Annotated in this window: 52 protein-coding genes and 5 pseudogenes (1 of these 57 cut by a window edge); 27 read left to right on the top strand and 30 right to left on the bottom strand. The window is 62.3% G+C overall.

The window, feature by feature from the left end; genetic code table 11:
- Nucleotides 1-148: 148 nt before the first annotated feature.
- On the top strand, nt 149-592 hold the full coding sequence (locus tag AC0L14_RS04525; protein WP_473748757.1) for a hypothetical protein: 444 nt from the start codon (nt 149-151) through the stop codon (nt 590-592).
- A 105-nt stretch (nt 593-697) separates the two neighbouring features.
- On the opposite strand, the gene AC0L14_RS04530 is transcribed toward AC0L14_RS04525, so the two are convergent.
- Nucleotides 698-1,870: an amidohydrolase gene (locus tag AC0L14_RS04530; protein WP_473748758.1), complete on the bottom strand. Its 1,173-nt coding sequence runs from the start codon at nt 1,868-1,870 to the stop codon at nt 698-700.
- On the opposite strand from AC0L14_RS04530, the gene AC0L14_RS04535 reads away from it, so the two are divergent.
- Both AC0L14_RS04535 and AC0L14_RS04540 read left to right on the top strand, forming a co-directional pair.
- Nucleotides 1,800-2,798 (top strand): AraC family transcriptional regulator, encoded by a 999-nt coding sequence (locus tag AC0L14_RS04535; protein ID WP_473748759.1) that lies wholly within the window; start codon nt 1,800-1,802, stop codon nt 2,796-2,798. The genes AC0L14_RS04530 and AC0L14_RS04535 overlap by 71 nt on opposite strands.
- A gap of 71 nt (nt 2,799-2,869) precedes the next feature.
- Complete coding sequence (locus AC0L14_RS04540; RefSeq protein ID WP_473748760.1) at nt 2,870-3,304, top strand: cupin domain-containing protein; 435 nt, start codon at nt 2,870-2,872, stop codon at nt 3,302-3,304.
- A 28-nt stretch (nt 3,305-3,332) separates the two neighbouring features.
- Here the strand turns inward: AC0L14_RS04540 and AC0L14_RS04545 are convergent, their stop codons facing one another.
- From AC0L14_RS04545 to AC0L14_RS04555, 3 genes are all read right to left on the bottom strand, one after another.
- Complete coding sequence (locus AC0L14_RS04545) at nt 3,333-3,893, bottom strand: nuclear transport factor 2 family protein (protein ID WP_473748761.1); 561 nt, start codon at nt 3,891-3,893, stop codon at nt 3,333-3,335.
- Complete coding sequence (locus AC0L14_RS04550; protein WP_473748762.1) at nt 3,890-4,870, bottom strand: alpha/beta hydrolase; 981 nt, start codon at nt 4,868-4,870, stop codon at nt 3,890-3,892. The genes AC0L14_RS04545 and AC0L14_RS04550 overlap by 4 nt, the downstream gene beginning before the upstream one ends.
- Nucleotides 4,871-4,932: 62 nt before the next feature.
- Nucleotides 4,933-5,436 (bottom strand): nuclear transport factor 2 family protein, encoded by a 504-nt coding sequence (locus AC0L14_RS04555; protein WP_473748763.1) that lies wholly within the window; start codon nt 5,434-5,436, stop codon nt 4,933-4,935.
- A gap of 127 nt (nt 5,437-5,563) precedes the next feature.
- On the opposite strand from AC0L14_RS04555, the gene AC0L14_RS04560 reads away from it, so the two are divergent.
- Nucleotides 5,564-6,472 carry a LysR family transcriptional regulator gene (locus AC0L14_RS04560; RefSeq protein WP_473748764.1) on the top strand — a complete coding sequence of 303 codons (909 nt, stop codon included), beginning with the start codon at nt 5,564-5,566 and terminating at the stop codon, nt 6,470-6,472.
- 51 nt (nt 6,473-6,523) lie between these two features.
- Here the strand turns inward: AC0L14_RS04560 and AC0L14_RS04565 are convergent, their stop codons facing one another.
- A complete protein-coding gene (locus AC0L14_RS04565; RefSeq protein ID WP_473748765.1) occupies nt 6,524-6,979 on the bottom strand; it encodes a carboxymuconolactone decarboxylase family protein in 456 nt (151 codons plus the stop codon).
- A 307-nt stretch (nt 6,980-7,286) separates the two neighbouring features.
- Between AC0L14_RS04565 and AC0L14_RS04570 the strand changes: the two genes are divergently transcribed.
- Both AC0L14_RS04570 and AC0L14_RS04575 read left to right on the top strand, forming a co-directional pair.
- Nucleotides 7,287-8,051 carry a copper homeostasis protein CutC gene (locus AC0L14_RS04570; protein ID WP_473748766.1) on the top strand — a complete coding sequence of 255 codons (765 nt, stop codon included), beginning with the start codon at nt 7,287-7,289 and terminating at the stop codon, nt 8,049-8,051.
- A 19-nt stretch (nt 8,052-8,070) separates the two neighbouring features.
- Nucleotides 8,071-8,568: a GNAT family N-acetyltransferase gene (locus AC0L14_RS04575; protein WP_473748767.1), complete on the top strand. Its 498-nt coding sequence runs from the start codon at nt 8,071-8,073 to the stop codon at nt 8,566-8,568.
- Nucleotides 8,569-8,632: 64 nt separating this feature from the next.
- Here the strand turns inward: AC0L14_RS04575 and AC0L14_RS04580 are convergent, their stop codons facing one another.
- From AC0L14_RS04580 to AC0L14_RS04595, 4 genes are all read right to left on the bottom strand, one after another.
- Nucleotides 8,633-9,430, bottom strand: coding sequence for an FAD binding domain-containing protein (locus tag AC0L14_RS04580; protein WP_473748768.1), 798 nt, complete (start codon nt 9,428-9,430; stop codon nt 8,633-8,635).
- 134 nt (nt 9,431-9,564) lie between these two features.
- Nucleotides 9,565-11,913 (bottom strand): xanthine dehydrogenase family protein molybdopterin-binding subunit, encoded by a 2,349-nt coding sequence (locus AC0L14_RS04585; protein WP_473489224.1) that lies wholly within the window; start codon nt 11,911-11,913, stop codon nt 9,565-9,567.
- Nucleotides 11,914-12,023: 110 nt separating this feature from the next.
- Complete coding sequence (locus tag AC0L14_RS04590; protein WP_473748769.1) at nt 12,024-12,524, bottom strand: (2Fe-2S)-binding protein; 501 nt, start codon at nt 12,522-12,524, stop codon at nt 12,024-12,026.
- Nucleotides 12,525-12,784: 260 nt separating this feature from the next.
- On the bottom strand, nt 12,785-13,216 hold the full coding sequence (locus AC0L14_RS04595) for a nuclear transport factor 2 family protein (protein ID WP_473748770.1): 432 nt from the start codon (nt 13,214-13,216) through the stop codon (nt 12,785-12,787).
- A 294-nt stretch (nt 13,217-13,510) separates the two neighbouring features.
- On the opposite strand from AC0L14_RS04595, the gene AC0L14_RS04600 reads away from it, so the two are divergent.
- Nucleotides 13,511-14,590, top strand: coding sequence for an FIST N-terminal domain-containing protein (locus AC0L14_RS04600; RefSeq protein WP_473527631.1), 1,080 nt, complete (start codon nt 13,511-13,513; stop codon nt 14,588-14,590).
- 8 nt (nt 14,591-14,598) lie between these two features.
- Nucleotides 14,599-15,939: an ATP-binding response regulator gene (locus tag AC0L14_RS04605; protein ID WP_473527632.1), complete on the top strand. Its 1,341-nt coding sequence runs from the start codon at nt 14,599-14,601 to the stop codon at nt 15,937-15,939.
- Between the two features lie 44 nt (nt 15,940-15,983).
- Here AC0L14_RS04605 and AC0L14_RS04610 read toward each other — a convergent pair whose 3' ends face one another.
- Together AC0L14_RS04610 and AC0L14_RS04615 are read right to left on the bottom strand one after the other, a co-directional pair.
- Nucleotides 15,984-16,352 carry a hypothetical protein gene (locus tag AC0L14_RS04610; protein ID WP_473527633.1) on the bottom strand — a complete coding sequence of 123 codons (369 nt, stop codon included), beginning with the start codon at nt 16,350-16,352 and terminating at the stop codon, nt 15,984-15,986.
- A gap of 32 nt (nt 16,353-16,384) precedes the next feature.
- Entirely contained in the window at nt 16,385-17,068 is a 684-nt protein-coding gene (locus tag AC0L14_RS04615; RefSeq protein ID WP_029353323.1) for a response regulator, read from the bottom strand.
- Nucleotides 17,069-17,182: 114 nt separating this feature from the next.
- Here AC0L14_RS04615 and maiA point away from each other — a divergent pair, with 114 nt between their 5' ends.
- Both maiA and AC0L14_RS04625 read left to right on the top strand, forming a co-directional pair.
- Nucleotides 17,183-17,833, top strand: a complete 651-nt coding sequence (maiA, locus tag AC0L14_RS04620; protein WP_473489217.1) for a maleylacetoacetate isomerase — start codon at nt 17,183-17,185, stop codon at nt 17,831-17,833.
- Nucleotides 17,834-17,865: 32 nt separating this feature from the next.
- Nucleotides 17,866-18,906, top strand: coding sequence for a zinc-dependent alcohol dehydrogenase family protein (locus tag AC0L14_RS04625; protein WP_473489216.1), 1,041 nt, complete (start codon nt 17,866-17,868; stop codon nt 18,904-18,906).
- A gap of 155 nt (nt 18,907-19,061) precedes the next feature.
- Here AC0L14_RS04625 and AC0L14_RS04630 read toward each other — a convergent pair whose 3' ends face one another.
- On the bottom strand, nt 19,062-19,925 hold the full coding sequence (locus AC0L14_RS04630; RefSeq protein ID WP_473527635.1) for a DMT family transporter: 864 nt from the start codon (nt 19,923-19,925) through the stop codon (nt 19,062-19,064).
- Nucleotides 19,926-20,031: 106 nt separating this feature from the next.
- Here AC0L14_RS04630 and AC0L14_RS04635 point away from each other — a divergent pair, with 106 nt between their 5' ends.
- Entirely contained in the window at nt 20,032-21,435 is a 1,404-nt protein-coding gene (locus tag AC0L14_RS04635; protein ID WP_473748771.1) for an aminotransferase-like domain-containing protein, read from the top strand.
- A gap of 41 nt (nt 21,436-21,476) precedes the next feature.
- On the opposite strand, the gene AC0L14_RS04640 is transcribed toward AC0L14_RS04635, so the two are convergent.
- The 4 genes and pseudogenes from AC0L14_RS04640 to AC0L14_RS04655 all read right to left on the bottom strand — a co-directional run bounded on the left by AC0L14_RS04640 (nt 21,477) and on the right by AC0L14_RS04655 (nt 23,514).
- Complete coding sequence (locus AC0L14_RS04640; RefSeq protein WP_473490019.1) at nt 21,477-21,974, bottom strand: MaoC family dehydratase; 498 nt, start codon at nt 21,972-21,974, stop codon at nt 21,477-21,479.
- A 237-nt stretch (nt 21,975-22,211) separates the two neighbouring features.
- Nucleotides 22,212-22,640: a phasin family protein gene (locus tag AC0L14_RS04645; protein WP_473490018.1), complete on the bottom strand. Its 429-nt coding sequence runs from the start codon at nt 22,638-22,640 to the stop codon at nt 22,212-22,214.
- A gap of 95 nt (nt 22,641-22,735) precedes the next feature.
- A pseudogene (locus AC0L14_RS04650) lies at nt 22,736-22,882 on the bottom strand (DUF445 family protein); the annotation flags it as partial.
- On the bottom strand, nt 22,840-23,514 hold the full coding sequence (locus tag AC0L14_RS04655) for a hypothetical protein (RefSeq protein ID WP_473527636.1): 675 nt from the start codon (nt 23,512-23,514) through the stop codon (nt 22,840-22,842). The gene AC0L14_RS04655 and the pseudogene AC0L14_RS04650, both read right to left, overlap by 43 nt.
- A gap of 144 nt (nt 23,515-23,658) precedes the next feature.
- Between AC0L14_RS04655 and AC0L14_RS04660 the strand changes: the two genes are divergently transcribed.
- Together AC0L14_RS04660 and AC0L14_RS04665 are read left to right on the top strand one after the other, a co-directional pair.
- The gene (locus tag AC0L14_RS04660) at nt 23,659-24,951 is read left to right on the top strand and encodes a DUF445 domain-containing protein (protein ID WP_473486513.1); all 1,293 of its coding nucleotides are present in this window, start codon (nt 23,659-23,661) and stop codon (nt 24,949-24,951) included.
- Between the two features lie 45 nt (nt 24,952-24,996).
- Nucleotides 24,997-25,548 carry an HMA2 domain-containing protein gene (locus tag AC0L14_RS04665; RefSeq protein ID WP_473527637.1) on the top strand — a complete coding sequence of 184 codons (552 nt, stop codon included), beginning with the start codon at nt 24,997-24,999 and terminating at the stop codon, nt 25,546-25,548.
- Nucleotides 25,549-25,563: 15 nt separating this feature from the next.
- Here the strand turns inward: AC0L14_RS04665 and AC0L14_RS04670 are convergent, their stop codons facing one another.
- From AC0L14_RS04670 to AC0L14_RS04680, 3 genes are all read right to left on the bottom strand, one after another.
- Nucleotides 25,564-28,398, bottom strand: coding sequence for a cation-translocating P-type ATPase (locus AC0L14_RS04670; protein WP_473527638.1), 2,835 nt, complete (start codon nt 28,396-28,398; stop codon nt 25,564-25,566).
- Nucleotides 28,399-28,731: 333 nt separating this feature from the next.
- Entirely contained in the window at nt 28,732-29,052 is a 321-nt protein-coding gene (locus tag AC0L14_RS04675; RefSeq protein WP_473486516.1) for a DUF5132 domain-containing protein, read from the bottom strand.
- Between the two features lie 119 nt (nt 29,053-29,171).
- Nucleotides 29,172-29,435 carry a DUF5132 domain-containing protein gene (locus AC0L14_RS04680; protein ID WP_095494486.1) on the bottom strand — a complete coding sequence of 88 codons (264 nt, stop codon included), beginning with the start codon at nt 29,433-29,435 and terminating at the stop codon, nt 29,172-29,174.
- Between the two features lie 527 nt (nt 29,436-29,962).
- Between AC0L14_RS04680 and rirA the strand changes: the two genes are divergently transcribed.
- Nucleotides 29,963-30,424 (top strand): iron-responsive transcriptional regulator RirA, encoded by a 462-nt coding sequence (rirA, locus tag AC0L14_RS04685; RefSeq protein WP_027156154.1) that lies wholly within the window; start codon nt 29,963-29,965, stop codon nt 30,422-30,424.
- Nucleotides 30,425-30,598: 174 nt separating this feature from the next.
- On the opposite strand, the pseudogene AC0L14_RS04690 reads toward rirA, so the two are convergent.
- The 5 genes and pseudogenes from AC0L14_RS04690 to hemP form a co-directional block, all read right to left on the bottom strand.
- Nucleotides 30,599-31,117: pseudogene (locus AC0L14_RS04690) on the bottom strand (ATP-binding cassette domain-containing protein); the annotation flags it as partial.
- Nucleotides 31,117-32,088, bottom strand: a pseudogene (locus tag AC0L14_RS04695) (FecCD family ABC transporter permease); the annotation flags it as partial. The pseudogenes AC0L14_RS04690 and AC0L14_RS04695, both read right to left, overlap by 1 nt.
- A gap of 11 nt (nt 32,089-32,099) precedes the next feature.
- Nucleotides 32,100-32,718 (bottom strand): annotated as a pseudogene (locus tag AC0L14_RS04700) (heme/hemin ABC transporter substrate-binding protein).
- An 11-nt stretch (nt 32,719-32,729) separates the two neighbouring features.
- A complete protein-coding gene (locus AC0L14_RS04705; RefSeq protein ID WP_473748772.1) occupies nt 32,730-33,791 on the bottom strand; it encodes a hemin-degrading factor in 1,062 nt (353 codons plus the stop codon).
- Nucleotides 33,792-33,802: 11 nt separating this feature from the next.
- Nucleotides 33,803-34,009, bottom strand: a complete 207-nt coding sequence (hemP, locus tag AC0L14_RS04710; protein ID WP_473527643.1) for a hemin uptake protein HemP — start codon at nt 34,007-34,009, stop codon at nt 33,803-33,805.
- A gap of 158 nt (nt 34,010-34,167) precedes the next feature.
- Here hemP and AC0L14_RS04715 point away from each other — a divergent pair.
- The 5 genes and pseudogenes from AC0L14_RS04715 to hmuQ form a co-directional block, all read left to right on the top strand.
- A pseudogene (locus tag AC0L14_RS04715) lies at nt 34,168-34,443 on the top strand (hypothetical protein); the annotation flags it as partial.
- 137 nt (nt 34,444-34,580) lie between these two features.
- Nucleotides 34,581-34,982, top strand: coding sequence for a TonB-dependent receptor domain-containing protein (locus AC0L14_RS04720; protein ID WP_473527644.1), 402 nt, complete (start codon nt 34,581-34,583; stop codon nt 34,980-34,982).
- 5 nt (nt 34,983-34,987) lie between these two features.
- On the top strand, nt 34,988-35,431 hold the full coding sequence (locus AC0L14_RS04725; protein ID WP_236376692.1) for a hypothetical protein: 444 nt from the start codon (nt 34,988-34,990) through the stop codon (nt 35,429-35,431).
- 139 nt (nt 35,432-35,570) lie between these two features.
- A complete protein-coding gene (locus tag AC0L14_RS04730) occupies nt 35,571-36,560 on the top strand; it encodes an energy transducer TonB family protein (RefSeq protein WP_473748773.1) in 990 nt (329 codons plus the stop codon).
- 69 nt (nt 36,561-36,629) lie between these two features.
- Entirely contained in the window at nt 36,630-36,944 is a 315-nt protein-coding gene (hmuQ, locus tag AC0L14_RS04735) for a heme-degrading protein HmuQ (protein WP_473527646.1), read from the top strand.
- A gap of 226 nt (nt 36,945-37,170) precedes the next feature.
- Here hmuQ and putA read toward each other — a convergent pair whose 3' ends face one another.
- A complete protein-coding gene (gene putA / locus AC0L14_RS04740) occupies nt 37,171-40,782 on the bottom strand; it encodes a bifunctional proline dehydrogenase/L-glutamate gamma-semialdehyde dehydrogenase PutA (protein ID WP_473748774.1) in 3,612 nt (1,203 codons plus the stop codon).
- 162 nt (nt 40,783-40,944) lie between these two features.
- On the opposite strand from putA, the gene AC0L14_RS04745 reads away from it, so the two are divergent.
- Entirely contained in the window at nt 40,945-41,397 is a 453-nt protein-coding gene (locus AC0L14_RS04745) for an Lrp/AsnC family transcriptional regulator (protein WP_123150538.1), read from the top strand.
- 21 nt (nt 41,398-41,418) lie between these two features.
- On the opposite strand, the gene AC0L14_RS04750 is transcribed toward AC0L14_RS04745, so the two are convergent.
- The 3 genes from AC0L14_RS04750 to AC0L14_RS04760 all read right to left on the bottom strand — a co-directional run bounded on the left by AC0L14_RS04750 (nt 41,419) and on the right by AC0L14_RS04760 (nt 43,961).
- Nucleotides 41,419-42,150, bottom strand: coding sequence for a cysteine hydrolase family protein (locus AC0L14_RS04750; protein ID WP_473748775.1), 732 nt, complete (start codon nt 42,148-42,150; stop codon nt 41,419-41,421).
- Between the two features lie 145 nt (nt 42,151-42,295).
- Nucleotides 42,296-43,498 (bottom strand): cytochrome-c peroxidase, encoded by a 1,203-nt coding sequence (locus AC0L14_RS04755; protein WP_473748776.1) that lies wholly within the window; start codon nt 43,496-43,498, stop codon nt 42,296-42,298.
- Nucleotides 43,499-43,511: 13 nt separating this feature from the next.
- A complete protein-coding gene (locus AC0L14_RS04760) occupies nt 43,512-43,961 on the bottom strand; it encodes a FixH family protein (RefSeq protein WP_473486627.1) in 450 nt (149 codons plus the stop codon).
- 209 nt (nt 43,962-44,170) lie between these two features.
- On the opposite strand from AC0L14_RS04760, the gene AC0L14_RS04765 reads away from it, so the two are divergent.
- Complete coding sequence (locus AC0L14_RS04765) at nt 44,171-45,091, top strand: sugar kinase (protein WP_473748777.1); 921 nt, start codon at nt 44,171-44,173, stop codon at nt 45,089-45,091.
- A gap of 203 nt (nt 45,092-45,294) precedes the next feature.
- On the opposite strand, the gene AC0L14_RS04770 is transcribed toward AC0L14_RS04765, so the two are convergent.
- Nucleotides 45,295-46,329 carry a class I SAM-dependent methyltransferase gene (locus AC0L14_RS04770; RefSeq protein ID WP_473748778.1) on the bottom strand — a complete coding sequence of 345 codons (1,035 nt, stop codon included), beginning with the start codon at nt 46,327-46,329 and terminating at the stop codon, nt 45,295-45,297.
- A 286-nt stretch (nt 46,330-46,615) separates the two neighbouring features.
- On the opposite strand from AC0L14_RS04770, the gene AC0L14_RS04775 reads away from it, so the two are divergent.
- From AC0L14_RS04775 to AC0L14_RS04785, 3 genes are all read left to right on the top strand, one after another.
- The gene (locus tag AC0L14_RS04775; RefSeq protein ID WP_473527665.1) at nt 46,616-48,637 is read left to right on the top strand and encodes a putative bifunctional diguanylate cyclase/phosphodiesterase; all 2,022 of its coding nucleotides are present in this window, start codon (nt 46,616-46,618) and stop codon (nt 48,635-48,637) included.
- A gap of 184 nt (nt 48,638-48,821) precedes the next feature.
- The gene (locus tag AC0L14_RS04780) at nt 48,822-49,949 is read left to right on the top strand and encodes a multicopper oxidase domain-containing protein (protein WP_473486530.1); all 1,128 of its coding nucleotides are present in this window, start codon (nt 48,822-48,824) and stop codon (nt 49,947-49,949) included.
- Entirely contained in the window at nt 49,946-51,157 is a 1,212-nt protein-coding gene (locus AC0L14_RS04785) for a ZIP family metal transporter (RefSeq protein ID WP_473748779.1), read from the top strand. The genes AC0L14_RS04780 and AC0L14_RS04785 overlap by 4 nt, the downstream gene beginning before the upstream one ends.
- Nucleotides 51,158-51,450: 293 nt before the next feature.
- On the opposite strand, the gene AC0L14_RS04790 is transcribed toward AC0L14_RS04785, so the two are convergent.
- The gene (locus tag AC0L14_RS04790; protein ID WP_473748780.1) at nt 51,451-52,239 is read right to left on the bottom strand and encodes a DUF899 domain-containing protein; all 789 of its coding nucleotides are present in this window, start codon (nt 52,237-52,239) and stop codon (nt 51,451-51,453) included.
- Between the two features lie 493 nt (nt 52,240-52,732).
- On the opposite strand from AC0L14_RS04790, the gene AC0L14_RS04795 reads away from it, so the two are divergent.
- The 3 genes in view from AC0L14_RS04795 to AC0L14_RS04805 are tightly spaced (at most 9 nt apart) and all read left to right on the top strand, a layout consistent with a single transcriptional unit that may run on beyond the window.
- Nucleotides 52,733-53,530 (top strand): N-formylglutamate amidohydrolase, encoded by a 798-nt coding sequence (locus AC0L14_RS04795; RefSeq protein ID WP_473486628.1) that lies wholly within the window; start codon nt 52,733-52,735, stop codon nt 53,528-53,530.
- Nucleotides 53,527-55,425 (top strand): flavohemoglobin expression-modulating QEGLA motif protein, encoded by a 1,899-nt coding sequence (locus tag AC0L14_RS04800; protein ID WP_473748781.1) that lies wholly within the window; start codon nt 53,527-53,529, stop codon nt 55,423-55,425. Before AC0L14_RS04795 ends, AC0L14_RS04800 begins: the two co-directional genes overlap by 4 nt.
- 9 nt (nt 55,426-55,434) lie before the next feature.
- Nucleotides 55,435-55,855: the beginning of a glutathione synthetase gene (locus tag AC0L14_RS04805; RefSeq protein WP_473486535.1), read on the top strand. It continues 626 nt past the right edge of the window; 421 of the gene's 1,047 nt are visible here — the first part of the coding sequence; it begins with the start codon at nt 55,435-55,437; the stop codon falls past the right edge of the window.

The following is a 55,855-nucleotide window of genomic DNA, read 5'->3' on the forward strand; positions in this document are numbered from 1 at the left end:
CGGGTTTGGCGCCCTACCAAACTCTGCGTGTCCTGCTCCACCCCGCCCCCCAAATTAGCTAAAAATTGGTGCGGCGCCGGGCGCGTGGGGGCCCCCCCCCCCGCCGCCCCCCCCGCGCGCCCCGCGACTGTGCTATGGGCAGTGTCAAATGCGAACAATCAGCAGACTTTTCGATTCCCACGACCAGGCAGCGCGTGCCGTTGCCGCGCTTCAGGCGGCAGGAATTTCTCACGAACAGATCAGCGTCATCGGACCTTACGAGGACGAAATCAGCGCTGTCCTGCGCGGTCCTGGCGGTGCCGCACTTGGCGCGGCTGCTGGTCTGTTAATCGGCCTGGGTGCTTTTGGAGCCACCGGCATTGATCCTGTCGGAGCGGCGGCTGGCATGGTCCTCGTCGGTGCGGCCTGTGGCGGCTTTGCTGGCAGGCTTCTCGGGGCATCTGCCGATCTTGCCAAAAAGCCGGGTGAGCCGAATGTTGCACAAGGCGTCATTTTTGTGATGGTGCGCGTCGATGAAAACCAGGCCGATACCGCGCAGGCAGTGCTCGAAAATCCCGTTCACGTAACGCAAGTCGTGGCCACAGCCGGGTGAGATGCGTCGGGTTGGTGTCGCGCAAGACTGTTTCCCGGCTTATGGCCAACGAATCGCATTCAGATCGGCACTTCTCGCTGAGCCATCAGTTTTCCCTCTGACGGTTCACGAGGCGGGAAGCGTCTGCTCGACCAGATTGACGTAGTAGCGCAACACGGTCGGCACGATCTCGTCATTGAATACGTAGCGATCGCCATGCAGCCCCTCGCCGGGACCGACATCGCCGACGCCAATCCACGCGTAGCAGCCGCCTGCCTCGCGGATCATGAAGGCGAAATCCTCGCAGCCGAGGCTCGGGCTGAACTCGGTCGTGACGTTCTCCCTCCCGACGGTGGCGGCCGCCGCCTCGACGGCGCGGGCCGTGGCAATCGCCGTATTGATGAGCGGCGGATAGCCCTTCTTGTAGTCGAGCGTGGCCTTGAGCGAATGGGCTGCGGCAATACCCCGGGCGATCTCGCCGATCAGCTTCTCGCAATGATCGGAATGACCGGGCTCGAAAAAGCGGCAGGTGCCTTGCAGCCAGACCTTGCCAGGCACGATGTTGCCGGCATTGCCACCATGGATCTGGGTGAGGCTGACGACCAGCGCGCTTTGCGGATCGACCGAGCGGCTGACAATGCGCTGGACGGCCTGGACAAAGGCGCCCGCGGCCAGGATCGGGTCGTCGCCGAGCTGCGGCATGGCGGCATGCGCGCCAAGACCCTCGAAGGTCAGCTCGAAATTGTCGACGGCGGCCATCTGCGCTCCAACGCGAGCCGCGATCGTCCCCAGTCTGACGCCCGGCCAGTTGTGGACGCCATACATGGCCTCGACTGGGAAACGCCTGAACACGCCGTCTTCGATCATGCGCAAGCTGCCGCCTTCATTTTCTTCGGCTGGCTGGAAGATGAAGTAGACGATGCCGTCGAAGGCGCGGGATTGGCTGAGCAGCCTGGCCGCGCCGAGCAGCATGGCGGTGTGGCCGTCATGGCCGCAGGCGTGCATCACGCCCTCATTCCTGGAGGCATAGGGCAAGCCGGTCCTCTCCACCACCGGAAGCGCGTCCAGCTCGGCGCGGAGACCGATGGCGCGCGTGCCCGTGCCGCTGCGCAGGACGCCGACAACCCCAGTGCCGCCGATCCCCTCATGCACCTCATCGAAGGCGAAGGCGCGCAGTTTCTCGGCAACGAAACGTGCCGTTTCGTTCTCATCGAATCCGAGTTCCGGATTGGAATGGATATGGTGGCGCCAGGCTATCACCTCTGGCGTCAAGGAGGCGATGGGGTCATTATGCAGCACGACGCTCTCCTTCCATGCCGGCAAAGGGCGGTTTGATCCGGGATCACGATTAGAAGGTCGCATAAGAGGCGTCTTGAACCAGATTGACCGCAGCGGGGACGAAAAAGACGTGGACGCAGCAGAGATCAGGAAGTACTGGCGCCATCCCTGCTTCCCTGACCTTGGCCTGTTCAAGGCGCGCTTCACGCGGCACCGCTACGAGTTGCACACCCATCCAACCTATGTGATCGCCTTGATCACAGCTGGCTGCGAACGCATCCGCATCGGACGCCACAGCGTTCTTGCTCCGGCAGGCACCATTGCCATTGTGAATCCCGAGGAGTGGCATGATGGGGAACAAGGTGCGGATGGAGGCTGGGCCTACCGGACGTTTTATCCCTCGGTGCCGCTGATGGCGGGGCTCGCCCGCGAGTTGGGCGGAGATGGCGCTCCGGTCTTCTCGCACGCGATCATCGAGGACAGCGATCTCGCCGAAGCATTGGTGGCGGCGCATGAAGGTTCTACGTCCCAGGACGCAACGAAAGCCGAGGCGTCGCTGCTCGTCGCCTTGAGGCATCTCATCGTTCGGCACGGCGATTGGAGCGGGCGAACCGAAGCGATCGAAAGCTCGGGATCGCGACAGAGGTTCTCGCTCTACGAGGACGTTATTGAAAGCGAACTTGGCTCCCAGCTCGACCTGCAGCGGCTTGCCGACGCCGCGTGTGTCACCCGGTTCCAGGTCATCCGGGATTTCAAGAAAGCGATTGGCCTGACGCCGGCGGCCTATATCCGCGACCGGAGACTGCGTCGCGCCAGTTCCTTGATCGAACAGGGGCTCGGCCTCGCCGATGCCGCGATTGCGGCAGGTTTCGCCGACCAGAGCCATCTTTCCCGCACGTTCCGGGCGACGCGCGGCATGACACCTGGCATGTATAGGAGAGGAGGCTGAATGCTCCCAAAGGAGACGCTTGCGCGCGGAAATTTGCTGCGCGATGGTGAAGTTGGGCTTGGGGGGAAACCATGCGAAAAATCCTGGTATCGACGACGCTGCTGCTCGCGGCAGCCCTGTCCGCAACCGCCTCGTACGCGCTGGACGCCAGCGGCACCCCGGTTGTCGTGACCCCGCTTGCCTCGCGCACCGAGACGGCGTCCGGCCAGCCGATCACGCTGCCGCAGAAAAACGTGCAGGTCCTGGTTTCGTCCTTTGAGATTGCGCCGGGCGCGACCTTGCCGGTCCACAAGCACCCGTTTCCCCGCTATGCCTATGTCCAGGGTGGAACGCTTCAGGTCACCAATGTCGAGACCGGCAAGAGCACCACATACAAGTCAGGCGATTTCATCATCGAAATGATCGGGCAGTGGCATCAGGCCACCAATGTCGGCGTCGATCCGGTCAAGCTGCTGGTCATCGACCAAGTCGAAGAAGGCACCAAGAACACGGTTTTGCGCCAGTAGCTGGCAACAGTGGCTACCAGCAGGCTGCTCACTTCGCCGCCGCGCTCACCCGGTCCGCGGCAGCGGCCAGCACGGCGCGGTCGCCCTCCTCGTACAGGCGGCGGACGGCGATGGCGCTGACGCGCCAGCCTTCGGGCGTCCGCACCAGCCGGTGGAGATAGCTGGCGCCGACCGTCCAGAGCCGTGCGTCGATCCAGTGGCTGGCACGGACATGGCTGCGCGCAACCGCATCGTTGCCCGCGCCTTCGACAACGATGTTGGTGATGAGGTGCTGGGTGGCGTCGAAGCCCGGCAGCAGATCTTGCCACTGAGCAATCAACGAGTCGCGGTCGCTGGTCGCCGCCTCGCCACCGAAAAGGCTCGTATAGTCGGTCGTGACGCGGGCCGCGAGATAGGATTTGACCCGGTTCCATTCGCGCAAATCGGCATAAAGGCCGATCCCCGCCACTGCCTCGGCGATGGCGGTCCTGTCTTCGACCGTCAGCGCAGCCGTGGACTGCGTGGTGCTCAAGGCCGGCGCACAGCTGGCGGTAGACGTCGCGGCGAAAACTGCCGAGGCCAAGACGTGCCGGCGGGTGACGGGGCTCATTGTCCTGCCTCCCCTGCACTGCCCAGCGTGGCGCGGAAATGCGCGGCGACGGCGTCGGTCGCCGCCTCCACCGGCGCGGCGCCGTCGTAGAAATCGAACTGGGTCACATTGTCGAGCCACAGTTCCTGCTTCGGCCCGGTCAGTCGCGCGTAAAATTTGTGCGCACCCTGCGGGATGGCAGCCGCCTCGCTATGCACCATCAGGAAGGGCTGATGCAGGCGCAGAGCAGCCTGGATCGCGTCGAATGTCAGCCAGCCGCGCCAGAAGGCCGGATCGGCCTCGTTGCGCCAGGCCGGGATCATGCCGCGATCGGGCTCGGTGTAGTAAGGCACCTTGAACATGATCGCCCGCTGGTCGGTCAGGCTGGCGGCGGGCAGGAATGCCTGCTTGCCGGTGCGGCGATAGGCGGCCTCGGCCGCATTGCTCGCGGCTTCAAGCCTGGCGACCCCGTCCTTGCCGCCATAGGTCTGCTCGACCACCTCGGCATCGTGCAGCCAGGGCGCGACCAAGGCGACCGACTTGATCCCGGGATGTTTAGCGGCGGCAGTGACCATATAGCCGGAGCTGGCGCAAATGCCGAGCCCGCCGATGCGGTCCTTGCTGACCTCGGGCCGGGTTGCGAGATAGGCGACCGCCGCTTCGATGTCGGCGATCTTGGCGCTGGGGTCCTCGTATTGACGCCGAGCGCCGCCGCTTTCGCCCCAACCGCGAAAATCGAAGGTCAAGGAGACGAACCCGCGGTCGGCCATCTCGCGGGCGTAGCGGGCGGCCATCTGTTCCTTCACCGTCATCCATGCGCCGGTCGCGACCAGCGCGGGCCGAGCTTTCGCCGGGTCCATATCCTCGGGCAGATAGAGATCGCCGACGATCTGCTCACCGTGCGAGACGAAAGTGACGCGCTCGACGCGCGGTGCGGCGAAGGCGCTGGAGCCGAGCGCGACGGCGGTGGCCGCGGCTAGCGTCAGGATTTTCAACATCGCAAGTCTCCTTTGGCTTGGAGCGAGAAACGCGGCGCGACGGATTTAGGAAGGCCGCCGTCTCAGCGGTCGTCCGCCAGTCGGCCGGGCAGTGGCTTCAGCGGGTAGTGCGTCCAGTAGAAGGCGTCCGACTGGTACATGTCGGTCAAGAAATTCTGTGCCTCGGCGATCTTGCCGTCCTTGATGCGAAACATCAGGGCGTAGAGCTGGTCGATCTCGGGACCTGGGCCGACGTTCGACCAGCCGCGATGGATGTCGACGACGAGGTCGCCCTGCGCCTGGAAGAAGATCGGCTCAGCCCTAAATTTGCCGTCGGCCAAGCCGCGGAAGAAGGCGACCACTTCCTCCGGCCCGCGCTTGTCGCCGGCGAGCGGATGGTGGCCGGGAATGCGCCACACGATGTCGGGCGCGAGGAAGGGCCGCACGGCCTCCGGGTTCCCGGTCGCGTAAGCTGCGTAATAGTCCTTGATCAGCTGGATGTTGCGGTCTTCCTGAGGACCGCCGCTCGCGGGGGCGGCGGACACGGCCAGGAGAGCGCCGGCGGCGAGCGAAGCGAGCCTGGTCATCAGTCCTGTCTCCTTGCCTGTTCGAGCCGTCGCAACAGCGATGCCCATTCGTCGGACCCAACATGAGGCTTTTTGCTCACCGGAAAAACCCGTATAGTTCGACAAGGCTATTTGGAATATCCTCACAATGCGCCTCGACCAGTTCAGTGGCATCGTCGCCTTCGTGAAGGTCGCTGAGGCCAAGAGCTTCACCCGCGCCGCGGCCGAACTCGGCGTCGCCCCGGCCTCTTTGAGCGAGGCGGTCAAAGGGCTTGAGGAGCGTCTGGGGGTGCGGCTCCTCAACCGCACGACCCGCAGCGTTGGCTTGACCGAAGCCGGCGCCCACTATTTTGACCACGTGCGCCCAGCGGCCGAAGAGATCCGGGCGGCTGGCGCGGCGCTGCGCGAGACCCGCGATCGCCCCGCCGGCACGCTGCGCCTGAGCCTGCCGTGGATCGCCGCGCCGCTGCTGATCGAGCCGCTGATGGGGCCGTTCATGGACGCTTACCCGGAAGTGCGGCTTAGGCTGATCTTCGACGACAGCTTCATCGATATCGCCGCTCAGGGCTTCGATGCCGGCCTGCGGATCGGCGAGCTTCTCGAGAAGGATATGGTCGGCGCGCGCCTGGGCGGGCCGCTGCAGACGGTCGTGTTGGGCAGCCCGGACTATCTGGCGCGTAACGGCACGCCGAAGCGACCCGCCGACCTCGCCGCCCACCGCTGCATCGCCTTCGCCTTCACCCGCACCCGCGCCATCTCGCCCTGGGAGTTCGTCGTGGATGGACGCCAAGTCGAGTTCACGCCCGACGCACGTCTGATCGTGAACACACTTCCGCTCTGCATCACCGCCGCCGCGCAAGGGCTTGGCCTAGCCTTTGCCGTCGAAGGCCTCGCTGCGCCGCTTCTCGCCTCAGGCGCGCTGGTCAAGGTGCTGGAGCCTTTCTGTCCCACCTATGAACCGCTCCACCTCTATTATCCCAGCCGCCGTCTCGTCCCGCCCAAGCTGCGAGCCTTCATCGACTTCGTGCGCGCGAACGCCCACAATTTGCGGATCTGATGCGCCGCCGCGAAAACCGACATGTGCCGCGGCGCATATCGGCGAACAGGCTCATCCCCAGGCGCCGACCATCTGCCTGGTGGCGGCGTTGAGGCGGTTGAAGGCGTTGATCAAGGCAATCTGGACGACTAGTGCGGCAAGCGCCTTCTCGTCATAATGCCGGGCGGCCTCGTCCCAGATCGCGTCCGGCACCGGGTCCGGCCGGTCGCAAAGCCGGGTTGTTGCCTCGGCAAGCGCAAGAGCCGCGCGTTCGGCGTCGGTGAAGTAAGGCGTCTCCCGCCAGGCGGACACGGTGAAGATGCGCTCGTCCTTTTCGCCGGCCTTCTTCAATTCGCATGCATGCATGTCGATACAGACGCTGCATCCGTTGATCTGGCTGGCGCGCAAATGGACGAGCTTGCGCGTCACATAGGGCAGGTCGGCCGTTTCCGTCGACTTGTCCAGGGCGAGCAGCGCCTGCAGCGCGCCGGGAATGAGAAGCACAGGGTTTTTCAGTCTTGCTTGCATGGTGGTCTCCCTTGTTTGCCGATCCCGGATGCCAATCATCCGGGTTTTTGGTTTTACCGTTTCGTTCGTCCTGAAGGCCGGATCGGAGAGGGTTCTGAAGAAATCATCGGCCGCGCTGTCCACGCCAAAACCCATAACCCGTTAGCTATGGATTTACCCATAACTCATTGGTTATGAGTGTGTCAAGCGGGAAATTGGCGGCAATGCAAACGGCAGCGATCCGTCGCGTTGAGCCAATAATTCCGGCTTTCGCGGCAAGGAGCCCGATGCTAGGGCTGCACGTCTTGAATCCGCAACGGATCGCCCTGTGACCGACACCGAACGCCCTCGCCTGCCGCTGATCGAAATCTGTGTCGAAGGCATAGATGGCCTGCTCGCCGCGCAAGCCGCCGGCGCCGACCGGGTCGAGCTGTGCGCCAGCCTGGTCGAGGGCGGCATCACGCCGAGTTTTGGCACGGTGCGCGCAGCCCTCGAACTCGCGACGGTCCCGTTCCACGTCATCGTGCGGCCGCGCGGCGGCGATTTTCTCTACAGCGATGCTGAATACGGTTCGATGCTCGCCGATGTGCGCGCGCTGAGCGAGCTTGGCGTGGCCGGCGTCGTCGTTGGCTGCCTGAACGCTGACGGCACCATCGACGAAAAGCGCATGAGCGAATTGGTGCAGGCGGCAGGGTCCTTGAACGTCACCTGCCACCGTGCCTTCGACATGACGCGCGATCCGGCCGAGGCGCTGGAAGCGCTGATCCGCAGCAAGGTCGGCCGCGTGCTGACCAGCGGCCAGCGCGACACCGCATTGGACGGCGTTACCCTGCTGGCGGAACTCGTCCGGCAGGCGGGGAAGCGCACCATCATTCTCGGTTGCGGCGGGCTCGACCCCACGAACATCGCCGAGGTGCGGGAAAGATCCGGACTGACTGAAATGCACTTCGCCGCACTCAAGCACGTGCCGAGCGCCATGCGCTACCGCAATCCGCATGTCGGCATGGGCGGCACCGACCTTGACCGCGAATACCGCAACACCGTGACCGACGCGGCGCTTGTGGCTGCGACGATTGCGGCGGCGCGAGCATGATCCCGAAGGAAGCAAGCATTTGACGCAAGCACGGTTGCCGATCGAAAAAGTCTCGCCGCAGGACGAGCCCGCCGTCCTCGCCCTCAATAACGAGCACGCGACCGAGCTGTCGTGGCTTGGGCCGGAACGCCTGTCCTTCCTGCTCGGCGAAGCGTTTTATGCCCGCCGCATCGGCGCGCTCGAAGCCTTCATCATGACCTTCGACCAGGACGCCCGCTACGACAGCCCGAACTTCCTGTGGTTCCGCGAGCGCTACCAGCGCTTCGTCTATGTCGACCGCGTCGTCGTTGCGGAGGAAGCGCGTGGCCGCGGCCATGCCCGACGGCTCTATGAGGATCTGTTCGACCATGCAATGCGTGCCGGCCAGACCATCGTCACTTGCGAGGTGAATGCCGACCCGCCCAATCAGGCGTCGGATGCCTTTCACGCAGCGCTCGGCTTCGTCGAAGTCGGCGACGCGGTGATCCACGGCGGCAAGAAGGCGGTCCGCTACTATATCAGGCAGACCACCGGCTGAGGCGACAGCCCTACCAGTTGCGGTTCAGCCAAGCACGGGCCGGCTTTTCGATGGACCGGCAGATTCAGGCGTTGGCGGCAGCCACTGCGCGCTTGGCCATCACCGCGATCAGATTGGCCCGGTAGTCGGCCGAGGCGTGGATGTCGCTCATCAAATTCTTCGCCGAAATCTTCATGCCGTCGAGTGCGGCTGCCGTGAAACTCTTGGCCAGCGCCGCCTCGATTTCCTTCGAACGGAAGACGCCGTCATCCCCGGCCCCGGTGACGGCGACCCTGACGCCGTCCTTGCCCTTGGCCACGAACACCCCAACGATCGCGTAGCGCGAGGCAGGATTGCGGAACTTTTCATAGGCCGCCTTGGCCGGCGCGGTGAAGGTCACGGCGGTGATGATCTCGCCGTCTTTCAGCGCCGTCTCGAACAGGCCGGTGAAGAACTTGCCGGCCGCGATCTCGCGCTTGTTGGTGACGATGGTGGCGTCGAGCGCAAGAAGTGCTGCCGGATAGTCGGCCGCCGGATCGTTGTTGGCGATCGAGCCGCCGATCGTGCCCTTGTAGCGTACCGCCGGATCGCCGATCCGGGACGCCATATGGGCGAGCGCCGGACACGCCTTCTTCAGCTTCTCGTCGCTGGCGACATCGTGATGCGTGGTGGCGGCGCCGATGGTGACGGTCTTGCCCGACACCTTGACGCCTTGCAGTTCCTTGATCCGCGACAGATCGACCAGGTCGGAAGGCGCGGCAAGTCGCGTCTTCATCGCGGGGATCAGCGTCATGCCGCCCGACAACAGCTTTGCATCGCCGCTCTTGAGCAGCTTGGCGGCGTCGGCGACAGAGGAGGCGCGGTGATAGTTGACTGAGTACATGGGATACTCCCGTGCGAGATAGTGAATAGTGAATGGTGAATAGTGAGTAGTTATTAGTAAGTAGTGAGTAGTGAATGGGAAGAGCTTCGGCGAAATCTAACTATTCACTATTCACTATTCACTACTCACTCCTTTCAGTGTTTCGTCGCCCGGATCGCTGCCCAGACCGTGGACGGCGATGCCGGCATGGCGATATCGGTGATGCCGATGGCGTCGGTGATGGCATTGATCACTGCCGGCGGTGAGCCAATGGCGCCGGCCTCGCCGCAGCCCTTGATGCCGAGCGGATTGCCCGGGCACGGTGTGTTCGAGGTCGAGACCTTGAACGACGGCAGGTCGTCGGCGCGCGGCATCGTGTAGTCCATATAGCTCGCCGTCAAAAGCTGCCCGCTGGCGTCGTAGCGAGTGCCCTCCAGCAAGGCTTGGCCGATGCCTTGTGCGACGCCGCCATGCACCTGGCCTTCGACGATCATCGGGTTGATGATGTTGCCGAAATCGTCGGCCGCGACGAACTGGACGATCTCGGTCACGCCGGTCTCCGGATCGATTTCAACCTCGCAGACATAGCAGCCGGCCGGGAAGGTGAAGTTTGACGGATCGTAGAATGAGGTCTCCTTCAGCCCCGGCTCCATGCCGCCTGGCAGGTTGTGGGCCGTGTAGGCTGCAAGCGCCATCTGGAACCATGGCACGCTCTTATCGGTGCCGGTGACCTTCAACGCGCCGTTTTCGATGACGATGTCACCCTCGTCGGCCTCGAGCAGATGGGCGGCGATCTTCTTGGCCTTGGCCTCGACCTTATCGAGCGCCTTGGCGACGGCCGACATGCCGACGGCGCCCGAGCGCGAACCGTAGCTTCCCATGCCCATCTGCACCTTGTCGGTATCGCCATGGACGATCGAGACGCTGTCTATCGGCACGCCAAAGCGCTGGCTGACCAGCTGCGCGAAGGTCGTCTCATGGCCCTGGCCGTGGCTGTGCGAGCCGGTCAGCACCTCGATGGTGCCGACGGCGTTGACGCGCACCTCGGCACTTTCCCAAAGGCCGACACCCGCTCCAAGACTGCCGACCGCCGCCGACGGCGCCAGGCCGCAGGCCTCGATATAGTTGCTCATGCCGATGCCGCGCAGCTTGCCTTTCTTGGCGGCGGCGGCCTTGCGCTCGGCAAAGCCGGCATAGTCGGCAGCCGCCATCGCCGCGTCGAGCGAAGCGGCATAATCGCCGGCGTCATAGTTCATGATGACCGGCGTCTGGTGCGGAAACGACGTGATGAAGTTCTTTCGGCGAAGCTCCGCCGGCGACACGCCCAACTCGCGTGCGGCGGTCTCCATGGTGCGTTCGAGCAGATAGGTGGCTTCCGGCCGCCCTGCCCCGCGATAGGCGTCGACCGGCGCGGTGTTGGTATAGACGGCACGCACATTGGCGTGGATCGCCGGAATATCGTACTGGCCCGATAACAGCGTCGCGTAGAGATAGGTCGGCACGCAGGACGAGAACAGCGACATGTAGGCGCCGAGATTGGCGATGGTGTCGACCTTCAGCCCGGTGATCCTGTTGTCTTTGTCGAAGGCCATCTCCACTGTCGAGACATGGTCACGGCCATGGGCGTCGGTGAGAAAACTCTCGGTGCGGTCAGCAACCCATTTGACCGGCACGCCGGTCTTCTTCGAGGCCCACAGGCAGATGATTTCTTCCGGATAGATGTAGATCTTCGAGCCGAAGCCGCCGCCGACATCCGGCGCGATGACGCGCAGCTTGTTTTCAGGCGCGACATTGTAGAAGGCGCTCATCACCAGGCGCGCAAGATGCGGGTTCTGCGAAGTCGTCCAGCACGTGTAGTGATCCTCGGCCTTGTCGTAATAGCCTAGTGCGGCACGCGGCTCCATGGCGTTGGGCACCAGCCGGTTGTTGACGATCTTCATGCGGGTGACGTGGGCAGCGGCCTTGATCGCCGCATTGGTCGCGGTGCTGTCGCCGAGCTCCCAGTCGAAAATCAGATTGCCTTCGGCTTCCGGATGGATCTGTGGTGCGCTCCTTTCGAGCGCCTTCGGAGCATCGACGACTGCCTTCAGTTCTTTGTAGGTGATATCGACTGCTTCGGCCGCGTCGCGCGCCTGGCCCTTGGTTTCGGCAACCACGACGACCACCGCGTCGCCGACGTAGCGGACCCTGTCGAAGGCCAGCGGCGACCACGCCCCCATCTTCATCGGCGAGCCGTCCTTGGAATGGATCATCCACCCGCAGATGAGATTGCCGATGCCGTCGGCCTTGAGCTCCTTGCCGGTCAGCACACCGATGACGCCCGGCATCGCCTGGGCCTTTTTGACATCGATCTTCTTGATCTGTGCATGCGCGTACGGGCTGCGCACGAAGGCCGCATGCTTCATGCCGGGAACCACCATGTCATCAACATAGCGGCCGGCGCCGGTAATGAACCGCTTGTCTTCCTTGCGCGCTACACGAGCGCCAACACCTTCAATGCCCATCGCAGAAATTCCTCCCGAAAAAGTAGGGGAATAGGGGAGTAAGGCAGTAGGGAATTAAGAGCCAAATCGCTTACTCCCCTACTCCCCTATTCACCTACTCACTTCATCCCTCACGCAGCCTGCTTCGCTTTCCCCCTCGCCCCCTTGGCCATCGTCTCCGATGCGGCGAGGATCGCCTTCACGATGTTGTGGTAGCCGGTGCAGCGGCAGATGTTGCCTTCGAGCTCGGCGCGCACCGTGGCCTCGTCGAGGCCTTCGGGGTGACGGGCAATCATGTCGGTCGCCGCCATGATCATGCCCGGCGTGCAGAAACCGCACTGCAGCCCATGATGCTCCTTGAACGCCGCCTGCACCGGATGCAGGTCGGCGCCGTCCGCCAAGCCTTCGATCGTCACGATGGTCGATCCGGAGGCTTGCACCGCAAGCATCGTGCAGGATTTTACCGCCTTGCCATCGACATGGATCACACAGGCGCCGCATTGCGAGGTGTCGCAGCCGACATGCGTCCCGGTCAGGCCGAGATTCTCCCTCAAGAAATGAACCAGAAGCGTACGGTCTTCGGCAGTGCCGCTGACCCGCTTTCCGTTCACCGTCAACGATATGTCCGACATGAAACCTCCCTGGGTGCTACCTTGGTCGTTCTGGCGTCGGTGGTGCCCGAGCCCTCCATCTGTCCGCTATTCTTATACCGCATAAAGCACGGGGAAAAAGTGCCGCGGAATGCCGAGATTGCGAGAATGCAGTTCGTCCGAAAATCCGCCTATTGTACTTTCGGTCACGCAAAGACAGGAAATGGCGCAACGAAGCGAACCACGATCGCCGTGCGAAGCCGCCTTCCGGCCATCAGCGGCCGAGGCTGGCCAAGCCGATTTCAGCCGACGCCGTGTTTTCTGAGAACCTCCTGCTCGTCGCCTGACACCCAGCCGAATATTTTAGGCTCTCCGGCCAGTTTCTGCACGAGGTAGTGGACGTTGAAATCGATCGTGACGTCAGTTTGGCCCTTGCGCGCAAAGATCGACGTCCAGGCGACGTGGGCAACGCAATGATGCTCGTCAATCGGCGAGATGCCAACATCGCGTATTCGCATCTCCTTGGTGCCGATCGCTCGATAGCGAGCATAGCCTTGTTCCATAGCCTGCTTGAGCTGGTCGTCGTTCTTCCCGATCATGACGCCGGCAGGCGACGCCGCAATGAAGGCGGAAGCATAGACCGATGTCACTTCGTCCATGTCGGCATCACCGGCGAGGGATTTCCGGAAAAGCCGCTCGTACCGTTCGAATAGCTTCCTGACCTGGGCGTCCATGGATCACTCGCTTCCGCTGTGGTTTTGGATCTGAAGTTTCTGAGCGCCGATGCCGTCAAAAACAGCAGAAAATTCAATTCCGTCATGTTGGCTCATTGCCAAAGTAGCACTTGAAGACAACAATGACTTCGACGCCGGCGCGCCAGGATCACAAAAAAGAGCCGCGCACAAAAAGAGCGTCGGAGGAAATAGAGGAGGAAGCCGCTGGCCAGTTCACGGACGCGCTATGCATGCGGCCTATCGGTTCTCACCACCGACGAACCCGACGCGGATGCGTTCGCCCGGGCGGTGGCAGTGGAAGCCGCGGCCATCGACGCTGGATTTGCCCTGCTGTTTTTCTCGCAAAGCCTGCTTGAGGCAGTCGCCCTTTCGGAAGCGCTTGAGAACCACGCGCCGGCGCTCCGCTATGCCGGCTGCTCGACGGCCGGAGAGATTACGCCCAAAGGCCTGGAGGACGGCCAGGTCATGGCCATGCTGCTTCCCTCCGCATCTTTTTCGGCAGCCAGCACCATGGTCGAAAATCTGTCCTCATCGGGCATGGACGGGATCACCGGCGAAGTCGAGGCGCTGAGGCGTTCGTTACGCGGGCGCGTCGGGCACGAGCGAGCCGATACCACTTTCGCGCTCTGCCTCATCGACGGGCTGTCCTATGCCGAGGAAGCGGTCACCTCCGCCATCCATTGGGGGCTCGACGATATTCCACTGATCGGCGGGTCGGCTGGCGATGATTTGAAATTCGAGACGACGCGGCTGATCTCGAACGGCAAGGTTGCCTGCGACTGCGCCATCATCGTGCTGATCACTACGGAAATTCCTTTCCACGTGTTCAAGACCGACAATTTTGTCCCCACCGACGAGAAGCTGGTGGTGACCGCGTCCGATCCCGATCACCGCACCGTGCGCGAATTCAACGCCACCAATGCCGCCGAGGAATATGCCGCCTCGGTCGGCGTCATCCCGCAGATGCTGACGCCGCTGAGTTTCGCTTCGCACCCGGTGGTGGTGAAAGTCGGCGGCGAATTTTACTGCCGCTCGATCCAGAAGATGCACGCGGACGGCTCGCTGTCGTTCTTCTGCGCCATCGACGATGGCGTCGTCCTGTCCATCGCCCGACCCAAGAACATGGTTGAATCGACGCGTGCCGCCTTCAGGGATGTCGAGGAAAGGCTTGGCGGCATCGACATGATCCTCGCCTTTGACTGCGTGCTGCGCAGGCTCGATGCGCGCAACCGCCAGGTCTTCCGGGAGATTTCGGAACTTTACAAGGTCAACAACGTCATCGGCTTCGGCACCTATGGCGAGCAGTACCGGTCGATGCATCTGAACCAGACGTTCACCGGCATCGCCTTCGGAGAGCGGCAGGCGGCGGAGTAGGAGGTTTTATGCCGCTCAGGGACATCAATGACCTGGAGAAGCTGAAGAAGATCAACGCAGCCCTTGTCAGCCGCGTCGAGCGATCGATGGATCAGCAAGGCAACGCGTTCTCGCTGTTCCAGACCGCGATTTCGCTCGAGAATCGAGTGCGTACGCGCACCGAGGAACTGCACTCGACACTGCGTAGATTGGAACAATCCAACATCGATTTGAGCGCGGCCAAGGAAAACGCCGAACTGGCGAACCTGTCCAAGACAAGGTTCCTGGCAGCCGCCAGCCACGACGTGTTGCAACCGCTGAACGCCGCGCATCTCTCCGTCTCGGCGTTGGCTGAAGTGCAGACCAGCGACGAAGGCAAAAAACTGGTCCGGCAGGTCGAGCGGTCGCTGGAGACGATGGAGGATCTGCTCCGCACCCTGCTCGACATCTCCAAGCTCGACGCCGGCGTCGTGCAGCCCGATATCGGCGACGTCAGCCTGGAGATGCTGTTTTCGTCGCTGCGCTCGGATTTCCTGCCGGTCGCCGAGTTGAAGGGCCTGACGCTAAAATTCCGGCCGGTCAACGCCGTCGTGCGTTCGGACCGCACCTTGCTGCGCCGCATCCTGCAGAACATCCTTTCCAACGCGCTGCGCTACACCCGCTCCGGTGGCGTGCTGGTTGGCACCAGGCATCGCGGCGACACGATCCGCATCGATGTCGCCGATACCGGCTGCGGTATCCCCGACGACCAGCGCGAGGCGGTGTTCGAGGAATTCCACCGCGGCACGATCCCCACCGATGCCGGGCTTGCCGGCGCCGGGCTGGGACTGGGCCTGGCCATCGTGCGCCGCATCGCCGCCGCACTCGGACATCCCGTGACGTTTTCGTCGAAGGTCGGGCACGGCACGATTTTCCACATCGACGTTCCGGTCGGGATCGGCGCCAGCGTCGATGCCATTGCCAGCAGCGCCGACATGGAGCGGCCGCGCGGCTACGGTCTGTTCGGCACAAAGGTGCTGCTGGTCGAGAACGACGTCGAGGTGCTGCAGGCGATGACATCCCTGCTCGAGCGCTGGCAATGCCTGGTGCGCCCCGCCACCTCGACCGATGCTGCGCTCGAGATGCTTGGCGATACGGACTGGGTGCCGGACATCGTCATCGCCGACCAGCATCTCGACGGCGGCGACCTCGGCACCACGACCATCGCCGAGGTCCGCGAGTATCTCAGCCGTGCCGTGCCGGCGCTGATCGTCACTGCCGACGGTTCGGAGACCGTCGCCAAAGCCGCCCGCGCGGCCGGCATCGAGCTGATGCGCAAGCCGCTGAAACCGGCGCAACTGCGCGCACTGCTGGCGCATCTCCTGGCTTGATGTCAACGACACGGCAGACGACCGCGAGCGACAAGGAAATGGGACTAAGTGAGAAGTATTTCTCTAACAGTCATCTGATCCGACGCGCGACTTTGACCAATCCAATAAAAAATCATTGCCTCTCGAACATCATCATCCTGCCTAAGGACAGCTTTAGCGTACTTGAGAATTTTGGGATTGGCTTCGCCTGCTTCGACCATTTCCTCGATCGAGGCGATCGTCAGCAAAGCCAAGGCACACTTCTCATCATAATTCAGACGGCTAATTGAGGCAGCTTTCAGCATTTCCTCGATGCGATTAGGATCGGCAAACTCGATCTCCCAATCCTGCTCCCGGCCAGAAGCCGGAAGCGACAAGAGTTTGTTTATTGAGCGCTGGGCCTCCCCTGTCGCCCCATAAAATTCCCGCGTCATCTCAAACTCCGAATGCACTGTCGCAGCCGCCGCTAAAACCCCGCCTGGCCGCGAAACAGCTCGGCGCTGTCGAGCTTGGAAACCTCGATGACGGCTTGCGTCCGGCTGTAGACGTTGAGCTTGCGCAGGATCTCGGAGACATGCGCCTTGACGGTGGTTTCGCCGACCTGCAACTCGTAGGCGATCTGCTTGTTGAGCAGGCCCTGGCGCAGCATCTGCAGCACCCGCAATTGCTGCGGCGTCAGTTTGGCAAGCCGCTGCACCATCTCGGCGCGGTCGGTGCTGTCGGCGTCGGGCGGCTGGCCTTCATAGGTTTCAGGCACGTAGATCGCACCTTCCATCACCGAGCGGATGGCGGCGGCCAGGTCGCTCTTGCGCGCCGATTTCGGGATGAAGCCGGCCGCGCCGTAGGACAGCGCCTCGGAAATGATCTTGGGCTCCTCATGCCCCGAAACGATGACCACCGGCAGGCGCGGATAGCGGGTCCGAAGCTGCAGCAGCCCGTCGAAGCCATGCACATCAGGCATGCTGAGGTCGAGCAGCGCGAGATCGAATGGCTTCGCATCCGCCAGAAGCTCAAATGCCTCGGTGATCGAACGTGCCTCGACAGTATCGACGTCCGGATAGGCCATTTGCACAGCGCTGTGCAGCGCCTCGCGAAACAGCGGGTGGTCGTCGATGATTAGAAACCTAGCGCTATCGTTGACTGCGGTCATTGGCGTTCGTTTCGGTTCAGGCAGGATAGAATAGCCCAGCAACCATGGCCAGATTATTGGCAAATAGTACATCCATGCCTTGCCCGGTCGTCCAAATCGGCCGAATGTGCCGCAATGAGCGACCTCGTCCTTCATAACTACTACCGCTCCTCCACCTCCTACCGGGTGCGGATCGCGCTGGAGATGAAGGGCCTGACCTACCAATATGTGCCGCATCATCTGCGCCACGGCGAGCATCTCGAGCCCGCCTATCTCTCAGTCAATCCGCAAGGACTGGTGCCGGCGCTGATCCTGGGCGACGGTACGCTGCTGACGCAATCGCTGGCGATCATCGAATTTCTCGACGAGACCAGGCCCGAACCGCCGCTTTTGCCGCAGGACGCACTTGGCCGGGCCCGCGTCAGGATGCTGGCGCAGATGATCGCCTGCGACATTCATCCGGTGAACAATCTGCGCGTGCTGACCTCACTGCGCACGCTGTTCGGCGCCGGCGACGAGGACGTCGCCAACTGGTTCCGGCACTGGGTGAACGAAGGTTTCCAGCCGCTTGAAAAGATTCTGGCTTCCTCCCCCGAAACAAAGACATTCTGCCATGGCGAAGCGCCGGGACTGGCCGACATCTGCCTGGTCGCACAGGTCACCAGCAACGCCCGGTTCGGCGTCGACATGGCGCCCTACCCGACGATCACACGCATCCACGCCGCCTGCATGGCGCTGCCGGCCTTCCAAAAGGCAGCACCCGAGAACCAGATCGATGCCGAATAGAGCAAGTTGGACAAAAGCATGAGGAATTGCCGATGAAAGCCGTCGTCTTCGAAAAGTTCGGCGAGGTGCCGACGATCCAGACCGTTGCCGATCCGGAGCCGGCACTGGGCGGCGTTGTCATCAAGGTCGAGGCGACCGGGCTCTGCCGCAGCGACTGGCATGGCTGGATGGGCCATGACGATGGTATCCGCCTGCCGCATGTGCCTGGCCACGAGCTTGCCGGCGTCGTCGTGGCCGCCGGCAAGCAGGTGACCCGCTGGAAGGCCGGCGAGCGTGTCACTGTGCCGTTCGCCGTCGGCTGCGGCCGTTGCTTCGAATGCAGCTCCGGCAACCATCAGGTCTGCGAACACCAGTCCCAGCCCGGCTTCACCGGCTGGGGCTCGTTCGCCGAATTTGTCGCCATCGACCATGCCGACACCAATCTGGTCCGCTTGCCGGACGAGATGGAATTCGCCACCGCCGCCAGCCTTGGCTGCCGCTTCGTCACCTCGTTCCGCGCCATTGTCGACCAGGGCCGGGTGACGCCCGGCGAATGGGTGGCCGTGCATGGCTGCGGCGGCGTCGGCCTGTCGGCGATCATGATCGCCAGCGCCATGGGCGCCAACGTGATTGCCATCGACCTGACCGACGAGAAGCTGGACTTCGCCAGCAAGATCGGCGCGGTGGCGACCATCAACGCGGCCAAGACGCCGAACGTGGTCAAGGCGGTCAAGCAGATCACCAATGGCGGCGCGCATATGTCGATGGACGCGCTCGGCCACCCCACCACCTCGTTCAACTCGATCGCGAATCTGCGCCGGCGCGGCCGCCATGTGCAGGTCGGCCTGATGCTCGGCGATCACGCCAGGCCGCAGATACCGATGGACAAGGTGATCGCCTTCGAGCTCGAAATCCGCGGCAGCCACGGCATGCAGGCCCACCGCTACCAGGCGATGATGGAGATGATCCGCACCGGCAAACTCAAACCCGAACTGCTGGTCGGCAAGAAAATCAGCCTCGAAGAGGCGCCAGCCGCACTAATGGCGATGGGCGGCTTCGAAGGCATCGGCATTGGCGTGGTGACCAAGTTCTAGCCAAGTCGGCTCTCCCTTCTCCCCTTGTGGGAGAAGGTGGCCGCGAAGCGGTCGGATGAGGGGTGTTCCAGCTTGGCACGAGCGCGTTCCGGCCAGCACCCGCTGCGCGCCAATCCACCTTCTCCCACAAGGGGAGAAGGAAGAAGGGCCGGCGCCTATCTCGCATATCTCTTCGCACCGACCACGCAAAGCACGACGGCAGCGGTGACGGCAATCATGGCGGGACTGACCGGCTCATGCAGCAGCGTTGCCGCCAGCCCAAGGCCGAAGAACGGCTGGAGAAGCTGCAACTGCCCGACCGCAGCGATGCCGCCTTGCGCCAGCCCGCGATACCAGAACACAAAACCGATCAGCATGCTGAACAGCGAGACATAGGCCAGGCCGATCCAGGCGGCGTTGCCGACGGGTTCGAGCGACGGTGGCATGGTGATGAGCGTCAGGGCCAGCATGACCGGCAGCGACAACACCAGCGCCCATGAGATCACCTGCCAGCCGCCGAGTTTGCGGGACAGCGTGGCGCCTTCCGCATAGCCCAGTCCGCACAGGATAATGGCGGCCAGCATCAGCATGTCGCCAAGCGGCGCGGCCGCCACACCTTGCGTCACTGCAAAACCGGCAACAAGGGCGCTGCCAAGGCATGAAAACAGCCAGAAAGCCGGTTTGGGGCGATCGCCGCCGCGAATGACGCCGAAGATTGCGGTCGCCAGCGGCAACAGGCCGACGAAGATGATGGAATGGGCCGAGGTGATGTGCTTGAGCGCCAGCGCGGTCAGCAGCGGAAAGCCGACCACGACGCCAAGCGCCACGATGGCCAGCGACAGCAGATCGCGCCGCTCCGGACGCTTCTGGCGAAAAGCGAGCAGGAGCGCGAGGCCCAGAATGCCTGCCGTGGCAGCACGGGCGACGGTTAGGAACGTCGGATCGAAATCCATCACCGCGACGCGCGTTGCCGGAAGCGATCCGCTGAAAATCAGCACGCCTACGAATCCGTTGATCCAGCCGCCCGCCGTCTTATCCATCGCACGCTCCTGATGTTCTCGCCCTCTATCGGGCCGGACATGTGGCGCCACCAGGGACAATGAGGTACAGTTTGATAAAACTGTTATGGTAGATTGAGCAGTACGGATGGACGAGCAGGCGACGGCAAATGAGGGCAGCGGGACGCTTGTCGAAAGCGTCATGGCGACGATCAGGCACAGGATCGCCGCACGCAGCCTGACACCGGGAACCCGGCTGCCTTCGATCCGGGCTTTTGCGAAAACCATGCAGGTTTCGAAATCCACCGTGGTCGAAGCCTATGAGCGGCTTGCGGCGGAAGGCATCATCCGCTCGCGTCCAGGTTCGGGCTTTTATGCCGCCGGACCGCTGGCTCCTTTGTCGCTGGCCGAGATCGGCCCCAGGCTTGATCGAGCTGTCGATCCGCTCTGGGTTTCGCGCCAATCGCTAGAAGCCGGCGACGGCGTGCTCAAACCCGGCTGCGGCTGGCTGCCTGCCTCCTGGATGCCCGAGGCTGGATTGCGCCGGGCCCTGCGGACAATGGCACGCGGCGATGATGTCACGCTGACGGATTACGGCACCCCGCTCGGGCTGCCGCCGCTGCGTCATCTGCTCGCACGGCGCATGGCAGAGCACGGCATCGAGGCATCTCCCGACCAGATCATGCTGACGGAATCGGGCACCCAGGCCATCGACCTCCTCTGCCGGTTCCTGCTCGAGCCGGGCGACACGGTGCTGGTGGACGATCCCTGCTATTTCAACTTCCATGCCCTGCTGCGCGCTCACCGGGCCAAGGTGGTCGGCGTTCCCTATACGCCGTCGGGACCGGATATCGAGCTGTTTGGGCAGGCGCTGATCGAGCACCGGCCGCGCCTCTACATCACCAATTCCGCACTTCACAATCCAACGGGTGCAATTCTGTCGCCGGTCGTCGCCCATCGATTGCTCAAGCTCGCCGACCAATCGGATCTGACGATCATCGAAGACGATATCTTTGCCGACTTCGAACACACGCCCGCGCCCAGGCTGGCGGCGTTCGACGGTCTTGGTCGCGTCGTCCATATCGGCAGCTTCTCCAAGACGCTTTCGGCGTCGGTGCGCTGCGGCTTCATCGCGGCTCCGCGCGACTGGATGGAGGGGCTGACCGACCTCAAGATCGCCACGTCCTTCGGCAGCGGCAGGCTTGCCTCCGAACTGGTGCTGACGCTGCTGAAGGACGGCAGCTATCGCAAGCACGTGGATTTGCTGCGCACGCGGCTTTCACGCGCCATGGCTGAGACAAGAACCCGCCTGAAGACGATCGGCGTGACGCCGTGGATCGACCAGCCCGCCGGCATGTTCTTATGGTGCAGCCTGCCGGAAGGCGTGGATGCAGCGGAAACAGCCCGCCGCGCCTTGTCGGCCAATGTCGTGCTGGCGCCCGGCAATGCGTTCAGCCTGTCCCAAACTGCCAGCCGTTTCCTGCGCTTCAACGCCGCGCAGTCGGCAGACGAGAGAATCTTCAGGACGCTTGAAGAGGCAATGTCGCGATGATTTTCGCTGTCACGAAGATGCAGGCCCTGGCGCTTCGCCCCTCAGGCCCTTGCCCGCCTCCGGCGCTCATAGAGCATAACGAGCGTTTCGGCGGTCAGCGCCGGCTTCTGCTCACCTTCGATCTCGACGATATTGGCCGCCTTCATCAGATACTGGCCGGGACCTTTGTCCTCCATGGACAAAAGCGTGATGCGCAGCCTGATGCGCGCGCCGGCCCTGACCGGGGCCAGGAACCGCACTTTGTCGAAGCCATAGTTGAAGACGGCTTGCGTGTTTTCGGGCACGATGCCCATGTCGAGCGCCAGCGCGCCGATGATCGACAGCGTTAGATAGCCATGCGCGATGGTGGCGCGGAACGGGCTCTGCCGCTTCGCCCGCTCTGGATCGACATGGATCCATTGGCGGTCGCCCGTGCATTCGGCGAACTGGTCGATGCGGCTCTGGTCAACCGTCGTCCACTCCGACACGCCAAGCTCCTGCCCTGTCATCGTCCTGAGCTGTTCGTAGGTCGGCGGCGTCCTCAGCCGTGTTTGCGTCATTCCTGCTTTCCCGATCGCTTGCCCTGCCTCCGGACCACGAACCGGCCGCCTCTGTCAATTCGCTCCGCGCGTTCCGCTGCGGTATCCTCGGCCGGATGCCTGTGTCCAGCGCCGGAAACAGGTTCATCCGAGCAAGAGAAACTTTGTGCGCCTCGCCGGGGCCAAAGACCAACAATACGGCTTTCAGCAGCCGGACATGACGGGAGAAAAGTCCGCCTGCTTTGGCTTGGGAACAGCCTACTTCTTATCGTAGCTGCTGCGGATTTCCGCCATCGCCTCCTTGATACGCTCGCGCAGGATCTCGACCGATTCGGTCCCGGATTTCCTGGCCAGTTCGGCCACCTCGCCGGCATTCTTCAATGCGGTCTCGAAGGATTTCCTGGCGAACGCCGCTTGCTTGGCCATCAACTCCCGAGGATCGCCCGGCGCCCTGTAGCTCTGCGCCATGTCGGCGATCTCGTGCAGCGTGTCCTGCAGCATCTCGCGCTGCCTGGAGAGCAGCGACGACGCTCCGGCGGCACTCGCCCTGGCCGATTTTTCCAGTGCCTCGAGGTTCTTGCGATGATGGTTGAGGATCGCCTCGACATCGACGTTCGGCAGCTTCAGGTCGCGGCCGAACCTGGCGAAAATGTCCATGAAGGTGTCGGATTCCGGTTGCTTTGCCATGGTGGCTTCTCCCCTGGCGCTGCGAATGCGGCACCTGAAGAGAACATAGGGCACTGGAGCCTCACGGTCCATTCGGCCGCGCAACAGATCGCGGCTCAGTTGACGAGGAACAGCCGTTCCACAGTATGGAGCACGACGCCGGCAAGGCCGCCGATGACCATGCCGTTGAAGCGGATATATTGCAGGTCCCTGTCGATGTTCATGGTGAGCTGGGCAAAGTCCCAGCGCTTGACCTGATCGGCGGCGTGTCAGTCGCTAGAGGGTCTTCGGATTTCGATTCGTCCGATTGGCTGGCTTGCATTTCGGGGCTGGAGCCGGACAGCTGCCTGACGACGAACGCATAGAAGAGGAGGGATGATGCCGATCCCGCCCATCGGCCCCTTGTCAATTGCAGAATTCCAAGGCCGCCAAAGACGAGCGCAATAAATGGATTCTTGAGAATTCGTAGCGCACCGAACGCATTCCAGAAGTTTTCGGTGGCGGGACCCAATCCATAACCTCGCGTCGCCCGGTAAGCGGCCAGACCACCCAACAGGCCGATTATGGTCGCTCTGCCCCCTTCCAACGCGGGGTTCCTGTCGTCCGCCTTGTCTCCGCTCGGAACGGGCGGCTCTCGGCGAGGCGGCGGCGAAAATGTTTCCTGCAGGTCGAACACTTCGCCGTCGGCCGCAATTTTGCGAATCGAGGGCAAATCCGTCTTGTGCTCGATGATAAAGCTTCCGGTCATCGGGTTCGCCCTCAAACCGGCAATCTCCGGATAGTTCGAGAGCTTCTCGATCGCCGAGCGGAAATAGGACACGTCGCCGCGGAAATCGGAAACTTTCACCCGAAGGCGCCCCGGCATGGTGTGTTCGACTGTCGCTTTGGGAAGCATGACTCGCCTGCTCGTTGGAACCCTGTTTGCGCCCCCGATGCCAGCTGGTCTTTTCGCCGCACTCCTTTGTATTGCCTTCAGCCTCGCATATCGAGGAGTCTTGCACCAGAGCACTCTGCTCACTGATTATACAGGAGTCTCGGTATGCCGGTAGATTCGTCCTCTCCCCTTTCAATCTCCGAACAAGCCACTGACGCGAGCGCCGGGGACGACCAAATCGCCATCCGGCGCCAGCGTCGCAACCGCGCCTTCGCCAACGGTCTCCTTGGCTCAATGGCAGCGATCGTCGTAAGCACGCATTGGGTTGATAATCCGGGCTTCGCCACATTGCTGCTGCGGTCAGGCGCCGAGGCTGGCCTGGTCGGGGGGCTGGCGGACTGGTTTGCCGTCACGGCGCTGTTTCGCCACCCTTTAGGTGTCCCGATTCCGCATACCGCTATCATCCCGAACAGCAGGGATCGCATTGCCACAACGCTCGGGCGCTTCATAGAGCGGCATTTCCTCACGGCGGACACTGTCCTTGCCAAGTTGCGCAGCGTTGGTGTCGGACACCGCTTCGCCACCTGGATTGCTCTTCCTTCCAGTGCCGATGCGATCGCCGATACGATTGTCGACGCACTACCATACCTGATCCGATCTGCGGGAAGCCCCGACCTGCTGAATTTCGCCCATCGCACGCTTGGCGAGCAGCTTCGGCAAGCCGACTTTACGCCTGTCCTCGGCCGCGTTCTTCATGCGCTGACGGTCAGCGGAGAAGCCGACGTCGTATTCGACCGCGCCATCCAAGTTGCCGAAAAATTACTCCAGGAGAACAGCGGCCAGATCGAAAAACTTGTGCAGGAACGCAGTCGCTGGTGGATTCCGAAAGCCATAGACCGCCGGATAGCTGCTGCGCTTATTTCAGGTGTGATCGAAGTATTGCACAAGCTGCAGGAGCCTGAAGGTGACGCGCGGCTGAAATTCCGGAAAGCAATATTGGACCTTGTTCACACCCTGCAAACATCTCCCGAGCAGCGGGAGCAGATAAATGCAGCCAAAAACCGTTTGCTCGAGCATCCCGGCATTCAGGCATGGCTCGGTTCAATCTGGACCGAGCTGTCAGAGCTTGCTCTACAGGATTTGCAAACGCCCTCGTCGAAGACGCGCGCCAGCCTTCAGCGTGGGCTTTCCCTGTTCGGACAGGCGCTTGCGACCGATGAGGCAATGCAGAAACACCTCGACTCTGCGCTGGAACGCTTGGCGCTTTATATCGTCACGTGGCGCGGCGAGATCAGCTCCTTCTTCAGCGACGTCGTCAGGAACTGGGACACGAAAGCTCTATCGGACCGCCTCGAACTGGTTGTCGGGAGCGATCTCCAATACATCCGCATGAATGGAACCATTGTAGGCGCGCTCGTCGGATGCCTCCTCTATCTCGGAACATGGGCGATTTCCTAAGAAATCGCGCCGCCCAGCAAAGCCTGCGACTGTCATCAAGCTTTTGTGAAAATCTCCTATCTCGCTCGCGAATGGTCGCCTTGGCGGCATGAAAGTGAGCGAATCGAGATGCATGTTCAAAAAACCGCCCGTGTCGTTCACCGCACAACGGGCCGTCTACGGATCAAAATTCCCGCTGCGCGCTATCAGGTCGCGTTTTTCGCCAATCTGCAGCGAGAGCTTCTCGGCGTGGAGGGCATATCCAGCGTCACCGTCAATCCCACGGCCGCAAGCCTGGTGATCGTGCACGATAATAGTGTCGATCCGTTGGCTGCCTGCCGCGGCATTCCGTATCTGACGGTCGAATCGACTCTTCATCCGCTCGTCGTGACGAACGGTCGGGCTGACGGCATGAGCGGGCGCGAACTGGACCTGGTGTTCCTGCTGGCAAAGTTTCTGCCTCTCGTCTTCGCGAGGCATCCTGCTGCCCAACTGGCAGAGGTCCTGGCCGAACCGGTGCTTCGTGCGGTTGTCGGCACCATGATGCGACCTCAGTCGCATCGATCGCCGACTGTAACGTATGAGCAAGTCGAAGAACCTATGCCGATCGCAGCGTAAGGCCGGGGGCTGCAATTACACCGGTGCCGGAAGGTTCGTTTGCTCCTTTGCACGGGTCCAGACCAACTCGCCGTCGGCGGCATCACGTCGCGATTTCATCCATTCCATTGCCAGGAAGGGAAGAGTTCCACCGGCGAGGGTAATGATGGCGTCTGTTCCGGTGATCGGTGCTATCCCGAGAAGCCTTCTGAAAAACGGTATTAAGAGGCAGCCGGCCTGAACGGCCATCGACCCCCCAATGATCAGGGAGAGCGCGCGATTGGGCGGTCGCGGGCTGCGATCAAAGATGCTGTGCCTATCGGAACGCGATGTGATGGCATGAAGAAGCTGGGCCATCACCAGGCTTTCGAAAGTCATGGTCCTCGTGATTGGAGAATCCAATCCATAGCGCGTGGCGCCGAGAAGGCTCACCGCCATCGCTCCACCGCTTATGATCGCAGATTGAGCGGCAAGCCGCCCGATTTCACCACGCCGCAATATCGCCGTGTGGTCTTCTTTCGGTGCCTGCCGAAGAATGTCGGGTTCAGGCGCTTCCATCGCCAGTCCGATGCCAGGCAGCACGTCCGAGATCAGGTTTATCCAGAGGAGCTGCATCGGCGAGAGCGGTGCTCCGATGCCGACCGAAGTACCCGCCAGAACCAGCAGCACCTCGCTGAGGTTAGTGCTGACCAGGTAGCGAATGGTCTTCCGAATGTTGCGGTGGGTCGTGCGGCCTGTTTCGATGGCGGTGGCAAGACCGCCGAGACTACCGGTGTGGATGATGACATCCGCGATTTCCCTCGCGGCATTCATGCTCTGCTGCTGGCCGATCGCAACGCCCACGTCTGCAGCCTTCAACGCAGGGCCGTCATTCACTCCGTCACCAACCATTGCTACGGTTACACCTGCTTCCTGAAGGGAGCGAACGATTTGCAGCTTTTGCGCCGGGCTGACCCGACTGAACGCATGCGCGCGCCGAGCGGTCTGGGCAAGCTCGCCCGAAGACATGTCTTCGAGGTCCGCGCCATCGACAATCTCCACCTCGCCTCGACCGTTCAGCCCGATAAGCTCGCTAACGGCAGCCGCCGTTGCCTTCTGATCACCCGTGAGCATAATCGTCTGAATGCCGGCCTCGTGCAGCTGGCTCAGCAGTTCGCTGGTACCCGGACGCACCTGATCCGCCATCCCAACAAGCCCGAGCCAGGCAAGATCTCGACCATTGTGCCCATTCGGCTTGGAACCTGTGGCCTGTCCACGCGCGACACCCAGTACGCGAAGAGCCTGAGATGCCATTTCGAGATTTACTTTCCCGATGGCGGCGCGCCGTTCCGGAGTGAGTTCTCGCTCGGTGCCGTCCGGCAAGGTTTCGATGCGGCAACGCGCCAGGACCTCCTTCGGGCTCCCTTTCATGGCGGTCAGCGTCCCATCTTCCATTGCATGTTGCGTCACCATGAAGCGATACGTTTCGCTCCTGCGCTGCACGGATATCCGTGCAAAGCGCTTACGCAGAGATGTAACGTCCACGCCACGGTCGAGAGCGGCCTGGACGAGGCAGCCGTCGGTAGGCGAGCCGTTCAAACGCAATCCTTCCTCCGTCTGAACAATCTCGGCATCGTTGCACAGGCAGCACACTTCCAGCAGATGGCGCAACGCGTTCTGCGCGCCCCAATCCTCATTGATCGAGTAGGCGTTGTCGCCAATCCTGATCGTATCGACATCGATGTGGCCGAGGGTCAGCGTTCCCGTCTTGTCGAAGCAAACGACCCGCGCCGCCGCAAGCGTCTCGACAGCATCCAGCTTGCGGATCAGAACACCTTCACGACGCAGTTTCTCGATGCCAAGAGCAAAGGTGGTCGTCGCCACCATCGGCAGACCTTCAGGGACTGCTGCGACGGCAACAGACATCGCCGAGCGGGCCATCTGGAGAAGACCGATGCCGCGCAGCCAGCCTAGAGAGAAAAGGACTGCGCAAGTGCCCAATGTCAGCCAGCCGAGCCGCTGTCCGAGGTTCTTGAGCTCCATTTGAAGCGGCGTTTCAGGGGCGAAGGTTGCGCCGACCAGCCGCTGTATTCGTCCCGCTTGCGTGAGCGAACCTGTTGCGACCACGACCGCGCGCCCGCCGCCTCCAGTCACGATCGTTCCGCGATAGATCATGTTTGAACGGGACCCAAGAGGCAAGTTCACCCGTTCGATAGCACCCACAGTCTTCTGAATGGGTGCGCTTTCGCCCGTCAGCAGGGCTTCACTAATTGTCAAAGCCTCCTCATTCAGCAGACGCGCATCGGCCGGAACAACGTCTCCCCGTTGCACCGTAAGAACGTCCCCGGGAACGATCTGCTGAACTGGGACAGTGGCAATGACGCCTTCGCGCATAATCTGGGCGGTTTGGGGCCCCTTCGCTCCCAAACTTTGGATCGTCCGTTCCGCACGGCTTTCGGTTTGGTAGCCGATGACGGCATTCAAGCCGACTACCGCGAGAATCACGGCGGCTTCGAATGCGCCGCCGGTGAGAATGGAGACCGATGCGGCACCAAGAAGCATCGCGACCGGCAAGCTTTGAAATTGGTCCGCAAGAATGCTCGCGCGCGACCGTGGCTGAATGTTTTCGAGGATGTTGGGGCCGGTGCTTGCCAACCGCCGCAGAGCTTCATCTCCCGGCAGACCGGCGTCTGCCGAAGCCTCCAGCTTGAAACACGATTGTTTTGGCGAAAGCGTATGCCACTCCGGCCCGGCATCGGGCATCTCGCCCGGTGCGATGATCTCACCTCGCAATAAAGCTGCGAGATAGTCGATGATGGAATCAAGGCCTGACGTCACGTCAAATTGGACGACGACATTTCCGGTCAGATCGCTGGCGGTGATGCTGGACACGCCAGGCGCCGCGTAGCCTCCCCGCTCCAGCAGAGTCTTGACTGAACTTGAGCCTTGCAATCCGCCGATTTTCAGCCTGGCCCGACCCGGGACTGATGTATGGATCCGGGTAATGGACACGGCGCTGCGACTATTGGACGACTCGGGATTCCCCGACTCGGCATGCATCCCACGGCACCCTTGAGCTGACTGTTGTACCGAACTCCACCGCAAGAGCTTGCTGGGCAAAACGACTGTGCCCGCGGTGGAATCCTTTGAGGCAACGAGTGGATGGCCTGGCGTGATGCAAAGCCCTCACGCCGGTCATGACCCGTTTCAGACGAGTATTGATGCTTAGCTGCTAGGAGACTTTTCTGCAGCTTCGCTCTTACGGGCGCGACGCGCGCCGGTTTCGCTGCTGCCTCCATTGTCCGTTTCCTTGGTCGCTTCGGCCATCTCTGTTCTGGCTTCAGCAACCAAGTCGGACGTCATTTCATTCATCTCAGCAACGGCAACTCGGCCTTGGTCGTAAGCAATCAGACCGGCCTTGAGGACCGCTTTCGAAACAGGACGCAGCACGGATACGGCAAGCGGGGCCAAGAAGGCCGCTCCAACTCCGAAGGCCAGACCCGTTGCTAAGTTGCCGCCTTTAAATGCGTCTTCGAGTATCGCCATTGAACTTGCTCCTTGTTGGTGCCCCCATTCTTCTTACAGGTACAAACGAACCTCCCAAGACTCGCGAACCTCCCAAGACTCGACCCCCAAGACTTCAATTCGACAGCCGCATGTGGATGTCAGGATTGGTCCGCGGATTTCGGTTGCTCAGCCGCGGCTTTACGCGCTTCTTCCACTTCAGCCCGAGCCTCGGCCATGACGTCGCCGGTTCTCTCATTGAGTTCGGCGAAGGCAACTCGTGCTTGATCGTAAGCCACCAATCCAGCCTTGATAGCCGATTTGGCAAATGGTTTGAGGATAGGCGCAAGCATGGGGGCAATGACACCTGCTCCAATGCCAATCGCCAGCCCCGTGACGATATTGCCACCCTTCAACAAGGCCATGGCCCTACTCCTTGGAGCTTTGTCTCGACGCGACTGGAGCGCGTAAGGTTGGTCCAACGATTTGCCACCGGGATGGTTCCGCGTGAATATCGAAAATTGTCATTAATTTGTCACCCTCCTTTTACATTCAATACGGTCTCTGCAAAACGGTCTCTGCAACGAGGGCGGCGACGAAACCCAGCCACGCATGGCGGCACTCGAAAGACTTGGCGAGGGCAAAAATGAGGACGCAGAGCGCGAGCGCTACGGTGGCGACGAAGCGCCGAAAGCTTGGCGTCCGCGTCGGCATCGAACCGGACGGATGCCAAAGTCGGTGCTGATTGTGACATGGATGAACTGCTCCTGGTCGATCTCGCGGACTTAATTTAGTAATCCGCCCACCCGAATGCTCGCCAGATCAGGGTCGTCGCTTGCACGACCGCGCACGCAAACCTGACAAAAAACTTCATCTATTATGCGGTGCTTGTCTGGAATTATTCCAAGGTATGGGCCATATTAGGGCTGAGCTACTGCTTCGTGAGGACAAAATGCGGCTGACACGCCAGACCAACTACGCCATGCGCATCCTGATGTATTGCGCCGCGAATACCGATCGGCTGAGCCGCATCCCGGAGATCGCGGCCGCCTACTCGGTGTCTGAACTTTTTCTTTTCAAGATCCTGCAGCCTTTGGTCGAGCATGGTCTGGTCGAGACGGTGCGCGGCAGGAACGGCGGTGTCAGGCTCGGCCGCCCGGCCGAATCGATCACCCTGTTCGACGTCGTGCGCGTGACCGAAGAGAGCTTCGCCATGGCCGAATGCTTCGAGAACGACGCCGCCGAATGTCCGCTGGTCGACAGTTGCGCACTGAATTCGGCGCTGCGCGAGGCGCTCAATGCGTTCTTCGCCGTGCTCGAGCGCTATACGATCGCCGACATGGTGGCGGCGCGCCCGAACGTGCGCCACCTGCTCGGCATCGACATGCTGGTGCAAAGGGCGCCGGCCGCCTGAATTTGCCCTTTACCCTCTCCGAGCGTTTGCGCTGCCCCTCACCTGCCTGCCGGCATCCTCTCCCCGTATAGTGACGGAGAGAGGGACGATGTCATCGACGGTTTCGCCAATCTCCATCGTTGCAAAAAGGCCGGCAGGGCGATGAGGGGCAGCGCCGACCTTGCAAGTTGGAACTTACGCCGCTGACTGCGGCAGGACGAACGGCATGTCTCCGGCCGGCAGCACGCCGACCCTCAGCCGGCAATCGAATACTTTTTCGATCAGATCGTCGCTCAGCACGTCCTGCGGTGACCCGGTGGCGGCAAGCCTGCCGCGGTGCATGACGAAAATCCGGTCGGCATACATCGCCGTCAAATTAAGGTCGTGCAGGATGGCGACCACGCCGCCGCCCCTTCTGGCGAAATCGCGGGCGATGTTCATGATGATCAATTGGTGCTTGATGTCGAGGCTGGAAACCGGCTCGTCGAGGAAGAGATAGCGCGGTTTGCCGTCGAGGAGCGGCGCCCACACCTGGCAGAGCACACGGGCCAGTTGCACGCGCTGCTGTTCGCCGCCCGAAAGCTCCTGGTAGAAACGGCCGGCAAAGCCATCGAGATCGACCCGCGCCAGCGCCCGTTCGGGCAGGCGCTCGTCCTCGCCGGGCAGCGCGCCCGAGCGCCCGCCGAGCAGGCCGAGCCTGACGATCTCGCGCACAGCAGCAGCAGGCAAGCGCCAAGCAGCGCCGAGGCCGGCAGCAAATAACGGTTGTCCGGGCCGATGGCCAGGCGCAGCAGATGCGACACGACGATGCCGACAAAGCCGATGCCGCCGCTGACGGCGACAGACGCCCCGACTGCAGCCGAAACGCCGATGATGGCAGTGTATTTCAGCCGCTGAACCGGAATGCCGAGATGGCCGGCGGTGGCTTCGCCCAGCGCCAGCGCGTTGAGGCCCCGCGCCAGGAACGGCATCGCCGCCAACGCCAGCACGATGACAGGCCCGACGGAGCCGATTTTTTGCCAGGTCGCGCCGGCGAGCGAGCCGAGCTGCCAAAAAGGTCAGGTCGCGCAACTGCCGGTCGTCGGCCATGAAGATCAGGATACCGGTCGGCGCCATGGCAAGGGCCGCCAGCGCGATACCGGCGAGCAGCATGCTGGCGACCGAGGTTTGGCCGTGCCGGGTGGCCACCTGATAGAGCAGCAGCGTCGTCGCCAGCCCGCCGCAGAACGCCGCCAGCGGCAGAGCGAATGTGCCCAGCATCGAAGTTATCGGCCAGCACTGTGGCGCCAAGCACGATGACGGACACCGCGCCGAGGCTCGCTCCTGCCGAAACGCCGATGAGACCGGGGTCTGCCAGCGGGTTGCGGAACAGCCCTTGCATCACCGCGCCGGAGACGGCAAGCGCTGCGCCGATCAGCACGCCGAGCGTGACACGCGGCAGGCGGATATCGTAGACGGTCAGGCGGTCGCGCGCGCTCAGCGCCTCATTGCCGGGTGCGGCACCCAACAGCCAGTCGCCAACGACGCTGACGGCCGAGGCATCGGATGCGCCTGATGTCAGCGACAACAGGACGGCAACGGCAAGTCCGAGGCACAAAAGCAGGATGGCGTTGCGCGCGCCCCGAACGGTCACCGTCGGATGCTGCCGCCATAGTGCCCGCACCAGCGATCGATTGATCCACCATTGGGCGCCCGCTCAGTCCGCGGCCTGCCCGCCATAACGCGAGGCGGCAAGGTCGCGGATGACGTCGGCGGTGCGCGGCCCGAAGCCGAGCAGATAGCCGCGATCCATGCTGACCAACTGGCGCACCGCACCCGCCCGTGTCGACAATATGGACGGGTTCGCGAACAATTCGTCGTCCGATATGCCGGGACCGGCATTGTTCATCATCAGGATCACGTCCGGCCTGGCGGTGATGACAGCCTCGTCGGACAATTGCTTGTAGCCGGAGAAGCCGTCGACCGCGTCGGCGCCAAGCGCCTTGCCGACGATGCGGATCTTTTCGACAATGCCGTCGTGGTCGTAGCGCTCGGGCACCTCGATGAACGGGATGCTCGTCTTCTTCAGCGTCAGGCAGCTTGAGCGCCGCCTCGGGATAATTGCTGGTCGAATCGCGAGCGACCAGCCGGTCCGGCTCGCCGAGCGCAAAGACGATCTCGGTGATCGAACCGCCAATGGCCGCTATCTTCGACGGGTCCGCAAAAACCTCCGTCCCTTCGGCGGCGCGGGCCGGCAGCGCAAAGGCCAACGAAAGGCACATCGTGGCCCCAAGCGCCATTCTAAAAACACGCGCCCGTTCAAGCAAAGGAGCCATTGTTATTGTCCTCAGGCTGCGGTCGGGCTTGGAATGCGCGGCAGATTCTCTGCCAGAAACCGCCAGTCCTCGCGTTCGCTTTCGCCTTCGTGGCGCTTGCCGAAGAACTGGATGATCATCTTGCCGTCGGCGCCATAGGCTTCGACAGACGTGACATGGCCATCCTTGGTCGGCTTGCGCACGGCCCAGACCTCCTGGATGTGGTCGGTCCGCAGATGCAGGTGGAACGTCTCGTCCAGCACGTTGATCCACGGCCCCATCGGCTTGATCGAGGTGATCGGGCCCGAATGGATCTGGATGCAGCCGCGATTGCCGACAAAGCACATGATCGGCATCTCGCCCTCGGCGCCATGATGCAACATGGCGCTGATGGCATCGTTGTCGAGCAGCCAGGCGTAATCCTGGCCGACCATGCGCATCGCCTGGCGGCGGTCGAGCTTCAGCGTCTTCAGCATACCGAAGAACTGATGCACGTCGGCCAGCCGGCTCCAGCGGTCGCGCAGATCGTCGACGTCAGCGGAAGCGGCGGAAGTCTCGGCCTCGCTTTCAGGCCCGCCTTCTGAAATCGCGACGCTCGACTCCTGGTTCGGCGATTCCAGCTCGGCCACCAGCTTCTGATAGGCATAGAGGTTGGACGCCGGCCGCAGATGCACCTTGTGCACCGCCTCGCCTGCCGCATCGAAGAACTGCAGGCTGCGCCTGATATCGCCGCCGTCGCGCTTTTCGACGGCAAAGCCGTGCGCCCAGACTTTCGGGAAGATGCGCAGGTCGATGTTCTCGCCAAGCACCATGGCATTGTGGTTGCCGGTCACGACCTTGTCGTAGACGCCGATCTTCTCGTGCACAGCGCTTTCATTGCGCGTCAGCGCCATGACCTCGCCGACGGCCTCGAGGCCGGTCAAAAGATCATTGACGCGCGGCTCGACGCGGAGGGCGCCGTCGCCGCAATGCGCGGCGACCAGCTCGGCCTCCGAAATGCCAAGCTGGGCGGCGAGATCGCGCTCGCGCGTCTTCGGATTGTCTGCCCGCGCCCGCCGGATCTCGTGCGGCGCGGGCTTTACGCGCTGGTCCATAATTTTATTACCTACTTGTTGAGGATGAGCTTGCCCTGGCGGGTGATTTTTAGCCGGTAGAGCGCTCCGTGATGCTCGATACCGATCTCGTGCTCGCCCTGGAACAGCGAGTTGCTGGACAGGGTCCTCACCGTCAATGGGACCCGATCGAAACGAGCCGAATTGTCGTCGGAACGGCGGACGCGATCGCGAAAGTCATTGGGATTGTGCGTGTTCATCTGGTTTCGATCCCTTTCCTGGGCCGGGCCGCGCCTGGTCGCTGGCGCGGCGCTTGCGTGAAATGCCGATTCATTTCTTGACTTGAATATTCATGTTTACTAGTCAGTGCAATACCGGACTAACCGAGTCAAGATTTAAGAAGCCGGACACATCGAAAATGCAGGTCGCCGCGCATCACCGTCGGCGTCTCGCCGTTCGAAACCGCCAGCCTTGCGGGACTGCAATTCTACGGCACCTATGCCGAGGGATATCGCTCTCCTCGCTGTCGGAAACCCTCATCAGCGGCAATCATCCGGCAGGCGTCAGCTTTCCCTTCCTCCCCATTCCCGATCTGAAGCCTGAAACTGGCAAGACCGTCGAATTCGGTGTCAACTACAAGCGCGACGACATCTTCGAAGCCGGCGACGCGTTTCGTTTCAAGGCGGCCTACTTCGACAACGAGGTCGACGACTACATCGAAGGCGTCACCCCGTCGGCATTCGACCCGACCAGCGGCTGCCCGTTCGGCCCCGGCATCCCGACCTGCTTCCAGACCAGAACTTTGCAGAAGCCAGGATCCGCGGCTTTGAAATGGAAGGCGTCTATGACGCCGGCTGGGGTTTCGCCGGGCTTTCCACGTCGATCATCGATGGCCACACTATTTCCTACGACGGCGAGCGGGCAGACCTCGTCACCGTCCCCTCTTCGCAGGTCACCGGGCAACTCGGCTTCCGCTTTCTGGAGGACAAGCTGACCGTCGGCGGCGAGGTGCAGTATAATGGCAAGCCGAAGGGCAATCCGGTGGCCAAGGACTACACGCTGGTCAACGCCTTCGCCAGCTACCAGGCGACCGACAATCTCAAGGTCGACTTCCGCGCCGACAATTTGTTCGACGTCAAATACACCAACCCGTTGAATGCATCGGCCACTGTTGTAGTTTACGAGCCTGGTGTCACGCTCAAGCTGGCGGCGACAATGCGATTTGGAGGCTGACGACAATGACAAGCTTGACGGCATCGCTTCGCCTGCTGACCTCGGTGCTGGCCATGCCGCTTGCGATGGGTCCGGCGTGGGCGCAACAGTCTGCGCCGGCCCCTGCTCTCACGCTTGAGCTCAATGGCGCGCAGGCCTCCGAAAAAGGCTGCCGTCTGACCTTCGTGGTCAACAACACGCTCGGCGCCGACCTCTCGAAAGCGGCGTTCGAGATCGCGCTGTTCAACGAGGCCGGCGTCGTCGACCGGCTGACGGTGCTCGACTTCAAGGACCTGCCGGCGGGCAAGACCAAGGTGACGCGTTTCGATCTTGCCGGCGCCGACTGCGCCAAGGTCAGCCGCGTGCTGATCAACAGCTCGACCGAATGCGCCGGCACCGGCATCAAGCCGGACGCTTGCATGCGCGGACTGAAGACCGAGACCAAGACCGGCATCGCCTTCGGGGTCTGAGAAGGCAGTGGGAAGACAGTGGGGCTGGAGCCCGCATTCGCTCGAAACATAGTGGTGTGGTCCGCTGCCTGTTGCCGCTAGGGCAAATGATGTTGATTTGACAAGTCCGCGCCGGTTGCGGCAGGTCTCGCCGCGAGCCATGCAGAACATCAGTCCCCTCCCCGACGCCGATGGCGAACTGGCGCTTGCGCCGACCGGACCGCTTGCGCCTGCCCGACCGTCAGCGATGAGCCGCAATTGGACGGCGGCAATCGTCGCCTCCTGCCTGTTTCATGCGGCGGTGGCGGCCGCTTTTCTCATCGCACCTGCAGGCACGTTTGATGCCGGGGACGCAATCGAGATGGAAGGCGCCGATCGAACCGGCGCCGACGTGGTCGGCAGCGCCTTGAATGGTAAGGTGCCGGGCGCGATGAACGTCACCCTGGTGCCCGACCCGCGGCCAGCCAAGCCTGAGGTCAAGCCCCAGATCAAGCCAGAGCCGCCTGCCGACCGGCCCACCGGGGACCGGCCGATCAGGGAAATGGCCACGCAGCCGCCCGCACCCTTGCCGCAGATTGTCGAGCAACCCACTGCCGCGCCAGACATGATGGCCGACAGCCCGCAGGTGGACGAGCAGCGCGTGGCTCCGAAGATCGAAACGCCGGCAGAGCCGGCTGCCCCGGCCGAAACCGCCGAGGCGCCTCCTGCCGATGTCGGACAGCCGCCGATCCCGACGCCAAGGCCGAGCGCTACACCAGGTCCTGTCGGAGCCGGCGAAACCAACGAGGCCCGCGGCGCCGCGGATGGCGAGGAGCGCGCCGCGGTGGCTGCCAGCAAGGGCAAGGAGCAGGCAGGGGCAGGCAATGCGATCGAATCCGGCTACAGCGGTGAAGTCCAGAACAAGCTTGCCCGCGCCAACCGTCATGTTTCGAAAGCGATACAGGCGAGCGCTCGCAACAATGCCAGGGTCGTTTTCGTTGTCATGGCCGACGGCAGCATCAGCGACATACAGCTTGCCGAAAGCTCAGGCTCTGCGGAGCTTGATCAATTCGCTTTGACACTGGTGCGCAAGCAGGCACCGTTCCCTCCCATTCCAAGCGAAACCGGCAAGTCAAGCTGGGTGTTTAAAGCGCGGATCGGTCCATTTTGACAGCCTGCGCCTCATCGTATCAGGCATTCCAACACGCATCATAAAACTGCAGTCACGAAAGGACGGCCAATGTACATCGCCATGAACCGCTTCAAAGTCCAGAATGGCTCCGAGGAGGCCTTCGAGGATGTCTGGAAGAGCCGTGATTCCAGCCTCTCAGAAATGAAAGGTTTCAAGCAATTTCATCTGCTGCGCGGTCCGGTCAACGAGGCCGAAGGCTACACGCTGTTCGCTTCGCACACGGTGTGGGCGAGCCATGAGGATTTCGTCGCCTGGACCAAATCCGAAAATTTCCGCGCCGCGCACCGCAACGCCGGCTCCACCAAGCTGCACTATCTCGGCCATCCGCAGTTCGAGGGCTTTTCGGTCGTCGAGGGCGCGTGACATGACCTCGTCCGCAGCCAATTGCCGATCTCGGCGCCGCCCCTTCTCCCTTCTCCCCGTGTGGGAGAAGGTGGATTGGCGCGCAGCGCCAAGACGGATGAGGGGTGTTGGAAGGATCGCCGTCCGTGCCAAGCTGGAACACCCCTCATCCGACCGCTTCGCGGCCACCTTCTCCCACAAGGGGAGAAGGAAGAGTCGCCCCGCTATGCGAAGCCCCGGCCGACCCTCACACCGCGGCCAGCAGGCTGGCGTTGCCGCCGGCGGCCGTGGTGTCGACGCAGACGGCGCGCTCATGCGCGTAGGCCGCCGGGTTGAGCACTTCGCTGACCAGCGGCACGATCGGGCCGGTGCGGTCGGCGATCACCTTGCGCACGATGCGAGCGGCCTCGGGCGTGCCGGAAAAGGCAACGACGTCGACGCGCAGCGCGCGTGCCTCGACCGGGTCGGGCCGGCCGTCGATGGCCGCCAGCGGCAGGCCCTTGCCGGTCAATGATGAAAGTGCCGCCGGCGCACCCGGCGCGACGGCCAGCACCGCATTGCCGGCGGCTAGCGCCTGGATGGTCTGGCCAAGCAGCGTGTCGGCGTCCGGTCCGAGGCACAGCACGCGGCCGCGCGGCGACAGCGACAGCGTGTTGGCCTCGCCGGTCGGCCCGGGCAAATCGACCTGGCCGAAATCGATGCTGGCGGCGGCACCGATGGCCGCGGCACCCTTGCCGCGCAAATGCTTCCTCAGCACCGCCACCCGGTCCGCCCGCGTCGACCAGCCGCCCAGCGCCGGGTCCGGCAGATTGTCGGCGAGTTCGGTCGCCGTCACCTTGCGGCCGTCAAGAATAGGCGTGCCCGCCTGCGGCCCCTTGCGGAACCGCCTGAGATAGTGCGGCCCGCCGGCCTTCGGTCCGGTGCCGGAAAGCCCTTCGCCGCCGAACGGCTGCGAGCCGACGACGGCGCCGATCTGGTTGCGGTTGACATAGATGTTGCCGGCATGGATGCCGTCGACGAAATGCTGGGCGCGGCCTTCGATGCGGGTGTGCAGGCCGAAGGTCAGGCCATAACCCTTGCGGTTGATCGCGGCGATGACCCCGTCGATATCGTCGGCGTCGAAGCTGGCGACATGCAGCACCGGCCCGAACACCTCGCGCTCCATGTCCTCGATCCCCTTGACCCGAAAGACATGCGGCGCCACGAAGCGGCCATCCTTCGGCGTTTCGAGCTTGGCGATCAGCCGGCCCTGCAGGCCCATGTCAGTGCAATAGTCGCGGATCGATTTTTGTGCCTCGTCGTCGATGACCGGGCCGACATCGGTCGATATCCGCCAGGGATCGCCGAGGCTGAGCGCTTCCATCGCGCCCTTCAGCATCTCCAGCATCTTCTTCTCGACGTCCTTCTGCACATAGAGCACGCGCAGCGCCGAGCAGCGCTGGCCGGCACTCTGGAAGGCCGAGGCCAGGATGTCGCGCACCGCCTGCTCGGGCAGCGCGGTCGAATCGACGATCATGGCATTCAACCCGCCGGTCTCGGCGATCAGCATGGCATCGGGCGCGGCAGTCTCGGCCAGTTGCTTTTCGATCAGCTTGGCGACCTCGGTCGAGCCGGTGAAGCAGACGCCGGCAATGCGCGGGTCGGCGGTCAGCGGGCCACCGACCGAGGGACCGTCGCCGGGCAGAAGCTGGATGACGTCTTCCGGGACGCCGGCTTCGCGCAGCAATTCGACGGCGCGGAAGGCAATCAGCGGCGTCTGTTCGGCCGGCTTGGCGATGACCGAATTGCCGGTGACGAGTGCTGCCGCAATCTGGCCGGTGAAGATGGCGAGCGGAAAATTCCACGGCGAGATGCAGGCGATCGCGCCGCGCGCTTGCGTTCCCGGTTCGGCATTGGCAGCTTCGGCGGCATAATAGCGCAGGAAATCGACTGCCTCGCGCACTTCGGCGACACCGTCGGCCAGCGATTTGCCGGCCTCGCGGCTGGCGAGCGCGAAGAATTCGACGGCATTGGCCTCATAGAGGTCGGCGGCGCGGTTGAGGATGGCGGCGCGCTCGGCGACAGGGCGTTTTGCCCATGCCGGCTGTGCCTCCACCGCGATGCGCACGGCGGTCGCGACCTGCTTGGCGGTGGCCTCGCTGACGGTGCCGACCACTTCGTCGGGCTTTGCCGGATTGACCACCGGACGTTGCTTGCCGTAGCCGGCGGCCCGGGTGATCGGCTTGGCGTGCCAGCGGTCCGGGCCGGCAAACTCGGTCTTCGCCTTGTCGATCGCGGCCAGCGTCAGCGGATCGGTGATGTCGAACCCCTTCGAGTTGCGGCGGGCAGGACCGAAGATCGCCGACGGGCTGGGGATCGCCGGATTGGCGGCGGGACCCTGTTTCTCGACCGTCTCGAGCGGGTCGCGAGCAATATCCTCCGGCTCGACCTCCTCGTCGGTGAGCTGGTGGACGAAGGAAGAATTGGCGCCGTTTTCAAGCAGCCGGCGGACCAGATAGGCAAGCAGGTCGGAATGGGCGCCGACCGGCGCATAGATGCGGCAGCGCGTACCCTCGGCCCGCCGCGCCGTCTCGTGCAGCGCCTCGCCCATGCCGTGCAGGCGCTGGAACTCGAAGGAGTCACGATCCCTGGCCATCGACAGGATGGCGGCGACGGTGTGGGCGTTGTGGGTGGCGAATTGCGGATAGATGCGGTCGGTCATCGACAGCAGCTTTTTCGCGCAGGCGAGGTAGGACACGTCGGTGTTGGCCTTGCGGGTGAACACCGGATAGCCGTCGAGCCCGAGCGCCTGCGCCCGCTTGATCTCGGTGTCCCAATAGGCGCCCTTGACCAGCCGCACCATGATGGTGCGGTCGTGCTTCTTCGCCAGCGCATAGAGCCAGTCGATGACGAAGGCGGCGCGCGGACCATAGGCCTGGACGACAACGCCAAAACCGTCCCAGCCGGCGAGTTCCGGCTCCGCCAGCACCCGCTCGATTACGTCGAGTGACAGGTCGAGGCGGTCGGCCTCCTCGGCGTCGACATTGAGGCCCATGCGCGAATGGCGTGCCGCCAGCGCCAGCGACAAAAGCCGCTCGGCCATCACGGGCAGCATCTTTTCCTTCTGCGTCACTTCATAGCGCGGATGCAGCGCCGAAAGCTTGACCGAGATGCCGTGGTTCTGTCGGATGTCGGGACCATTGGCGCCGGCATCGAGCGACGAGATGGCGTCGGCATAGGCCTTGAGATAGCGCAAGGCGTCGGCCTCGGTGCGAGCCGCTTCGCCCAGCATATCGAAGGAATAGAGATAGCCTTTCTGGGTCATTGGCCGGCCGCGCTTGACGGCCTCGGCAATGGTGCGGCCGAGCACGAACTGCTCGCCCATTTCGCGCATGGCGGCAGCGACCGCCCTGCGGATGACCGGCTCGCCCAGCCGGCGCACCATGGCGCGCAGCGTGCCTTCGATGCCGTCCTCGCCTTCCTCGAGCACTCGACCGGTCAGCATCAGCGCCCAGGTCGACGCATTGACAAAGATCGAGCTCGAGCCGCCCGAATGCGCCGACCAGTCATGCGGCGCGATCTTGTCGGCGATGAGGTCGTCCATGGTCTCGGTGTCGGGTACCCGAAGCAGCGCTTCGGCCAGACACATCAGCGCCACGCCCTCCTTGGTGGAGAGGCCGTAAGCGGACAGGAAGACCTCCATCAACCGCGGATCGGACGAGCCGCGCACCGCCCGCACCAGATCGGCGGCGCGGGCCGAGATCGCCTTCCGCTCTTTCTCCGAAAGCCCTGTCGCTTCGGCCAGCCGCTTCACGGCCTCGTCTTCGTCGGGCAAATAATTGGCACGGATCTGCTGGCGGATGGCATCGAGCGCTGGCATGACGGTCCTGTAGAGCGAGCATCAGAGAGCGGTCCGGCGGTCACCGGACCGAATGGCGCAAGCTAGCACAAAGCGTGGTTTCGGTCGGTCCAAAGAAATCGACACGGCAGGTCGATTGAACTATCATGGGCCGGATTTTCCCCCAACTTGACCACAGAATCGATGAACGAAGACCAATTGGACCGCATCGACAGGAACATCCTGTCGGCGCTGGGCAGCGACGGCCGGCTTTCCATGTCGGAACTCGCGGCCAAGGTCGGCCTGTCGAAGACGCCGGTGCAGGCGCGGGTCAAGCGGCTGGAAAAGGACGGTATCATCCGCGGCTACCAGGCGATCATCGATCGCGAGCGCATGGGCGAAGGCCATGTCGCCTTCGTCCAGGTGAAATTGTCCGACACCCGCTCGGCCGCGCTCGACGCCTTCAACCGCGCCGTGCAGACGGTGCCGGAGATCGAGCAATGCCACATGATGGCGTCGAGCTTCGACTATCTCCTGAAAGTCCGCACCACCGACATCGCCGCCTACCGCCGCGTGCTCGGCGAGCGCATCTCGGCCCTGCCCCACGTCGCCCAGACCTCGACCTTCGTGGCGATGGAGACGGTGAAGGATCGGTAGGCGTTCACCGAGCTCGTCGGTTCATCCGGCTCGTTCAAGACGCTCCTGAATTTGCCCCTCGATTGCCCTCAGGAAATGGTCGGACGTCGATGTCCATCCAAAGAGTATCTGTACGAGCGTAATTGAGGCGTCATGGTTGCTCCTTGGGGAGTCCAACGCGATGGGCTCGCTCGTGCAATCCGTCAGCAGGATGCAGTGATAGTCCCTGAAAAAGGCGTCCCGAATTGTCGACTCCACACACACGCTGGTCGTGCATCCTGTCGCGATGAGCTGTTTGATGCCTGCGGTCTTCAGAACAGAATCGAGTTCGGTCTCGTAGAAGCCGCTGAACCGGGTTTTGTAGAGGACAACATCCCCCGCCTCCGGCTTTAGGTCGCTGACGATATCCGTTCCCCAGGTGTCGCGGATCAGAATCCGGCTCTCGCTGCCGTCCGGCGCTGTCATGCTCTCACCGACCCCAAAGATCTGGAGATGTCGGAGACGATTGGGAGCATCCGATGTCCCGAGATCCGAAAGGTCGGAATGATACCCCATCTTCAGATAGATGATGGGCAGTCTCAATTTGCGAGCGGCCGCTATTACGCTTGCAGTAGGGCCGACAGCCCGTTGAATCCCGGAGATATCGATGCCGGCTCTGTCGAACATCCCGCCTTTCGAGCTGAAGTCATTCTGCATGTCCACGACGAGAACTGCAGTCCTGGCCGGATCAATTGAAACAGGTTGAGGCTTTGCGTCGATGACAAGTGGCTGCATTTTCATCCTCCCACAGCCTGAGGTGTCGCACTTTGCGCCTTGGTTATCATGATCAGCGGCCCTGCATTGTGTCAACAAAAGGGGGCTACATCGGTGCTTGGCGGCCCAAGACAGTGGTCCGCTCTTGTCGAAAACAAACCCAACGTCACTCCGCCAGCGTCTTCAAAAACGCCACCAGCGCCGCGCGCTCGCGGTTCGAAAGCTGCAGCGGGTGGACCTCGGATACACCCTCGACACTGGCCGGCGCTTTCGAATAATGCGCCACCACCTCGTCGAGCGAGGAAAATTGCCCGGCATGCATGTAGGGCGCACGGGTGGCGGCGCCGCGCAGCGACGGCGTCTTGTAGGCGCGGACGAGTTCCGGTCCGGCCTTGACCATGAAGCGCAGCTCGCCACAGGCGCTGGCGTCGCCATCGCGAAACGCGCCGAAACAGTTGAACGGATCGGCCTCGACCTGCGCCACCGCGTCTATGCGGCCGCGATCCGGCGGCAGATTCGCCACCGGCGGCACGCCGGTGCTGTGAAAACCGCCGTCGGTGAAACGCGGCCCGGTATGGCACGTCACGCAATTGGCCTTGCCGATGAACAGTTTTAGCCCGAGGATTTCTTCGGGCGACAAGGCATCGTCGCCCTGCGGCGCCTGTATACCGGTATCCAAAGCGGCGGCGAACCGGTCGAAGCGCGTCTGCGGTGGCGCGATCGATCGCTCGAAGGCGGCGATCGCCTTGCCGATATTGGCGAAGACGCGGTTGACGTCCTCGGCTTGCGCATCGGACATGGCATTCCAGGCAGCCTTCTCGGCATCGCTGCCGAGCGGACTGGCATTGGCCGGCACATTTGAAAGATCGGGCAGCGGCCCGAAGATGCGCTCGTAGCGCTCGCCGAATCGCGCCTTGATATAGTGCGCGTAGGCGGCGCGGTTGCCGGCCTGCTCCAGCGGATTTTCCAGCGGCGCCAGCGCCTGCGCCCAGAGACTGTCGCGCCGCCCGTCCCAGAAGAACCATGCGTCATGCGCAACGCTGGCCAGCGGCATGGTGCGCCGGTTGGTGCGGCCGACACCAACCGCTCGCGGCAGATCGTCCTGGAACTGCCGGTCGATCTTGTGGCAGGTCGAGCAGGAAACCTTGCCGTCGCCGCTCAGCCCGACGTCGAAGAACAGTGTCGCGCCGAGCGCGGCGGCGGCCGGCACATCGGCGAAGCGATTGGTGGTGTCGGTCTTCAGCGGCGGCAGCGCTGACAGCGCCAGCGAGGCGATGGTCTTCTTTTCGGCATCGGAAAACTCAGGCTTGCCGCAGCCGGCAAGCAGAGCCATCGCCAGCAGCGCAAAAAGTCGCGAAAAGCGGCTCATCTTGCTCCAGCGCTCAGAGCAACACATTGAAGACCACCGTGTCGGATCCGGCCGCCGCGGAAATGGCGAAATGCAGTTGCCACAATCCGCTCATTGTGAATTTCACCCCGCCGATGCGATAGCGGCCATCGCCCAGATAATCGGTCGCATGCGGGCTGGTCGGCAGACCGTGCCTGTGCTGCGGCATGCCGCCGGAAATCGTGATCGCAGCGCCCTCCACCGGGGTTCCCGCACCTGTCTTGAGGGTCAGCAGCCAGGATTGCAGTTCGCCTTGACGGACAACGCCCCGCTCCGGTTCGAAACTTGCCACGAACAATCCGTTCGCCGTCCTTTTCGAGTGGCCAATTTCGGAACCGGCAAGCCGGGGCGCTTGCGGCGCGGTCAGAAAGACGGCGGCGAGAATGCCGGCCAGCAAGGCAGCCAGACCAAGACCTGCCAGAACATAACGCCATAACGATGCCAAACCGTTTCCTCTTCCGGAGATAACGTCTCGCTGCGCAGCTTGCGTCCCGCCGTCCGCATGAGAAAACGCCGCTGGCGCAAAAATCCACCATGGCCAAGCATGGCGCTGCCGCTCACAAAAAGCTACAGCACCGGGTCTTGGTTTTGTGCATGTCGTTATCCCAAAACCGCTGCGCAAGCTTTGGGCGACATGCACCAGGAGAGAGATCCATGACAGGAAACGGCGTCGCCTCGATCGGTGAATGCATGCTCGAACTTTCAGGCCAGGCGGGGCCGAACTGGCGCATGGGTTTTGCCGGCGACACGTTCAATACGCTGTGGGCGCTGCATGCGCTGAGCGGCGACCGGCCGGCGACCTATGTGTCGGCTTTCGGCGACGACCCGTTCTCGCGCGACCAGATCGGTTTCTTTGCGCAAAACGGCATCGGCATCGGCGCCAGCCCGATCATAACAGGCGCACGGCCCGGCCTCTATGCGATCACACTGACCGGCGCCGAACGCTCCTTCACCTACTGGCGCGGCGATGCGGCCGCAAGGCAGCTTGCCTCCGACGCGGCTGCCTTGGCGAAAAGCCTTGAAAATCAGTCGCTTGTTTATTTTTCCGGAATCACTTTGGCAATTCTGGATGACGCCGCGCGCAACACGCTGCTGACCGCGGTGGCCAAGGCGCGCGCCGCCGGTTCGCTTGTCGCCTTCGATCCCAACTACCGGCCGCGGTTGTGGCGCCGGCGCGAGGAAGCGCAGACCGCGATCCTCGATGCCCTCGCAGTCACCGACATCGCGCTGCCGACCTTTCCCGACGAGCAGATGCTGTTCGGCGACGCAGCGCCGCAAGCAACCGCGGAACGGCTGGGAAAGCTGGTCGGCGAAGTCGTCGTCAAGAACGGCGAGGAGCCGGCGCTGATCGCTGCAAACGGGACCCCGCAACCCGTTCCGGCCGTGCATGTCGCCGCCCCCGTCGACACGACCGGCGCCGGCGATTCCTTCAATGGCGCCTATCTCGCCGCCCGGCTTGCCGGCCATCTCCCGACCGAGGCTGTGCTGCGCGCGCATCGCGTCGCCGCAGCTGTCGTCCAGGTGCGCGGCGCGCTGGCGCCATTCGAGACGTTAAGGGCAGCGTTCGAAGTTTAATGCATGTCGCGCAAAAGCTTGCCCTCGGGCCTGACCCTAGGCCCGACCCGAGGGTGCGCAGCGGTTTTGCGATAACGACATGCATAAAAACAAGAACTAAAGCGCGTTGCATGAATCCATTCAAACGCGACGCGCTTTAGGATCAAAACGCAATCAGACTGGCTGCCGCCAACGGCTGACAAGCTTGCAGCCAAAGGCGATCGCTATCCGCGCTTTTCGATGACGCCGTACAGGACGTTGCGGTTCTCGCCAAAGAACACCTGCGCCTCGACGGTGTTGCGGTCGACGCTGGCATTGATGATGTTCCACATATCGACTTCCGACCGCAGCAGCAACACCCAGTTCATGAACGTCTCCCGGTAGCCGGCGTCAGGGTTGCCCTCTGCATAGTTCGCGAAAAGGAACGTCCCGTTCGGCTTCAACATCTGCAGGCAAGTTTTCGTGAGCTTCACGGCGACGTTGTACGCAAGGTAGTCGTAAAGACCGGAGGCGTAGATGAAGTCGAACTTGCCAAGCTTGTGACCCCGCATGAGCACGGTTCGTACCGAACCGTCGATGGCCTCTACCGCGGTGCCCTGGAAGTCGCGCGTGATCAATCCAACGCTCTGAGGATCCTGATCGAGCGCAACCCAGCGCTTGAGACGGCCCTCCTGCAAGGCGGTCGAGCGATTGGCCTCCCTTAAATGGCCGGCCGCAATCGCTAGGACCTCGGCTTCTGGTCCATTCCTGGTCGCAATCTCATCGACATATCGGGTTAAAAGATCGCGTCGTTCCCGGGCCGCGACGCACGACGGTACATCCTTGGTATGGCTATAGAGCGCCTTGCCGATTTCCGAGGCGTTTGCCACGCTCTCGGCCACGTGCGGATCACAATAGATGAAGTCGAGCAACTGCGCGTCGCCAGAATAACCTCTGGGCTTGTCATGGGACCACCGCGTAAGCGGATCCTCAAGAAAGTACTCCAGGACCGGGTGATTCCGCACTACCGGTATCAATGCTTGCCAAACGTCAGGATGAACCTTGGAACGCATTGCTTCGAGATACGACATCAGACGGCGAATGATCTCCGCGGGGTCCTTTCGTTGCTCGACTTGCTGGTGCGTCGTGTGGAGAATGAGCGCAAGCTCTACGCGAGCGGTTTCGAACGCTTCGCTGTGAGGCTCGAGCTTTCTTCGAGGGAGACTGGCGGCGATCATCTCGGCAGTAATCAGACTTTTGCCATCGAGGATGGTTGCCACCACATAACTCCATAGTTACAATTAACTAGATATTAGCTAGATATTGCGTAAAATTTTATCTTTGCCAAGCCACATCTCCAGCATTTTAGCGATGTCGTTAATTTCCCGCCAACCATGCTGGTTCTTTGGACGCCTTGCGGGTCGGATTCCGGATACGAGTTAACGAAAACCTATTTGCGCGACTGCATATTGTTGCGAGGCGCCGCAATCGCTGTCGCGCCCGAGGAGTCGGCCGGCATTGGGGGCAGAAGCTAGAAATGAGTTCGGAATACAAAGCCCCGTTCAAATGGGGTTTGTGGTGACGAACGAATGCGCGTCATCCGCATTGGCCGATATAGCCCATGCGGAACCGTTCGAACCGCGCTACGAGCCGCGGTCCGACGAGCTTCGCAACCTCTACCGAGAGGAAGGCCAAGCGAAGCGAAGGATGGACGCCAGGCCAGGGCTTTGGATCGCCGTTGCCATCTATCTGCTGTTTTCGGCAACGGATCTGCTGCTGATTCCGGACGTGGCACTCTATACGATCACGGCACGCTTCGCGGTCGGAGTGACTGCACTCTCGATCCTGGAAGCACAACTTCGCCAGGGAGTCGGAACGGAATGGATTGACGTGACTTGCGCTGGAGCCATCATCTTTGGCTATGTTGGGTGGCTGTGCCCAGCGGTCATGGGTGCGGACAAGGAAAGCGTCTCGTATTATATGGTCTTTGGCACCATCTTCATGATGAGCGCCAATCTCTTCTTCACGTTTAAATTCAGCCTGTCTATTGTAACTTCTGCAATAATTTTGGTAATATTGTATGTCGTAAACTATTTTGTGCCGTCTACATTAATGTACAAAATGGTATTTGGAGCTTTCTACATTTCATGCTTCACATTTACGTCTTACGTAAACTGGAAGCTGAACGAGGAACGCTACAACGTCTTCCTGAATGCCCTTGAAGCCAAAATCCAGCACAAGGAGGCCACCGAGCGCGGACAGGCGCTGTTGAATCTGTCGAGAACCGATCCGCTTACGGGTCTGGAGAATCGGCGGGCGATTGACGAGAAGCTGCGGGACTACTGGAGCGACTGGCAAAGGTCTGGCAGAAGTTTTGTGGCGATCCTCATCGACGTGGACTTCTTCAAAAGGTTCAATGACTATTACGGACATCAAGAAGGCGACCGCTGCCTGATTCTTGTCGCCAATGCCCTTGCCGAGATGATTAAGCAGTACAATGGCTCAATCGGCCGCTACGGCGGTGAGGAATTCATTGTCCTGGCTCGCATGGAGAAAAGAGAACAGGTCGCGGATATTGCCGAAGCCATTCGAAGCACGGTGGAGAACCTCGCGCTTCCCCACGAGCAGCGCAGAGACGGTATCTCGGTTGTGACGGTGAGCGTTGGCGCTGCAGTCACCAGGCCGCAGATTGGCGCCAAGCTGGAAAAAATCATCCACGAGGCCGATCGCGCGCTCTATCTGGCAAAAGCAGGCGGTCGAAATTGTACCTGGCTGTTCGATCCAAACGATCCCCAAAGCAGCGACGAGAGCGAGAATATTGCGGCTTTGCTGAAGATCGCGATCGGCCAGGATCTCGTTTCACTCGTTTACCAGCCTATCCAGAATATCGCGTCGGGCCGAGTTGAAGCCGTCGAGGCTCTGATGCGCCTTAAAATGCTGGACGGTACATCGGTTCCGCCGAGCCTATTCATTCCCGTCGCGGAACGAACTGGTGCGGTCCTGGCGCTCGGGCGCTGGGCAATAAGGACAGTATGCACTGAGCTTCTGGCGGACGATCACGTCCGTGTCGTCAGCGTCAACGTCTCTCCGATTCAGCTCAAGACGCCCGGCTTCGCGGCTTCTGTTGCGACCATTTTGAGCGAGACTGGCGTAGCCGGCAGCAGGCTCGCCCTCGAAATCACCGAAGGGCTGGAGATGGAGATGCACTCCGGCATTCTTCGCTGCATCAGCGACCTGAAGCTGCTGGGGATCAGGATATGGCTTGATGACTTCGGGACCGGCTTCGCTGGCCTGTCGTGGCTTCGTCTCATCGATTTCGATACGGTGAAGGTCGACCGCTCGTTTCTCCATGACTGCGGCACCCCGAGGGGCAAGGCGATGCTGCAAGACATTATTGCGCTGGTCCGAAATCGCGGCCATAAAATCCTGGTCGAAGGGGTCGAAACCGACGAGCAGATGGCCCTTCTACGCGAATTTGACATAGATAAAATCCAGGGCTTCCACGTCGGCCGCCCTGCTCCCGCCGCCAGTTTCCGGGCGAGACCGATCACCTACAAACGCCCATTTTCGGTCGTTAAGTCCGCATGAACAGCGGCGGAGCGATCTGCGCTCCTGCAAGCGATCACCCCGCGCTCCCTCTGTAAGGAGCAAATTCGCACCACATCAATTTGCCGACGGCCCCTCCCCGAATAGATGCGGTTGCGAGTCGATTGCGAAACAATCCGTTTAATGCTAATGCAAATCATTCTCATTTGCATTTGTGGTGACGGTTATGTCCGAGGTCAGCATGTGGTTCCGCGAAAAGATCAGCAGGCGTGGACTGCTGTGGGGCGGCCTAGCGGCGGCCGGAGGCTCGGCGATAGCGGGAACGGCGGCTGGCCAATCGGCCCATTCCGGCCATGGGGCCACGTCGGCCGCGGGCGCTGCACCGCCTCCAGCGCATTTGGCCGCCCACGGATCGATGATCACCGTCGGAGACGTGGACAACGAGCGCAACGGTTTCGATCCTTCCCGGATGGTGACGGACTGGGAAACGGGCTCGGTGTCGACGCTTCCCGACGGACGAATCCTTCGGACTTTCGAGATCGAGGCGGTTGACAAGGAAATCGAAATCGCGCCGGGGATCATGTTCCCGGCCTGGACCTACAACGGGCGGGTGCCCGGGCCTGCGCTCAGGGCGACCGAAGGCGAGCACCTGCGGATGGTCTTCCGCAACTCCGGCTCGCATCCCCACTCCATGCACTTCCACGGCATCCATGCCGCAAGGATGGACGGCGTCCCCGGTGCAGGCTTGATCGATCCGGGAGAAGAATTCGTCTACGAGTTCGATGCCAGGCCCTTCGGCTGCCATCTCTATCACTGCCATGCGCTGCCCCTGAAGCGGCATATCCACAAGGGCATGTACGGCCTTTTCGTCATCGACCCGGATCCGGCCCGCCATCCGGAGCTTGCCGATGTCGCCCGTTCCCGCTTGCTCGGCACGCCCGAGAACGCCGAATGGCAGGAATTCGCCATGGTGATGAACGGCTTCGACACCAACTTCGACAACGGGAACGAAGTCTATGCGGTGAATACCGTCGCACACGCCTACATGAAGCGGCCGATCAGGATCGTCCGCAACCGCCCAGTCCGCATCTATCTGGCCAATGTCGTCGAGTTCGATCCCATCAACTCGTTCCACTTGCACGCCAACTTCTTCGACTATTTCGAACAGGGGACGACGCTCACGCCGACCTTGAGGACGGTCGACTTGATCACTCAGGTGCAGGCGCAGCGCGGAATCCTCGAGTTTACCTACAAGGATCACGAGACCGGTCTCTACATGTTCCACCCGCATCAGTCGGAGTTCACCGAACTCGGCTGGACGGGCATGTTCGACGTGGTGGAGGCGGTCGCATGAACGAGGTCTCGCACATCGCCGCCGCCGACCCGACCGCTCCCGTCGGCTCCGGAAAATCGCGCGCCGCTTTGCTGTGGCTGATCCTGCCGCTGGCCGCCCTCGGCCTGGCGATCACCTGGCTAGTGGTCTCTGACCCGCTCAGAAACTTCGGGAACGGCGCTCCGCCTGTGGAGAGCCTGACTTTCGAGCGGACGATCCTTTCGTCCGACGGCATCCGTGTCCTGGTCCGCGCCGGTGGCTCGGAGCCGATGACGATCGCCCAGGTCCAGGTTGACGACGCATACTGGCAGTTCACGCAGGAACCCGCAGGACCGCTCGCCCGCGGCGCTACGGCATGGATCCACCTGCCCTTCCCCTGGGTGCTGGGGGAGGCGCATGCCATCAACATCGTCACCAAAACCGGAGCGACGTTCGGGCACGAGATCGCGGTCGCCGTGCCTACCCCGACGCGGGATGCAAGGAGCCTCGCCTCCCAGGCGCTGCTAGGCGTGTTTGTCGGCCTTGTTCCAGTCGCCATCGGAATGATGTTTTTTCCAGCGCTGCGCGGAGTCGGCCGCAACGGCATGAATTTCCTGCTCGCCCTGACTGTCGGCCTGCTGGCGTTCCTGTTAGTCGACGCCACGGCTGAAGCTTTCGAACTGGCGGCCGAGTCCGCCGCAATATTCCAGGGACAGGCCATGGTCGTCCTCACAGCCGCTGCGAGTTTCCTCCTGCTGATGGCGGCCGGCCGCCGGGACGGAGTGCCGACCGGACTTGCGCTCGCCACCTTCATCGCGCTTGGAATCGGCCTGCACAATCTTGGCGAGGGGCTGGCCATCGGCGCTGCGTTCGCGGCAGGCGCGGCCGGATTGGGCACTTTTCTGGTGTTGGGCTTCATGCTGCACAACATCACCGAAGGCATCGGCATTTCCGCGCCGATGCTGAAAAAGCGCCCGTCTCTGTGGACCTTCGTCGGCTTGGCGCTTCTGGCGGGCGGTCCCGCCGTCATCGGACTTTGGATCGGAAGCCTGGCCTATGCGCCGCAGTGGTCGGCGCTGGCTCTCGCGGTCGGAGCGGGAGCCATTCTGCAGGTCATCATCGAGGTCACTGCGTACCTGATGAGGTCGGACGGGAGAGGCCCTGCGGCGCTTACAGCGCCAGCCACGATGGCGGGATTGGCCGCAGGCGTTTCGTTCATGTATGTGACCGCTATGCTCGTCAAAGTCTGATCTGCCGCGGCGACAGCTTGTCCGGTCGCTCCTGCCGGATTGTCGCCTGTGAACTGCGGGCGCGGAGATCGGTTGCGGCAAATAAAAAAGGTCGGCTTGGGTCCAACGTGCGTCGCCCCGGCTACCCGGCGTCAATCGACCGACAACCTTGCCGTTTGAATCGGCCGGCGAGCACAGAGCGCCGGTTCCGGACATTCGCGACCGCTCTTCGTCTCAGCGCTTCGCGCCACGGCCGATCGGGGACCCTCAGACCGACCGCCGCCGCCCGTCGGATCCACCGGAACAGGCCTGGCTCATTGCTTCGTGTTCGCCTCCCGGAACGCCGCCTCTCCGGCGTCCGACACCTCGGCCCACTTCTTGTCGGCCGCTGGATCCGCGGCGTAGCTGTCGTGCCAGTTCCACCACTTGTAGGTCGGGGTCTGGGGATAGCCCTCGGGCGAGTCCTCCCAGACCTCCTGCCGGCCCAGCGGGGTGATGTCGAGGTAGTTCCAGGTGCCTCCCATCTGCTCGTCGCCGCGGTTGTTGATGAAGTAGGTACGGAATACGCGGTCGCCGTCGCGGATGAACACGTTGTGGCCGTGCCACTCGTCCACGCCGAAATCGGCGTCGAAGCTGTCGGTGAGAGTGAACCACGGCATCTCCCAGCCCATCCGCGCCTTCAGCCGCGCGATATCAGCCTGGGGCGCACGCGAGACGAAGACGAGGGTGGTGTCACGGGCGTTCAGGTGGGCGACGTGGGCGACCTGGTCGGCCACCAGGGAGCAGCCGCGGCAGGCATGGTCGGGCCAGCCGAACACTCCCGGCTCGAAGAAGGCGCGGTAGACGATCAGCTGACGCCGACCATCGAACAGGTCGAGCAGGCTGGCCTTTCCGTGAGGCCCTTCGAACGCATAGGTCTTCTCCACCGCCATCCACGGCATCCGCCGGCGCTCGGCGGCCAGCGCGTCACGGGCGCGGGTCTGGGCCTTTTCCTTCACGAGCAGCTGCTCGCGGGCCGCCTCCCACGCCTGCGGCGACACGACCGGTGGTGTGTGCATGGCAGTCTGTCCGCTTTTCCGTCCGCTCTTGGCTGATGAAGTCATGGCTTTGATACCTCCTGTTCTGGGCGAATTCCCGCGCCTCATGGCTGAAACGCGGGTCCATTCGCTGCTCATCGCTCGTTTTTCGGCATGAGGTAGTTTGGCACCGGAAAGCGAACAGTGGGAGTAACAAGTGTGGCGGTATTCCGATGCCGTCTTGACCGGCCGGCATCTGAAACCCTCCGCACGAAAAGACATCGGCATTTCAGATAGTTCCATCGGAACAAGAAAGCAGTACGGGACGTTTACTTGAGGTCGGGGATACCGTCACGAGTAACACACTGGCCACAGCGGCGGACACGGCTGAGCACTTAAAGGAACGAACCACCGGCAAACTCAGGACGTTTGCCAAACGCAATTCGCAACTCGACGGAAACGCAGTTTGATCGCCAGCGTCCTCGGTCCCACCCCGAACACCAGATTGTCCGGCCGAACACGAAGCCCCGAAATGGCTTCGCCGATCGACAAAATTCTGGCTGGCGACGCCCCCCTGAAAATGGAAATTGGGGGAGCCGATTGGTGGACGGTTCATCGCGGCTTGTCGCCTATCCTGGGTACGGCCATTCACAACGGTCATGAGGTCCGCGGTGCCGTCGAGGCGTTGCTGGCGATCTCCGACGACGACCGGTTGCGGGAGGAAGATCCTTTCACCGAGTTCGTCATTCGAGATGTACCCAACCGTATCGTATTCCACCGGTCGCGTTTCGAGGTCGACCTCAACCGCGCTCGCGAGGCGGCGGTCTACCTCTCGCCCGAACAGGCCTGGGGAATGGACATCTGGAGCGAGAAACCCGCGCCCGAAACGGTCGAGGATTCGCTCCGTGTGCACGACGACTATTATTCGATGCTAAGACAGGTTTTACGCGGGCTTGAAGAGCGCCATGGACGTTTCGTCGTGCTCGACATTCACAGCTACAATCACCGTCGTGGCGGGCCAGACGCGGCGCCATCCGATCCGGAAACCGCGCCCGATATCAACATCGGCACCTTCTCTATGGACCGTGAACGATGGGCACATGTCGTTGAACCGTTCATAGCCGCGTTGCGCATGTTCGAGTTCCGCGGGCGCCGGATGGACGTGCGCGAGAATGTCGCTTTTGAAGGCAGGGGCGAGCAAACGCGGTTCATTCACGAAGCCTTCCCGGAGACCGGCTGTGCTGTCGCCGTCGAGTTAAAAAAATTCTTCATGGACGAATGGACCGGATTGCCCGATCAGGCCGCGCTGGTCGCGATGCGTGCTATGATCCGTTCAACGCTGCCGATCCTGGAGGATAGACTGCAAGCGACGAGATGAGCAAAGCGCGAGTAAGCGACAGGCCGGCGAAAGCGCTCGATATGGCGCTTGTAGAAGATGTTCTCGCCGATATCGACGCTGGGAAACCGGTTCGGCGAGATCTTGAAGGTGGCGGGCGCCTCCACATCGATCGCGCGCTTCCCTTCCTTTGCGTTCATTTGATCGACGGGCGTGAAGACGATGCGGCGCGGGATGTGGCATCGTCCAACGCGTCTTACCTTATCACTCCCGATCTGGATGCCGCCGTTCTGGTAATCGAAGCCATAGGCTCCGCCATGGCGAAACGCTTCGGCGCCTTCGTGCTGCTGGACGTCGGCGAGTTGGAACGGGATAGGCTACTCAGTGATGACGCCCCGTTTCTTCCACCTTTCGAGATCACGCTTTCCGCCACCGATCAACGAGCGATCCGCACTGCCCTCGACAGCTTTGCTTCGGCGGTCGAGAGCGTGGAGGTCAAGTTCCGTTCTCCGCGTCTCGATAAACGTCGTTCAGCGGACGACCCGCACGCGCGCCTTGCTGCGCGTCTCATTGGCCTTCCCTGTCTCACCGTGCGTTTCGCGCCGATCTATCGACAGCCCGACTCCGACGAGATCTATCCCGATCTGCGGGCAAGACTGATCGCCAATATCTTCGATGCCGGACTGCAGGCCATTGCCGCCTTCGTCAAAGCCACCGGCATTCTGAGCCTGCCAACGCACCGCGCGCTCGGAAGGCAGGCCTTCGTCGACTCAGTCAGCCGCGCCGATCGGAGCATCGACGACATCGTGGCGACCTTCGACTTTCTTCTGGCTGTAACACCGATCAACGCCGACGCGGCGTGGCGGGAATTCGAGGCCAGCAGATTCCAGCATGCGCCAAGGTTCCTCTATCGGCCGCTGGCCGTTCAGGTGGATGTCGAGAAGAGCAAGCTCTTCTCGATCGACTTCGATCGCTTTGAGGATCCCGTGCTTTTCAACCTATATCGCGAAAAGCAGCAGGAACTCGATCTGCAACTTTCGATGCTGTCCGCCCGGGAGACGACACGTTTCGTCGAGTTGGGCCGCGCGCTCTACGGGCGTGTCGAGCCTGCATTGTTTGATGCTGCGAAAGACATTCTGGCGAAAACGGCGAATGCAGGAGGCAACCAGGTGGGGGATGGCGAGCACGGCGAAAGCGCCGATTGCTTTTTCGTAGAGCGCCAGGCGCGTTCGATGATCGAAATCTATCGCAGGCAGCATTCCGGTTTCGAACCGATGATCGAATTGCGCGACGATCTGCCGGCTGGCCTGATGGTTTCGGGTTCCCGCCTTCTAATCTCACGCAGTACAAACATGGCGCGCCACAGGGTCGAGGCGCTGCTCAGCCATGAGATCGGTGTCCATCTGCTGACCTACTTCAATGGGTCGGCTCAAGGGCTGCGCCTCTTCCGATCGGGCCTTGCCGGATATGAGGGCGTGCAGGAAGGGCTCGCGGTCTTCGCCGAGTATCTGGCAGGCGGCATGACAAGAGGGCGTGTGCGTCTCATCGCCGCTCGCGTGGTTGCTTGCGCGGCCATGCTCGAGGGTGCATCGTTCCAGGAAACCTTCCTGGTTCTGGTTCGCGACTACGGTTTCACCGAAATTGGCGCTTTCAATCTGACCCTTAGGCTATTTCGTGGTGGTGGCCTCGCGAAGGACGCGATCTACCTGCGCGGCCTCTTCGAGGTGCTCGACCATCTCGGAAAGGGCGGAGCGCTCGATCCGTTCTGGATGGGGAAGATTTCGGCGTCGCATTTTGGTGTCATGCAGGAATTGAACCTGCGCGGCCTGCTCAGGGCGCCAGAGATAACGCCTGCCTTTTTGTTCGATCCGCAGGCAGAGCGGCGTCTCGAAAAGGCACGATCGGGGCTCTCGCCAGTCGAAATGATCGCAACCTAGGGGCTCTTGATGCGCATTGCATTCTTCGTCAATTCGATCGAACGCGAAACGCCTCACTATACAACCACCTTGCTCGCACTGGGGGCGCTCAGCCGCGGTCACGAAATCTCCTATCTGACGCCCGACGATTTCGTGCTGCGTCCCGACGACAGCCTCATGGTCCGCGCTATCACTTTGCCGAGCTCGACTTACAAGAAGCCGGAGACGCTGTACAAGGATTTGCAGAGCGACAGGACCGAGATCAAGACGATCGACGTTCGCGAGATCGACATCATCTTTCTGCGGAACGACCCCTCGCTGGACGCCGCCGATCGCCCGTGGGCAGTGAATGTCGGCGCGATGTTCGGGCGCCTTGCGGCCGAGCGCGGCGCGCTCGTCGTCAACGATCCGGGTGGGCTGGCCCTCGCTCAAAACAAGCTCTACTTCCAGG

Source organism: Mesorhizobium sp. WSM4841 (genome assembly GCF_055811515.1).

What these genes read in the sequence shown, in the direction of transcription:
- AC0L14_RS04750 (WP_473748775.1), bottom strand. Translation starts at nt 42,150, where the DNA reads ATGCAGCCACTTGTCATCGACGCAAAGCCTCAACCTGTTTCAATTGAT.
- AC0L14_RS04795 (WP_473486628.1), top strand. Translation starts at nt 52,733, where the DNA reads ATGGAAATTGGGGGAGCCGATTGGTGGACGGTTCATCGCGGCTTGTCG.
- hmuQ (WP_473527646.1), top strand. Translation starts at nt 36,630, where the DNA reads ATGTACATCGCCATGAACCGCTTCAAAGTCCAGAATGGCTCCGAGGAG.
- putA (WP_473748774.1), bottom strand. Translation starts at nt 40,782, where the DNA reads ATGCCAGCGCTCGATGCCATCCGCCAGCAGATCCGTGCCAATTATTTG.
- AC0L14_RS04655 (WP_473527636.1), bottom strand. Translation starts at nt 23,514, where the DNA reads ATGCTTCCCAAAGCGACAGTCGAACACACCATGCCGGGGCGCCTTCGG.
- AC0L14_RS04640 (WP_473490019.1), bottom strand. Translation starts at nt 21,974, where the DNA reads ATGACGCAAACACGGCTGAGGACGCCGCCGACCTACGAACAGCTCAGG.
- AC0L14_RS04645 (WP_473490018.1), bottom strand. Translation starts at nt 22,640, where the DNA reads ATGGCAAAGCAACCGGAATCCGACACCTTCATGGACATTTTCGCCAGG.
- AC0L14_RS04565 (WP_473748765.1), bottom strand. Translation starts at nt 6,979, where the DNA reads ATGCAAGCAAGACTGAAAAACCCTGTGCTTCTCATTCCCGGCGCGCTG.
- AC0L14_RS04775 (WP_473527665.1), top strand. Translation starts at nt 46,616, where the DNA reads ATGGGGTTTGTGGTGACGAACGAATGCGCGTCATCCGCATTGGCCGAT.
- AC0L14_RS04550 (WP_473748762.1), bottom strand. Translation starts at nt 4,870, where the DNA reads ATGTTGAAAATCCTGACGCTAGCCGCGGCCACCGCCGTCGCGCTCGGC.
- rirA (WP_027156154.1), top strand. Translation starts at nt 29,963, where the DNA reads ATGCGGCTGACACGCCAGACCAACTACGCCATGCGCATCCTGATGTAT.
- AC0L14_RS04680 (WP_095494486.1), bottom strand. Translation starts at nt 29,435, where the DNA reads ATGGCCTTGTTGAAGGGTGGCAATATCGTCACGGGGCTGGCGATTGGC.
- AC0L14_RS04705 (WP_473748772.1), bottom strand. Translation starts at nt 33,791, where the DNA reads ATGGACCAGCGCGTAAAGCCCGCGCCGCACGAGATCCGGCGGGCGCGG.
- AC0L14_RS04745 (WP_123150538.1), top strand. Translation starts at nt 40,945, where the DNA reads ATGAACGAAGACCAATTGGACCGCATCGACAGGAACATCCTGTCGGCG.
- AC0L14_RS04800 (WP_473748781.1), top strand. Translation starts at nt 53,527, where the DNA reads ATGAGCAAAGCGCGAGTAAGCGACAGGCCGGCGAAAGCGCTCGATATG.
- AC0L14_RS04625 (WP_473489216.1), top strand. Translation starts at nt 17,866, where the DNA reads ATGAAAGCCGTCGTCTTCGAAAAGTTCGGCGAGGTGCCGACGATCCAG.
- AC0L14_RS04755 (WP_473748776.1), bottom strand. Translation starts at nt 43,498, where the DNA reads ATGAGCCGCTTTTCGCGACTTTTTGCGCTGCTGGCGATGGCTCTGCTT.
- AC0L14_RS04560 (WP_473748764.1), top strand. Translation starts at nt 5,564, where the DNA reads ATGCGCCTCGACCAGTTCAGTGGCATCGTCGCCTTCGTGAAGGTCGCT.
- AC0L14_RS04595 (WP_473748770.1), bottom strand. Translation starts at nt 13,216, where the DNA reads ATGGACGCCCAGGTCAGGAAGCTATTCGAACGGTACGAGCGGCTTTTC.
- AC0L14_RS04765 (WP_473748777.1), top strand. Translation starts at nt 44,171, where the DNA reads ATGACAGGAAACGGCGTCGCCTCGATCGGTGAATGCATGCTCGAACTT.
- AC0L14_RS04540 (WP_473748760.1), top strand. Translation starts at nt 2,870, where the DNA reads ATGCGAAAAATCCTGGTATCGACGACGCTGCTGCTCGCGGCAGCCCTG.
- AC0L14_RS04785 (WP_473748779.1), top strand. Translation starts at nt 49,946, where the DNA reads ATGAACGAGGTCTCGCACATCGCCGCCGCCGACCCGACCGCTCCCGTC.
- AC0L14_RS04525 (WP_473748757.1), top strand. Translation starts at nt 149, where the DNA reads ATGCGAACAATCAGCAGACTTTTCGATTCCCACGACCAGGCAGCGCGT.
- AC0L14_RS04610 (WP_473527633.1), bottom strand. Translation starts at nt 16,352, where the DNA reads ATGACGCGGGAATTTTATGGGGCGACAGGGGAGGCCCAGCGCTCAATA.
- AC0L14_RS04615 (WP_029353323.1), bottom strand. Translation starts at nt 17,068, where the DNA reads ATGACCGCAGTCAACGATAGCGCTAGGTTTCTAATCATCGACGACCAC.
- AC0L14_RS04790 (WP_473748780.1), bottom strand. Translation starts at nt 52,239, where the DNA reads ATGACTTCATCAGCCAAGAGCGGACGGAAAAGCGGACAGACTGCCATG.
- AC0L14_RS04545 (WP_473748761.1), bottom strand. Translation starts at nt 3,893, where the DNA reads ATGAGCCCCGTCACCCGCCGGCACGTCTTGGCCTCGGCAGTTTTCGCC.
- AC0L14_RS04780 (WP_473486530.1), top strand. Translation starts at nt 48,822, where the DNA reads ATGTCCGAGGTCAGCATGTGGTTCCGCGAAAAGATCAGCAGGCGTGGA.
- AC0L14_RS04725 (WP_236376692.1), top strand. Translation starts at nt 34,988, where the DNA reads ATGACAAGCTTGACGGCATCGCTTCGCCTGCTGACCTCGGTGCTGGCC.
- AC0L14_RS04555 (WP_473748763.1), bottom strand. Translation starts at nt 5,436, where the DNA reads ATGACCAGGCTCGCTTCGCTCGCCGCCGGCGCTCTCCTGGCCGTGTCC.
- AC0L14_RS04580 (WP_473748768.1), bottom strand. Translation starts at nt 9,430, where the DNA reads ATGTACTCAGTCAACTATCACCGCGCCTCCTCTGTCGCCGACGCCGCC.
- maiA (WP_473489217.1), top strand. Translation starts at nt 17,183, where the DNA reads ATGAGCGACCTCGTCCTTCATAACTACTACCGCTCCTCCACCTCCTAC.
- AC0L14_RS04660 (WP_473486513.1), top strand. Translation starts at nt 23,659, where the DNA reads ATGCCGGTAGATTCGTCCTCTCCCCTTTCAATCTCCGAACAAGCCACT.
- AC0L14_RS04635 (WP_473748771.1), top strand. Translation starts at nt 20,032, where the DNA reads ATGGACGAGCAGGCGACGGCAAATGAGGGCAGCGGGACGCTTGTCGAA.
- AC0L14_RS04605 (WP_473527632.1), top strand. Translation starts at nt 14,599, where the DNA reads ATGCCGCTCAGGGACATCAATGACCTGGAGAAGCTGAAGAAGATCAAC.
- AC0L14_RS04630 (WP_473527635.1), bottom strand. Translation starts at nt 19,925, where the DNA reads ATGGATAAGACGGCGGGCGGCTGGATCAACGGATTCGTAGGCGTGCTG.
- AC0L14_RS04585 (WP_473489224.1), bottom strand. Translation starts at nt 11,913, where the DNA reads ATGGGCATTGAAGGTGTTGGCGCTCGTGTAGCGCGCAAGGAAGACAAG.
- AC0L14_RS04675 (WP_473486516.1), bottom strand. Translation starts at nt 29,052, where the DNA reads ATGGCGATACTCGAAGACGCATTTAAAGGCGGCAACTTAGCAACGGGT.
- AC0L14_RS04730 (WP_473748773.1), top strand. Translation starts at nt 35,571, where the DNA reads ATGCAGAACATCAGTCCCCTCCCCGACGCCGATGGCGAACTGGCGCTT.
- AC0L14_RS04590 (WP_473748769.1), bottom strand. Translation starts at nt 12,524, where the DNA reads ATGTCGGACATATCGTTGACGGTGAACGGAAAGCGGGTCAGCGGCACT.
- AC0L14_RS04720 (WP_473527644.1), top strand. Translation starts at nt 34,581, where the DNA reads ATGGAAGGCGTCTATGACGCCGGCTGGGGTTTCGCCGGGCTTTCCACG.
- hemP (WP_473527643.1), bottom strand. Translation starts at nt 34,009, where the DNA reads ATGAACACGCACAATCCCAATGACTTTCGCGATCGCGTCCGCCGTTCC.